The organism is Brucella pecoris (genome assembly GCF_006376675.1).
GTDB classification, from domain to species: Bacteria; Pseudomonadota; Alphaproteobacteria; order Rhizobiales; family Rhizobiaceae; genus Brucella; species Brucella pecoris.
The window spans coordinates 229,192-286,862 of sequence record NZ_VEWK01000001.1; the positions used below are offsets into that span (position 1 = coordinate 229,192).

Here is a 57,671-nt window from a genome sequence, read left to right on the forward strand (position 1 = left end):
GAAGAGGCTTTGCCACCACAAACCGATGTCTCTATCGAGTTCAAAACGCGCGGGCTTGCCATCATCAATCAATAGGCGCAGAAAAGTCGTGCCTTTATTTACCTCTCATCGGAAAATCATCATGACTTCCCATCCCCGACAGGAACTAGAAGCGCGGCTTGCGCTTGCCGAAACGATCGCGCGTGAAGCGGGCGCCAAAGCTCTCGACTATTTCAAGCGGCGTGAAACGCTGGTTATCGAAACCAAGCGTGATCCGCAGGATGTGGTTTCCATTGCCGACCGCGATGTTGAGCAACTTATTCGATCCCGTGTGTCGGAAACTTTTTCACAGGATGGCTTTCTGGGAGAGGAATATGGGCTGAATGAAGGTTCTTCCGGTTATACATGGGTTGTGGATCCCATTGATGGCACCAGTCCATTCGTGAATGGCATGCCGAACTGGTGTGTTTCCATTGCCGTTCTAAAAGACGGCGAACCGGTAATCGGGGTCATTCAAGCCCCTTGTTTTGACGAGCTTTATGCTTCGGCCAAAGGCCTTGGCGCAACACTCGATGGCAAGACGCTGGTGCTCGATTCGAGCCGCACTATCCGCAATTCGGTGACAGGTATCGGTGCCAATAACTATGTCACACCGCAAGTCGTGGCGAAAATCGTCGAAGATCTGCTTGAAGCAGGCGGCACGTTTATTCGCAATGGTTCCGGTGCGCTCATGATTGCTTATGTCGCGGCTGGCAGACTGGTCGGCTATTATGAGCCTTATATGCATGCCTGGGATTGCATGGCGGGATTCTGCCTCGTGCGTGAGGCGGGCGGCTATGTGCATCCTTTCCCGGTGGACGGAGAAAAGCTCACCAAGGGCAATAAGGTTTTCGTGGCTGCACCCGGAGCAATCGACGACCTTAAGAAAGTTGCCCGCCTCTAGAAGGGGCGGTCTTTCTGGAATTTCAGTTCCATCCATACTCTGAGTAAAGTTCACCGCGGGCAATGCCGAGGAGTGCCTGCCGGACGTAGGGAATGGTGTTCTCCGGCAGATTGTTCAAGCTTCTCCATTCCAGATCGGCATGCTTGTCCGGCTCACATATGGCAGGCGTGCCAATCCATTCATTCGTGCAAAAGAAATGGCCGAGCCATTGGTTGCCCGCAGTTAGGCTATGCAGCGTGTGGACTGGTTTCAAATCTTCCGGCGCTACAACTACGCCGATCTCTTCGAATGCTTCACGTACCGCTGCAGCACGGATCGTTTCGCCAGTATCTAGCCCTCCTGCGGGAATACTGAACGAACCGTCCATCCACCCGGTTGCTTTCCGCTGCAACATGCAGATTTCTGGTCCGCGTGCAAGAATGACAAAAACTGCAGACGAAAGCTGAAAGCGCACACGCTCGTTCAATTGGCTCTCCCCAAAAAGCAAATCGGCAAGTCTTATACAGACTTGCCGAAAGCTTACACGAGTCGGTCTGAACCCGAAGGCAGATCAGGGATTATCGCGCTTGAAAATCCAATCGTGATCGGGATGGTTCTTGAACCGCCATTTGCGCAAGGGGCCAGCCATTACATTGAGATAGTACATCTCGTACCCATAGGGTGCGCCACATGGATGATGCCCCTTTGGTACGAGCACGACATCTCCATCCGCGACAGCCATGGTTTCATCAAGGCTTCCATCTTCGGTGAAAACACGTTGGAAGCCGAAACCCTGTGCCGGGTTGAGACGGTGATAATAGGTCTCTTCCAGATAGGTCATGTCCGGAAAATTGTCTTCGTCGTGCCTATGAGGTGGATAGGACGACCAGTTTCCCTGCGGTGTGAATACTTCGGTGACAAGAAGGCTGTCAGCAACATCGCGGCCTTCCATCGCGATATTATGAATGAAGCGGGTGTTGGCACCCTTTCCGCGCTGTTCCAGCGGCAGACTTTCCGGCCCAAGCTTCTGCACCTTGCGGCCCGGCTTGCCCGGCGCGGTGCAAACGGCCAGAACACAATCCGTTGTGGCAGTCGCACGCCAATCGCTTTCAGCAGGCACATAGAGGCAGTGTGGCGGCAGTTTCTCGAACACATTCATGCGTTCGCCCATTTCGCCGAAATCCTCGCCAGAGGCAAAAATCTTTGCCTTGCCTTCCACGAGAACGAGGATCACCTCGGTCGAGTTGGTCTTTTCCGAAACGCTTTCACCAGGCTTGAGACGATAGAGCCCGAATCCGACATAACCCCATTCGGCACTCTCCGGGCTGATGTCATGGACCTTGCCATGCGTACCGTTGGGTTTGCGCAACAAATTGGCCATGTCTTAGTCTCCTTTGTCGAGTCCTGCCTCACGTGCGAATGACTTGAGCGATTTCAATCCAAGCGACTGGTACTTATAAGGATTACGAATATCGGGATCCTGCTCGGCTTCGATCACCAGCCAGCCCTGATAACCATTTTCCGCTGCAATTTTCAGCACAGGTACGAAGTCGACGCCGCCTTCCGTATCGCCAGGGACTGTGAACACACCGCGACGGACGCCCTCCAGAAACGACAGGCCCCGGTCACGCACTTCGGTCGCTATTGCCGGGCGAACGTTCTTGGCATGGATATGGCCCACGCGTGCCATATGTTTGTTCGCAACCCGCTCTGGATCGCCGCCGCCGAACAGGCAGTGGCCGGTATCGAGGAGAAGCTTGGTATGCGGCCCTGTATGCTGCATCAGAAGATCGATTTCATCCTCGCTCTGCACCACTGTGCCCATGTGATGGTGATAAACAAGAGCGATACCCTGTGCGGCAGCATATTCTGCCAGTGCTTCGACGCCCTCGCCGAATTCTTCCCAACGCACTTCTTCCAGAACCGGACGTTCGGATAGTGACTTGTCGTTGTCGCCGTGAATGGCGTTCGAGGTTTCGCAAACAATGATGACCTTCGAGCCCATTGCTTTCAGGAGGTCGAGCGCAGGCTGCATTGCCTTTTTTTCTTCTTCGACCGAATTCACCAGCAGATTGAGTGAATGCCAGCCCGATACATAGCGAAGCTTACGAGGTTCAAGAACGGCTTTAAGTGCAGCCGGTTCCTGCGGAAACTTGTGACCTTTCTCGATCCCGTCGAAGCCGATCTCAGCGGTTTCATCGAGACATTGATCCAGTGTGATATGCGCGCCGAGGCTGCGATCATCGTCGTTCGACCAGGCAATAGGATTGGTGCCATAGAGGATCATCGGTCAGTTTCTTTCTTTGAGCTTGGCTTCATAATCTTTACGCGCAGCGCGCACCTGCTCGCGCTCCGAGACTTCCGGTACGGCGACATCCCACCACCATCCACCAGTTTCAGGCGTCGGATAAGGATCGGTATCGATAATGACGACAGTTGTGCGTTCACTGTTGCGGGTTTCCGCCAGAGCTTCTTCCAACTCGCGGATAGACCCTACTTTCTTCGTATCTGCACCCATAGCTCCGGCATGAGCGGCGAAATCGATGTGCGACGGGTTCACATGGCTCGAATGGTCGAGCAGGTTGTTGAACTCGGCGCCACCAGTTGCCATTTGCAGCCGGTTTATACAGCCGAAACCGCGATTGTCGGTGATGACGACAGTAATCTTCTGCCCCATCATGACGGCAGTGGCGAGCTCGGAATTGGCCATCATGTAGGAGCCGTCGCCGACCATCACGATAACGTCTCGATCAGGTTCGGCCATTTTGATACCAAGGCCACCGGCGATTTCGTAACCCATGCAGGAAAAGCCGTATTCCATGTGGTAGGACATGGGACGATCGGCTTTCCAGAGTTGGTGCAATTCTCCGGGCATTGTGCCCGCCGCGCACATGACGACCGTGTTTTCGCGTGCCTGGCGCTGCACCGCGCCGATAACCTGCATATCGGTCGGCAAGGCATTGCCATCACTTGGGGCAGCAGTAAATCGGTCTGCCGCCGTAAACCATTTCTCTTTCAAAGCGGTATCCACGGGTTGGCGTTTATAGCTGCCAATCGCTTTTGAGAGAGCTTCAAGACCGATTTTTGCATCAGCAACCAATGGCCGCGAACCGTGTTTGGAGCTGTCATAGGGCTGGACGTTTAGCGAGAGAAGCTTGCGTCCCGGATGCTTGAACAGTGCCCAGGATCCTGTCGTGAAGTCTTGAAAGCGCGTGCCAACACCGATCACGAGATCGGCTTCCGCAGCTATCGCATTGGCGCTGTCCGCTCCGGTTACGCCTACCGGACCGAAGTTGAGCGGATGATCCCATGGGAGCGCCGATTTGCCAGCCTGCGTTTCGATGACAGGAATGCCGTGCACTTCGGCAAAATTGCGCAACGCGTCGTGGGCACCGGAGTAATGCACCCCGCCGCCTGCAACGATGACGGGCTTGAGCGCTGTTTTTATCGCCGCTGCTGCCATCGCCAGTTCATGTTCATCCGGCGGCGGACGACGCCAGTGCCAGACTTTCTCTGCAAAGAATTCCTCCGGCCAATCATAGGCCTCCGTCTGCACATCCTGACAGAAGGCAAGCGTTACTGGTCCGCAATCGGCGGGATCTGTCATGGTGCGGAAGGCACGAGGCAGGGCGGTGAGAAGTTGTTCGGGTCGAGTGATCCTGTCGAAATAGCGGCTGACCGGACGAAAACAGTCATTCACGGTCATGGTGCCGTCGTTGAAATCCTCGATCTGTTGCAGGACGGGATCAGGACCGCGATTGGCAAAGACATCGCCCGGAATAAGCAGAACCGGTAGACGGTTGACATGGGCGAGGGCAGCCGCGGTGACCATGTTCGTTGCGCCGGGGCCGATGGAGGAGGTGACGGCGCAAGCGCGCTTGCGGCCAAGCTGCTTGGCATAGGCAATGGCTGCATGCGCCATTGTCTGTTCATTGTGGCCGCGCCAAGTCGGCAGTTCTTCGCGAATGCCATGGAGCGCCTCGCCGAGTCCGGCCACATTACCGTGGCCGAAAATAGCCCAAACGCCTGCGATAAAAGTCTCACCATCCAGCGTCATCTGGTTTGCGAGGTAGCGCACCAATGCTTGCGCGGCGGTCAATCGAACGGTTTTCATAGCTCCTCCAGCTTTCTCCCGGCAGAACGAATTCAGTATGTACGCACTCTGTCCCAGACGTTGCAAAGACTGCGGTAGCGCGCGGCCATGTCGGCGATTGCTTCTTCGTCGCTTATCGAACCGTTCAACCATTTGCGCGCTGCATCGCCAAAGATCGTGCGCCCCACTGCGAAACCTTTGACGAGGTCGAATTCGGCAGCAATTGCGAGGCTGGCTTCCAGTTCTTCGGCAGGTGCGTCCAATCCCAAAACAACAATGCCGCGTGTGTGTGCATCGTTGCGTATGATCGCGTCACAGGCATTGGCCCAGGCTGCTTTGGTTTTCATGGGCTCGAGCTTCCACCAGTCGGGATAGACCCCGATCTCATAAAAGCGCTCGATCACGCGTGCTGTGGTGTCATCGTCGATGGGGCCTGCTTTGGACGGAATGATTTCCAAAAGGAATTCCAGTCGATTGCGCCGAGCGGCTGCAAAAAGACGTGAGACAGTTCCTTCCTGTTCAGCCTTGAATTCAGCGCTATCCTCGGGATGATAGAAACATAATAATTTTACGACATTCTCGACGGGCCACTCGACCAGTCCACCACAGTCCGGACCGAGTTCCGGTTCCAGTTTGAGTGGGCGAGAGCCGGGCCATTCGGTGGGCCGCCCGATCCACAAGCCCGTGCCTGCTGCCCGGTAAAGCGCATCTCGACCTAGCCGTCCGTCGCACAATATGCCGTAACCTTCAGCGCCATTTGCCACCTGCAAGGCTGCATTCAGGCAAAGCTGCTTGAATTCACCGATCTTGTCTGTCGAAACGCCCGCCTCTGCGGCCATTTCTTCAAGCTGGATGCGATGATCGAAAGCGAAGACGCGCATATGTGGCCAGTGACGGTTGCGATTGGTGGACCAATGTATCTGCTCCAGAGCGTCATCCTTGCGCAAAGCCTTGTTGCGGATACCGGTGCGGAAAAAATACTGAAGCTCTTCCCAACTCGGATAGGCTGGCGTGCATCCATGCCGCGAGACTGCGAAAGCTCCGCAGGCATTGGCGAATTTGAGACTGGTCGGCCAGTCTTCGCCCTTCAGCCAGCCTCGCAAAAGCCCGGACATGAACCCGTCGCCGGCACCGAGAACGTTGAAAACGTCAATCGGGAAACCTTCGCCGCTTTGTCCTTGGTCGAGACTATTGGGAACTGTGCCTTCGAAAACCACTGCCCCCATGGAGCCGCGTTTGCACACCAGTGCAGCATTCGTCACGTCGCGCACGGCTTTCAGCGCCTCCAGCGTATCTGTCGAACCGCCCGCAATATGAAATTCCTCTTCGGTTCCGACGATGAGATCAAACAGATGGAGCGTCGATTGCAGTTTGGCGGTAACGGCTGCGGATTCGATGAAACGGTTCTCACCGTCGCCGTGGCCGGAAAGCCCCCAGAGATTGGGGCGATAATCAATGTCGAGCGCCGTCCGGCTGCCATTTTCCCGAGCAAGTCGAAGAGCCTTCAAGACGGCGGCCTCCGTCTTCGGATGTGACAAGTGTGTGCCGGTGGCTAGCACACAGCCAGATTCGGCAATGAATGCTGGGTCGATGTCGTCCTCGCACAAGGCCATGTCGGCACAATTCTCGCGATAGAAGATCAACGGGAAATGCTGTTGGTCGCGAATGCCGAGAATAACGAGAGCGGTGAGGCGTTCCGGGTCGGTGACGATGCCGCGCGTGTCAACGCCTTCGCGTTCTAGCTCGCGTAGCAGAAAGCGCCCCATATGCTCGTCACCGACACGCGTAATCAGCGCCGATTTGAGTCCGAGCCGTGCGGTTCCAGTCGCAATATTGGTGGGAGAGCCACCGACATATTTGTTGAAGGAGGCCATGTCTTCCAGAAGGCCGCCAACCTGTGCGCCGTACAGGTCAACCGAAGATCGGCCAATTGTAATCAAGTCGAGCCGCTTCACTGCGTCCTCCCTCATTATTTTCTTATTGCTGCATGGCTGTGCATGATTCACACATAGCAGTTATTCCATTTTTGATTAAAATAGATTTATTATTCTATTTCAACTGAAAAATGGAATATGCACGGGAAGGGTTAGTCGTTCTGACGTGCTGTCCCTACGGAGACAGCGAGCGCTATGGCGAGACAAAGCGTTGCGGAGAGTGAACGGAATGCACCGAAATCCACTTCCGAAACCAGCAAAGTCTGCTTGGCGGATTTACTCATAGGGCTGACAAATGTGTCGGTAATGCCGACGACGTCGATGCCCCGCGCGGCGACAGTTTCGGCCATGGCGACCGTTTCCGGTGAATAGGGGGAGAAAGTAATCGCCAGAAGCACGTCGCCTTCGCGAATAGCATGCAGGTTCTCCAGTTTGCCGACCGCGCTGTGCAGCATGGCCGGAACCTCCATCTTTTCCAGCGCGTAAGCCAGGTAGCTTGCAACGGGAAAAGCGCGGCGGATGCCAACGATGTGGATCGTCTGCGCGCTGGCCAAAAGCTGAACGGCCTTTTCCAGTGCAACCGGATCAATGGTTTTGAGCAAACCTTCAAGAGAGGTGCGACCTGCTTCGGCAAATTCGGCGAGAAGGGCGGGAGCGCTGCCTGTTGCCGTTTCTCGCAAATGCTGCAGTCTTGTTGAATAGTCAGGCCAGCCTCCCGCATAGGATTCCCGGAACAGCTTCTGCATCTCCGAAAAACCGGAGAAGCCCATGATCTGGCAGAAGCGCATGAAGGCGGAACTCTGCACCCCAGCGCCCTCAGCCATCTCGGCGACGGTCGACACTGCGATACGATCCTGGTTGGCAGCAACGAAATCGGCGCACTGTTTCAGTCTCTTCGGCAAACGGTCGGAAACCTCTAGCAGCTTCGCCTCGAATTCCTTGATATTCGTTGGAACGCTGATTGATGACGGTGTAGGGGAATCCATCATTGGCCTCTCAATATGATCTCTTGACAATCTTTATGTCACATTCTAGCAAAATGGAATAAATATTCTATAACATATCTTCGGCTGACTGAAGATGGCCAGTTTCCTGGGAGGATGAGGCAATGGTGACACGTTTGGCACTGCTCGGCGCGGGCCGTATCGGCAAGGTTCATGCCGGCGCAATCGCGGCGGACAAGCGGGCTCAACTAATCGCCGTTGCGGACGCCAACGAGGCGGCGGCAAGGGCAATCGCCGATTCTGCCGGGGCGGATGTTCGCAGCATTGATGCTATCGAGAAATCAGATGACATCGATGCAGTGCTGATATGCACACCGACAAATACACACGCCGATCTTATTGAACGGTTTGCGCGCGCCGGCAAGGCTGTTTTCTGTGAGAAGCCGATCGATCTCGATCTTGCACGCGTTCGAGCCTGCCTGAATGTCATTCACGAAACCGGTGGAAAGGTGATGCTGGGCTTCAACCGCCGTTTCGATCCGCATTTCGCAGCAGTACGCAAAGCCATCGACGATGAACGCATCGGTAATGTTGAAATGGTGACAATCACCAGCCGCGATCCAGGTGCGCCGCCTGCTGAATATATAAAGGTATCCGGCGGCATTTTCCGTGACATGACGATCCATGATTTTGACATGGCGCGTTTCCTTCTCGGTGAGGAAATCGAGAGTGTATCGGCCTCGGCCTCAGTGCTTGTCGATCCAAAGATCGGAGAACTCGGGGATTACGATAGTGCGAGCGTCATCCTGACGACCCCTTCCGGTCGACAGTGCGTTATTTCCAATTCACGTCGCGCTTCCTATGGTTATGACCAACGGATCGAAGTCCATGGATCTCTCGGCGCCGTTTCGGCGGAGAACCAGCGTCCAGTCTCGATAGAAATAGCTTCCAGAGATGGCTATAACCGCCCGCCGCTGCACGATTTTTTCATGACGCGCTATACCGCTGCTTACGCAGCGGAAATAGCCTCGTTTATCGATGCACTTGATACAGGCAAAGCACCGCACCCTTCGGCAGAGGATGGGTTGCAAGCTTTGGCTCTGGCCGAGGCGGCTCTTCGTTCGGTCAAGGAAGATCGCACTGTCAAAGTTGCGGAAGTCCTCGGATAGGGTGGTAATTTCGTTTGCCTTTTCCCGCAATCGGCTGCGATAAGCGGGATATGGCCTACAAGATCGACGATTTGCCGTTCGAAGAGTTTTTCGTACCCGTTAGCAAGGCTACGGCGGCTCTAGTGCGGCTTGACGAACGGCTTGCGCGCTCGCCCATTCGCGAGGGTATGGTCGAGCGGATGCACATGCATGATGCTGTTGCGTCAATGTGGCTTGAAGGTGAGCTCGTGCATATGGAAGACTTGGTCTTGCACGACGCCTTGATGAACAGCCGAATGCCAAGCCATGCGCTGACCATTGCGCATGCCGTGTTACGTATGCGTCGGCAGATTGCCGGTAGGTCTGCTGACTGGGCTCTGGGGTCCACCGGTATTCAGCAATTACTTGGCCGCGCTGTTAATGCCACGCCCCTCAGCGAGATTGAACCGTCCGAAGCAATGGATGCTGTCGATCCACTGCTCAACGATATTGATAGCTTGCTTGCGCGGACCGACGCACTTTTGAAAGGTGCTGCTTCAGGCAGGCCAAAACTGGACACGGCTGCGCGCGATGCGTTGCTTTATGACGAAGACTGGGATGAGGACGCACGTTTGCAGGAATGGCGGGATTGTCTTGCGGCCACAAGATATTTGCCGCCGCTTATGCGCGCTGCATTGGTCCACGATGCCTGGTTTTCTCTGGAAGTTGTGCAGCGATCATCATGGATCGGACGGTTGCTGACTGCGGCCTTGCTCCGACAGGGCGGCCTTGCAACAGCTCATTTACCGGTAATCAGCCTCGGTCTTCGCACGAAGCGACCGGATGAACGGCGTTCACCCAACCGTCCGATCCGTCTCAAGGCGTTTTTTGAAAGCATCGAAGATGCTGCCGACACGACGATGAAGGAGCACGACCGATTGCTTCTGGCGCGTGAGCAGATGCAGCGTAAGCTCAAGGGACGCAGATCCAACTCGCGATTGCCGCAACTGATGGAAATGGTTCTACACAGACCGCTTATTTCCAGTCAGATGGTGGAGAAGGAATTGCAGGTCACGCAGCAGGGGGCTTTGAAACTGATCTCGGAGCTCAATCTGAGAGAAATCACCGGGCGCGGACGCTTTCGTGCCTGGGGAATTCTTTAGCCAGGCTTCATGCATTTGCCGCGAAGATGCTCGGCGAAGAGCTGGAATTCGTTGCGGCGGGCGGCGTTGGAACGCCAGACGAGGACCAGTGAGCGGTAATTGTTCTTGCTTTCATACGGAACGATGCTCAACTCCGTTCCGCGCGTGACCCCGGCTTTGACCGCCACTTCGGGCAGAAGTGTAACCCCCATCCCGAACTCAACGAGTTGCACCAATGTCATTATGGATGTGGCGTGAACGTCGCCATCAGCTTGTGCAGGTGTGGATCCTATAGCGGCCATAACGTGTTCACGAAGACAATGCCCGGTTTCCAGTAGGAGAAACGGCTGGTCCTGCAAGTCATCTGCCTCAACCCGATCCCGATTGGCCAATGCATGATCGCGTCGTACCGCCAGAAAGAATATGTCCTGCCCAAGCTCGGCTACTTCAAACTCCTCGAGATCATAAGGACGAGCAACGAGTGCAACATCGAGCGATCCTGAACGCAAGCTGTCGAGCAGGGAGCGGGTCAGGCCTTCACGAATAGTCAATTGCAATTCGGGAAAGGCTTTGGCGGTTGCAGGCAGGACTTTAGGTAGTAGAAACGGAGCGATCGACGGAATAACACCCATCCGCAGTCTGGTCGTGAGCGGGCGCTCGGCCTGTCGTGCATGTTCGGGTAGTTCCTCGATGAGAGCTACAATAGTGCGGGCACGCGCCAGAAAGTCTTCGCCAGCGGGCAAAAGCTGCATCCGTCGACCCGAGCGGTCGATCAGCATTACGCCAAGCTCTGTCTCGAGTGCCTGAATAGCGGCGCTCAATGTCGATTGGGTAACGCCGACAACTTCTGCTGCTCGTGAAAAAGAGCCCGCTTTGACGAGAGCCATAAAATAATGGAGTTGGCGGACGCTGATATTGAGCATTGAATCTTCGGCCTTTTCCATCGTTAAAATCGATAGATTTGATCGTTATAATCGCTTTGACCGATTTAACAAGAAGCCCTATATATGACTCGTAGACGGAAAATTCTGAAAATTCAGAAATTTCCGCATAGAAACGGAATTTACAGGCAGGTATAAGATGCTCGGTATTGGCGACAAGCTCCCCTCCTTCAAGGTCACCGGCGTAAAGCCCGGCTTCAACCATCATGAAGAAAATGGTGTTTCGGCATTTGAAGAAATCACCGAAGCAAGCTTCGCGGGCAAGTGGAAGGTCATCTTCTTCTACCCTAAGGACTTCACCTTTGTTTGCCCGACCGAAATCGCAGAATTTGCGCGTCTTGCATCGGACTTCGAAGACCGTGACGCCGTCGTTCTTGGTGGCTCGACCGACAATGAATTCGTGAAGCTCGCATGGCGTCGTGATCACAAGGATCTCGACAAGCTGCCGATCTGGTCGTTTGCCGACACGAATGGTTCGCTGGTTGATGGTCTTGGCGTTCGCTCGCCGGATGGTGTGGCATACCGCTACACCTTTGTTGTCGACCCGGACAATACGATCCAGCATGTTTACGCAACCAACCTCAACGTTGGCCGCGCTCCCAAGGACACGCTGCGCGTTCTCGATGCGTTGCAGACCGATGAGCTCTGCCCATGCAACCGCGAAGTCGGTGGCGAGACGCTCAAGGCTGCCTGATCGGTCCCAATTATTGGCAGAAAGGCGGGTCAAGGCCCGCCTTTCTTTTATCTAATATCCAAAGTGACAGATACAGAGGGTTCCATGTCCATTGATGATCTGAAGTCAAAAATCCCGGATTTCGCCAAGGACGTTCGTCTTAATCTTTCGTCGATGGCAAGCGACGAAACGCTGACACCGCAGCAAAAGTACGGCCTGTTCGTCGCCTGCGGCATTGCCTCCCGCAATGTAGACGTGCGCAAGGCGCTTGTTGCAGAAGCCACTACCAAGGTCGACACCTCCGTCATTCAGGCAGCAAAGTCGGCTGCGTCGATCATGGGCATGAACAATGTCTATTACCGCTTCGTACATCTTGCGACCAACAAGGACTATCGCACCATGCCAGCGAAGCTGCGTATGAATGTGATCGGTAATCCGGGTGTCGATAAGGTCGACTTCGAACTGTGGTCGCTGGCTGTATCTGCGATCAACGGCTGCGGCATGTGCATCGATGCGCATGAGGATGTTCTGCGCAAGGCCAATATGACGTCGGAAACGATCCAGACCGCCGTGCGTTTTGCTTCGATTATCCAGTCGGTGGCTATCGCACTGGAAGCTGCTGACGCCGAATAAGAGCTGAAAGCTCCTTAACAAGAAAAGCCCGCGTGGATCGCTCCACGCGGGCTTTTTGTTTCGTAGGGTTTATTACTCGCCCCGCTTGAATGAGATGAATGCAAAACCGATCAGCGAGATGACCGCGGCCGCAGACATGTAATAGCCGACATAGTCGAAGCTATAATGCGTTGCGAGCCAGGTCGCGATATAGGGCGCAACCGAAGCACCGAGAATACCCGCCAGATTGAAGGTCAGCGAAGCGCCTGTATAGCGGACCGAGGTTGGGAACGGCTCGGCCAGAGCTGCACCGATTGGACCATAGGTGAGGCCCATCAAACCAAAGCCGATGATAAGGAATGCGAGAACGCCAGCCGTACCAGCCATGAACAAAGGTGCCATGATGAAGCCGTAGAGGCCGATCAGGACAGTGACGATGATCATGATCGGACGCATGCCGAAGCGGTCGGAAAGCAGCGCTGCTACTGGGATCATGAGCCCGAAGAAGATTACGCCAACCATCTGAAGAATAAGAAATTCCTCACGGCTGTAACCAAGGGCGCGTGTACCCCAGCCGAGTGAGAAGACTGTCATGAGGTAGAACAGGACGAAGGTTGCAACAGCACCGATGGTGCCGAGAAACAGGCTCATCTTGTGCTTCTTGAACAGAGCCGCAACCGGAACCTCAACACGTTCAGCCTTATCGATTGCCTTCTGGAATTCTGGCGTTTCAGCGATTTTCAGACGGATGAACAGACCAACGCCAACCAGCAGGGCGCTGGCGATGAAAGGAATACGCCAGCCGAATGCAAAGAATTGTTCTTCGGTGAGCAGTTCGGCCAGAAGGAGAAAGATACCTGTCGCCAGAATGAAGCCGACTGGAGCGCCAAGCTGCGGGAACATGCCGTACCATGTGCGCTTGCCTTCCGGTGCATTCTCTGTTGCAAGCAGTACTGCACCGCCCCATTCGCCACCGAGACCGAGCCCCTGACCCAGGCGGCACAGAGCTAGCAGGAGAGCTGCCCAGACGCCTATCGAATCATAGGTTGGCAGAAAGCCGATGGCGACTGTGGAGATACCCATAGTCATGAGTGCCGCAACCAGCGTCGCTTTGCGACCGACTTTATCCCCGAAGTGACCGAACAATGCACCACCGATGGGGCGGGCAAAGAATGCAATCGCAAAGGTCGCCAGAGATTGAAGAAGCGCGGAATTGCCGTCGCTCGCAGGGAAGAAGAGATGCGGGAATACGATCACCGCAGCGGTTGCGTAAATATAGAAGTCAAAGAACTCGATCGTGGTGCCGATCATGCTCGCGGCCAGAACACGGCGCGCGGAATTTTTCTGCGGAGCAACCGCTACAGCGACAGTCATTGTTTCAGATCCAATATTTGCGGGCAGTCAAAATTGGGGGGAGGAGCCCGAGATAAGGTTCTTTAAAACCGCGGAATATAGAATCGCAAGCGGAAAACGGCTTTCAAGCAATTTTATGATTTCGAATGCGATGTTTTAGAAAGAAAACGAAAGTGGGTAAAATTCTCGTCAGCGCTCCGCTTGGTCTTTTATTTGCCGTAACGGAAGACTAGATTTCCAGTGCCGTCGGTTTGGAAGCGAAGATGTATCGAGCACAGTACGATGTCGGTCTGAGGAATACAGCACGAGATCATGCGGTCTTGTGTTTGCCCTCCCGTGTGCTCATGACATTGCTATCGCTTTTGTTTCTTTTTTCGGTACAGCTTTGTTATGCAATGGCGCATGACGCGCCGTCTGTGCCGGTGGTTTCTGATGTCAGTGCGGGTGTGCCACATCACATGGGCGTCACCGGGCCATCGGCGGACGTGGGCAAAACTGCCCCGATGGATCATGGTGTCAAAACACCAAATGCTTGCGTTATGATGACATGTGGCTGTGTGTTTCAGCTCGGTGCTGATTTGCGTTCGTTTGCTCCCGCACAGGATTTTGGCTTGCCCCCGCTCGTGGCGGCTCTAAGCGGCAAATCTCCCAGAGGTGATTTACGACCTCCCATATCGCTTCAGGCTTGATCTGGAAATCGCCGCCGGGTTTTGGCGGCTATCATGATTATTGTCTGGAGACTTACCATGTCTGGAATTACACGCCGCCGCCTGCTGATTCTTGGTGCAGGGGCTGCCTTTGTTACTGCCATTCGTCCTTTTGACAGCCCGGCCCAAGATGCACATCAGAAAATGGGCCACGGTGCATCTGCCCCATCGATCGCTCCGGCCGGTCGGCCCTTGCCTCTGCCGCCACTGATCGAACCCGATGCATCGGGTGTCGTTAAACTGAAAGTACAGACCGGACGACACAGCTTTGAAGAAGGAAGCGAAGCGGCATCGGCTGGCATCAATGGTGCCTATCTCGGCCCGCTCGTCCGCTTGACGAAGGGGGAAACGGTCACTCTTTCCGTCGAAAATAGTATGGATGAAGGGACCACGCTTCATTGGCATGGGCTTTTCGTTCCGTCCATACTCGACGGCGGACCTCACAATGTGATTGCGGCGGGCAAGGCCTGGCAGCCAAAAGTCAAAGTTGAACAGCCGGCTTCGTTCAACTGGTTCCATCCGCATTTGCATGGCAACACCGCCCGTCAGGCGCATTTGGGCATTGCCGGTCTCATGGTTGTGACTGATGGAAAGGATGCTGAGCGCGGACTGCCAGAAGATTACGGTGTGGACGATATTCCACTGGTACTTCAGGATCGCCGGGTAGTTGAGGGCAACAAGATTTACGAGCCCGACATTATGGATTTGATGCACGGTTTCCGTGGCGGCAAGCTTATTGTGAACGGTGTCGTTTCACCCGAGGCACGTGTCCCTGCATCCATCGTCCGTCTGCGCATCCTGAATGGCGCCAATGCGCGAAATTTTCATGTTCGTTTGAGCGATAATCGGCCTTTGCTCGTAGTAGCATCGGATGGTGGATTTATTGGAAAACCTGAACCAGTTGAAAGGCTGACCATCAGTCCTGGTGAACGCTATGAGGTTCTTGTTGATTTTTCCAAGGGCGAGGCGGCTGACTTGCTGACCTACGGCGACGATAGCGGCGATGACGATCTGCACTTGATGCGGTTTGTCGTAGACGCTGCATTGCAGCGGAAAATCACGACGCTTCCAGATCGTCTGGACGGTCCTGATGCACCTGATGAAAAACTCTCTGTAAAGCGCCGCTCATTTTTCTTCGACGAACGTATGGCGGAAAACATGAAGCTGATGATGGCGAAGCCGTCAGCCGATCCTCACGCCGGTCATGACATGGGCAACATGGATATGGGCTCGATGCAGTCCGATGCCACCGATCACGATATGCATGGAGCCAGGACTTCCGCCGATACAGGACCAGCGCTTGAAGCTTTGACCTCGGGTGTGGAAATGGCAATTGCGGGTAAGCCGTTTGATATGGACCGCATCGATGTCGAGGCTAAACTTGGCTCCTGGGAGATTTGGGATCTTACAACGAAAGAGATGCCGCATCCGTTCCATATCCATGGAGCATCATTTCGCATTCTTTCCCTGAACGGTAAGGCCCCTCCACCACATCAATCGGGATGGAAGGATACTGCATTGATCGACGGGAAGGCCGAAATACTCGTTCATTTCGACCGCGAAGCGGCGAAAAGCCATCCATTCATGTTTCATTGCCACGTTCTGGAACATGAAGATGTGGGTATGATGGCGCAGTTCGTAACGGTATAGCCTGTAACGGGCCGTGTGACAGGCGTTTGTCACACGGCCCTCACTTTGAAGATTTTATTTTCGAACAATTTCAGACAGTGTGCGTTGTCTCTTTATCACGAACCATTGCGATCAGGAGAAAACGATGCAGCCGTTATTGATTGCTTCAGCAATGATGCTTCTGACAGTTCCCGCTGTCGCGGCAGATATGAGTGTCAAACTCTACGAAGCTCTGCCGACTGGTCAAGGAAAAGAAATCGGCATGGTCATGATCTCGCAGACTGCGGAAGGATTACAGTTCAAACCGGATCTGCATGGCCTTCCGTCTGGTGAGCATGGCTTCCATGTGCACGAAAACGGAAGCTGTGCACCTGCTGAAAAGGACGGAAAAACCATCCCGGCAGAAGCCGCGGGTGGGCACTATGATCCCTCACATTCAAAGCATCATATGGGCCCGGAAGGCGAGGGGCATCTTGGTGACCTACCCTTGCTTAAAACTGATGCTGAGGGCAATGCAACGCAAAGTGTTACGGCCTCGCGCCTCAAGTCACTGGATGAAATCAAAGGCAAGGCTTTGATGGTTCACTTGGGTGGTGACAATTATTCCGATGAGCCCAAGCCACTTGGCGGTGGCGGAGCTCGGTTTGCCTGCGGTGTGATCGAATAGTCTGGATCGAAGACCTATCCCCAGTTCTCGATGCGGATTTTGGAGCCATCGGAAAATCGCGATATATGGAACGCCGATGGATCGACGACAGGCGTTTCACCTGTAACCATGTCTGCCACAAGCTTACCAGCGCCTGGGCCAATGCCGAAACCATGCCCTGAAAACCCCGTAGCAACGATCAGCCCTTCGATGCCCGGAATGGGAGAAATGACCGGGATGACATCCGGCATCGTGTCGATGAGCCCGGCCCATTCCTGTGCTATTGTTGCCGACGAGAAAGACGGAATTGCCTGCTTCAGCTTCGCAAGTAACTGAGCGTTGGCGGCCTTGTGTGGAGCAGGGTCGAGCGTTCGGATTTTCTCGAAGATGGAGATTTGATCGGCAGGACGAAGCTTCCATTGGAACGCTTCTTCGAAGAAGCGTTCACCAAACCTGAATCGCAACGACCGCCACTCTGTAGAAAGCGACGGTATAAAATCGCGGAAGAACCGGAAGCTGTCAGGCACGATATCGGCGATTGAGCCGCCAAGACTCGCGACCGTATAACCACCGTCCAACCTCTTGCGCAGGGCAAAATCCGAAAATGCGATTGCGGCCTCCACACCGGCATCAATAGGCGCTGTACAGAATACGGACGAGCGAACTTTCAACTGCGGCAGATGTGCATTGAAAGCAGAGACAATAAGTCTGGACCAGGCTCCACCCGCAACAACCACTGCTTCGCATGGCAGGCGACCTTTTTCGGTAAGGACGGCGGTGGCACGGCCATTGGTCGTTTCGATACCGCGTACAGCACAATTTTGTAAAATGACAGCGCCATCTTCTTGTGCCTTTGCTGCAAATGCGGGAATGGCCTTTTGCGGTTCCGCACGACCGTCGAGCGGCGTAATCATGCCGCCGGCAAGGCGACGATTGATCCCCGGTGCAAGTGCTGCAGCTTGTTTGGCGTTGAGAAGTTCCGTTTCGATATCATGCTCGCGGGCGATCTTGATCCACTCGGCATAAAGAGCCATTTGCTCTTCTTTTTCAGCCGTGTAAGCAATTCCGGTAACGTGGAAGCCGGTTTCGCGGCCTGTGCGCTCGTTCATGCTGTCCCATAGCCGCATACTCTCGACGATGAGCGGCATTTCGCGGCTGTCACGACCCGTGCGGCGGCACCAGCCCCAGTTACGGCTCGATTGTTCACCTGCTATCTCTCCCTTCTCAAGAAGGGTGACGGGAATACCGCGTTCGGCCAGGAAAAGGGCGGTAGAAACACCGATGACGCCGCCGCCAATGATGGCGATCTTGGTTTCTTGCGGCAAGCTTTCTGCTGTCGCCACCTTATCCGTGACCGGCCCCATTTCGGTATTCTCCTGCAATGCGATTGGGTGATTTGGCATGTGGAAGCATTGCGAACATGGCTCGCTTTTCATTCGCGATCAACCAGATAAGCCGTTCTAGAAATACTTAATTACGATATTCCTGAGATATTCTATCCTGTTTTGGTAGCTTTCCGGAGAATGTGTCTCTATATCCGCCTGAATAGCAATCTGGATACGCGATCTTGCTTATGGACGCACGCAACCCGCACGACGAAAGACAGGTTTCCGGTCATTCCGGTCCGGCGCTAACTTTGTCCGATATTAGCCGCCAGTTTGGTGCTGTGCGTGCTCTCAACGATGTCTCTCTCGATGTTCATGCAGGCGAAATTATCTGCCTGGTTGGTCATTCCGGCTGTGGCAAGACTTCCTTGTTGCGCATCATTGCCGGTATTGATGCCCCGGACAGCGGAACGCTCACGATGGGGGGCAAGACATTTGTCGGACCGTCGGTTTTTATTGAGCCGGAGAAGCGAAACGTTGGTGTCGTCTTCCAGGACTACGCTTTGTTTCCGCATCTGACGGTCAAGGAAAATATCGTCTTTGGCTTGCGGAGCATGTCCCGAGACGAAGCGAATGAGAGAACGCGTGAACTGCTGGAACTGGTGTCGCTCTTTCATATGGCGGATCGTTACCCGCATATGCTGTCAGGTGGCGAACAGCAGCGCGTTGCGCTCGTTCGGGCTCTTGCGCCGAAACCACATCTTCTGTTGATGGACGAGCCATTTTCAAATCTTGATAGAGGTCTGCGCGCGCGGGTTCGTCATGAGACGGTAGCCTTGTTGAGGGAGCTTGGTACAACGGCGATTATCGTAACCCATGAGGCTGAAGAAGCGCTGTCTACCGGGGATCGTGTGGTCCTGATGCGAGCTGGCGAGATAGTACAAAGCGGCACGGCGCGCGAACTGCATGACCGGCCAGCGAACCGTTATGCAGCAGATTTTTTCTGTGACTTCAATGTAATACCGGGAAGAGTCGAAGGCAATAAGTTGGTCACTCCTTTTGGAGGGCTTGCCATAGCAGAGCAACTTGAGCCGAATACCGAAGCGTTCGTTTATCTGCGTCCGCGTGATTTCACCATTCTGACCGATGGTGAGACCAGCGAAGCTTCATTCCACGGCCATATCGAATCCCGTACGTTTCTCGGTGAAATCGAGGAGCTTGTCGTACAGGTGACGAATGCGGTTCCCCGCCTGCGGGTACGTACAGAACTACGGCTTCCGGCATTGGCTAACGAGATTGTTCTATGCCCACAATGGGATAAGGCGCTTGTTTTCCCCAAGTGACAGAAAATATCTTCGCCAAGACCGTAAGGGTAATTGACCGTCAGTGAGCCTCCCCGTATAACTTGATTAGTTCGCTCATAATTCAAAATGAAACAGGTCCATTGGAGGTAAAATGTCCAAATTTGCGCGTTCCGGTCTCGCTCTCGTCGCAGTAACGCTGTTCGCAGGAGCCGCCCACGCAGATGAAGTGAACATTTACACGACACGCGAGCCGGGCCTCATTCAGCCCCTCCTCGACGCTTTCAAATCGTCCACTGGAATTACGGTCAATACGGTGTTTCTGAAGGATGGTCTGGCAGAACGTGTGGCCTCTGAAGGTACAAATTCGCCCGCCGATATCCTCATGACAGTGGATGCCGGTAATCTGGTCGATCTTGTCGACAAGGGCCTTACCCAGCCGGTCGATTCCAAGGTGTTGAAGGAGGCTGTGCCGGAGCAGCTTCGCGATGCGAAGGATAACTGGTTCGCGCTGTCCATGCGCGCTCGTGTTGTCTATGCAGCCAAGGACCTCGAGCTCGACAAGATCAATTATGAAGACCTCTCCGATCCGAAGTGGAAGGGCAAAGTCTGCATCCGTGCAGGCCAGCATCCTTACAATACGGCTCTCTTTGCGGATTACATCGCGCATTATGGTGCGGAAAAAACAGAAGAATGGCTCAAGGGCCTCAAGGATAATCTCGCGCGCAAGGCTGCAGGCGGGGATCGCGACGGCGCCAAGGATATCCTCGGCGGCATTTGCGATATCGCGGTGGCCAATTCCTATTATGTCGGCCTGATGCGTTCAGGCAAGGGTGGTGACGAACAGAAGGCCTGGGGCGAGGACATCAAAGTCCTGCTGCCAACCTTCAAGGATGGCGGCACGCAGGTCAATATCAGCGGCGCGGCTGTCGCAAAGCATGCACCTCACAAGGAAGAGGCAGTCAAGTTGCTTGAATACCTTGTCTCCGATGAGGCGCAACAGATCTATGCGAAGGCCAATTACGAATATCCGGTCAAGCCGGGTGCGCCACTTGATCCGATCGTGGAATCGTTCGGCGAGCTTAAGATTGACAACGTTCCACTGTCCGAAATTGTCAGTCACCGCAAGCAGGCGAGCGAACTGGTCGACAAAGTCGGTTTCGACAACTAAAAGCCGATTGAATTAAGCAGAATGGCGCCGGTGCAGTTCATGCGCCGGCGTTGCACTATAGAGAGACCAATGGAAGCTTTTGCAACCCTGCGGAAACGAGTTTTGCAACCGGCAAGGGCAGGGCGCAATTGGCTATGGCTCTCGGTCTTCATTGCGGTTCTGGTGCTGCTGCCGGTCCTCGCTCTGGTATTGGAAGCCATGCGTGGCTCAACCGGGCTATGGACGCATCTGTTCGCTACCAACCTTCCAACGGCCTTTCTCGAAACAATAGTTCTGCTTACCGGCGTCGGCATTATCGCTGCGGTTGTTGGAACATCGACAGCATGGCTGGTGACAGCTTATGATTTTCGTGGGCGTGGCGTGCTGGAATGGGCGCTTTTGCTGCCATTAGCCGTGCCGACTTACATTATCGCCTATGCCTATCTTGATATTCTGCACCCCGTTGGTCCGGTACAAGGCGCGGTCCGTTTCGTGCTGGGATATGATAGTCCGCGCCAGTTTCGGTTGCCCGATATCCGTTCGATGGCAGGATGCATTATTCTTCTGGGTTTCGTCCTCTACCCATATGTCTACATCCCGACGCGAGCTATGTTTCTCACCCAGTCCGCCAGCCTCATTGATGCGGCAAGAACGCTGGGTGTTAGCCGCAAGGGTATCTTCTGGCGGGTTGCCTTACCGCTTGCACGGCCTGCTGTAGCGGTCGGAGTTAGCCTGGCCTTGATGGAAACATTGAATGATGTGGGCGCTGCCGAGTTTTTGGGCATTCGCACATTGACCGTATCGATTTACACGACCTGGATAACGCGTTCTGATTTGCCGGGCGCGGCCCAATTGGCACTCGCTCTCCTGTTTCTGGTCGTTGCGCTTGTTTCAATTGAGCGCTGGGCGCGGCGAAAACAGCGCTTTGCTTCCAATATTCGCCATTCGCGCGGTTTTGAGCCATTGAAGGTTAGACGAGGGCAGGCCGCTTGGTTGTTCTGTCTCTGCTCGCTGCCAGTTATCGCTGGATTTGTTCTGCCTGCGATCTATCTGGTCGCGGAAGCCATAAAGCGTGTTCGTTTTGCTGGCGTGTCCCCGCGATTGGTCGGTGAAGCTTTCAATACAATCATCCTGGCTTCAGTAGCGACGGTTCTGGTGTTGGTTTGCGGAATGCTGATTGCCTATGCTGTCCGGCTTTTTCCGGGCGCGATTTCGCGCTGGTCTTATCGCCTGTCGACGATGGGGTATGCGGCGCCTGGAACCGTAATCGCAATCGGCATTCTGGTAGTTGCTGGCGGTTTCGATCACCTCTTCAATCAGGTTACATCACATTTCTTCGGATTTTCGTCAGGGTTGGTACTGATCGGAACTGGCGCGGCCGTCGTCTACGCCTATGTCGTCCGATTTCTTGCCATCTCTGCGGGTGGGATCGATTCCGGATTGGAACGCATACCCTTGTCGCTGGATCATGCGTCGCGCACATTGGGGCGTGGGGTGACGCAGACATTTTGTGCGGTTCACTTGCCGTTGTCCAAAACTGCTATCGTGGCGGCAGGCCTGCTTGTATTCGTCGATTGTGTAAAAGAACTGCCTGCAACGCTTTTGCTGCGCCCGCTCAACGTTGAAACCTTTGCGACACATCTTTATGGTGAGGCCGCGCGTGGGACTTACGAGGAAGCGTCTATTGCCGCACTTGCTATTGTGGTGGTCGGAATTTTGCCCGTGATATTGCTTGCTCGTGTGGGAAGGCGCTTTGGAAAGCGTCCGTGATCAGTTCTTGCAACATCAGCAAACGCAGATCGATATATTCCATAATTCAGAATTGCTTAAATAGTTATTGGTACTTTGAACAAGGGAACAAAGCACAGTCTGAGTGATGCTTCTGGTTGTATATTTATAACAGGACACTTCGGACAAAGGCGGGGTGGCATGTTTAAAGTCCTGGAATGCGTCACAGTACAACATGATCAGCCTTTTGTGGTCTTGGCAGCGTCCATTTCATTCGCGAGCATGTTCGCTTTTTTTCTGTTGCTTGTCCGCGCGCGGGAATGCACGGAAAGCCGCCGCGACAATTGGCTAGCAATCAGTGCGTTCGCGGGCGGACTGGGCGTATGGGCAACCCATTTCGTGGCCATGCTCGCTTATAGCGGTACTGTGGCAATCGAGTTCGATGTCACAAGCACCGTTCTTTCGGCCGCGATAGCTGTGCTCGGCTTTTGGATAAGCCTGCGTCTTCTCAACGGGGCAACATTCAAACACGCTCTGATCGTTGCCATTTCAGCGACGTTATCGATTGCAGCAATGCATTTCACAGGTATGAGTGCGATCAAGGCGGCGGCCGATGTCCACTATGATTTTCCACCGATTGTGGTCGGCAGTATAACATCGGTTATGCTTCTATTGGCTGCGTTCTGGCTTGTGACGAATGCTTCCGGATGGATGCGCATTTTGCTTCCGACTGTTGGAGGAATACTGGCTGTTTGCACGCTCCATTTTACAGCGGTTGCGTCAACTGAACTCGTTCCGAACCCTACCCTTCCAGCAGCCGATCCACTCGGTATCGGGCGTCTGTGGTTGATCGGAGCCATAGCAGCAGTTGTCTGCATCGTAGCGCTGACGACAACGGTTGCTGTATTCGTAGATCGTTACATGACGGACCTGAAAGGCTTTGCGAACGCCACATTAGACGGACTGGCTGTTATCCGTGATGGCGGAATAGTCGAAATGAATGCTCGGTTTTCCGATCTCCTGCGGCGCAGTGAAAAGGCGCTTGTCGGTGTTACGCCGGATACTCTTTTACTGGCGGCTGACGGGCTTCCAGTTTGCGCTCCGCGTGTTGAAGCAATTGAAGCTGCGCCCCGGTTTCCAAACGATGAGCGGATCTTTGAACTTGCGGTTCATACGATCGAGTATCAGGGGCGTCCGTGTGAGGTTTTGGCCGTCCGTGATCTTACAGAGAAGCGTGCGGCCCTGCGCCAGATCGAACATATGGCACGGCACGACGCGCTCACGGGTTTGCCCAACCGCATGTTCTTTGAGGAGCGTCTTGCGAATGCTGTAGCGCGCTGCAGTCGCGAGCCTTTCGCCGTGCTGGCGCTCGATCTGGACCGGTTCAAGGCTGTGAACGACATTTTCGGCCACGCCGAAGGCGACCGGGTGCTGAAAACCGTGTCCAGCATCCTGAAGCGAGCTATTAACGGTATAGACACGGCTGCGCGGATCGGCGGCGACGAGTTCATTATTCTGCAAGTCGGTGTGCCGCAGCCCAAAGGTGCGCGGAAACTCTCCGACAAAATTCTGGACACTTTCCGGTCGGAACTGAATACAGTGCTCGATCCGACTGCTGTCGGCGTCAGCATTGGCGTTGCGATATATCCGAACGATGGGAAGGACGCTGAAGCAATCAGACACGCGGCAGACATTGCGCTTTATCGGGCAAAGACCGAGGGACGTGGTACGGTTGCGTTCTATTCACCGGAAATGGATCGGGAGATTCGAGAGCGTCGCCAAATGGAGGCAGATTTGCGCCATGCGTTGGTCCGTGGGCAGATCGGTATTGCCTATCAACCATTGTTCGCGACTGCCGATGGAAGCTGCACGGGCTATGAAGCTCTGGTTCGCTGGAGCCATCCAGAACGCGGCCAGATACCACCTGAGGTCTTCATCCCTATCGCCGAAGAAACAGGGACAATTGTGGCGCTGGGCGAGTGGGTTCTGCGCGAAGCTTGTCGCACGGCGGCCGGATGGGAAAACCATCTGACTATTGCGGTCAATCTGTCACCTGTGCAGTTCCGTCTGGTCAATCTGCCGGATACGGTCAGTTCGGTTCTTGCAGAGACCGGTCTCGATCCAGCGAGACTGGAATTGGAAGTAACGGAATCTGCCTTGATGAAGGATCGATTGACGACACTCGAACTGTTGCGACGAATGAAGAAGCAGGGTGTTCGCATCGTTATGGACGATTTTGGCACCGGTTACTCATCGCTTAGCAATCTTCAGAGTTTTCCATTCGACAAGATCAAGATAGACCGCAGCTTCATTACCAGTATGGAAACCGATGGTAGTGCGAGAGCTATTGTGCGAGCCATTGTTGGATTGGGTCGGAGCCTCGACCTGCCCGTCGTAGCTGAGGGTATAGAAACCTTTGATCAGCATAGGATGGTGATCGAAGAGGGTTGCGAGCAGGTTCAGGGTTTCCTCTTCGGTCGTCCGGCGAACGCACCAGCTTCTGTGGATCCTTCTTCGAAGTCTCCCAGCAAAAAGGGTGGCGGGCAAGTAAAGGCGAGATAAAAAATGTTGTGCTTGTGAATAACTGCTCGACCTCGGTGTTTTCGAGGGCTCTTTGCTGTGCCAAATTGTTACAAATCTGTTATTTTATGCGACTGTAAGTGCTGTGTTGCAGGAATATGTCAACGAGCGAAAACCGAAAATTTCCTAGTCTTTGGAAGGGGTTGCGCGGTGTTCGAGGTGCCGGGACATTACGAATAGAGCAACGTTTTCAACACGATATTTCGCGTGATCGCAATAATAAGTGAATTTATTCGGAGGAGCTTTCCATGCTTGTAACACGTTGCGGCCACAAAGCGAAAGCTGAATAGGACGAACAGTAACAGTATTTCGGATCGTGAGACAAACCCAGTGATGGATTTCTTCGATCTTAAGCTTGGTTAAGTGGATGATGGAAACAATGCTTACTTCGCAACAATGGCTTCCGGTCGAGTTGCTCAATATCGGGCTGGCTGCTGCCCTTTTCTTTGCCTGCCTTGTTCACTCATTGTGGAAGGCCGTGTTTGACGAGCTCAATCCGGTTTTCTGGCGACGTACGGCCGCACTGCTCTGGGCTGGTATTTTCATTGTCGCGCTGAGCGGAGGGATTGAAAGCTTCAACTGGCCGCAGGCCATTGGCTGGCTTCTCGTTCTTGGCGGCGTGGTTGCGACGGTTACGCGTACCGGTATGAGCTACTATCGCCAGTATTGTGCCCATACATCACGCAGCGTACATTCGGGCCGCACCCGACTTTCAGGACGGTGATCGCCATGTTTGCAAAGACCATCGAAATGCCTTTGCGGCTTCACCGCCCCTATAGCCTGCGCTCGTTCTTTATGCGCGCTTTTGCTGCTGCACGATCCCGTAAATATTCGTAGATCGGGCACCTGACCGGCAGTAGCCCAGAATGGGGCCTTCAGCTTCATCGAGCGCCGCTGCCATTGCATCTACATCTTCTTGCGTCAATTGTCCGCCGACAACCGGGATGTAATAAGTTGCAAGTCCCGCTTTTTCGGCGACACGTGCAATTTCGCTAAACTCGGGTTGTTCGGCCCCGCCTTCGCCATCTGGTCGATTGCAGATAATCGTTCGAAATCCCTCCGCCGCAATATCGCGTATATCGTCGGGCTCGATCTGGCCCGAAACCGAATAATTGTCGTCTACCTGGCGAATTTCCATATTTTCCTCACTTGCCGTTCAAATTGCGACGGCTTGTCCGGTGGCAACTTACATTAAAGTTGTTTTCATGCCACATGAAACTGTTGGGAGAATGGATGCGATGACAGGCGAGCGATTAAGATGACGATCCACAAGGTTAGCCAAAGTGCTACACGTCTCGCGCATCGTGTATCGAGCTTTCACAAAGGCACGCGCATGGTGCCGGAAGAAGTGCCCGTGGCGGTAAGCTATAACGGTTCAACACAAGCTGTGATGATGGCTACCCCTGACAATCTTGAAGATTTCGCGATCGGCTTCACGCTTACCGAGAATATCGTGGACCATATTTCCGAGATAGAAGCGATAGAGGTCGTAGCCTTTGAGAAAGGTATCGACGTGCAGATCAGGCTGTCTGAGCGCCCGGAGCAGAGGCTTGCCGCGCGACGCAGATTTATGGCCGGACCTGTCGGTTGTGGACTTTGTGGGATAGATTCAATCGATCACGCCTTGCGGCCACTTGGGGTACTGGATCGAGACGGTGGAAAATTCACCTCTCATGATATTTCGATGGCCGTTAAATCTCTTGCGGAAAGGCAGGAGCTGAATGCTCAAACCCATGCAGTTCACGCCGCAGGTTTCTATGTGCCGGGCGAGGGGCTTATTGCTGTACGCGAGGATGTCGGGCGCCACAATGCACTGGATAAACTTGTCGGCGCTGTCTCGCGTATAGGCGCTTCACCACAAGACGGTATCGTTGCGATCACCAGTCGCGTCTCGGTCGAAATGGTACAGAAAGCTGTTATGTTCGGCACGTTTGTTCTGGCGGCTATTTCCGCGCCAACGGCTCTCGCCATTCGAACTGCCGAAGAAGCTAATCTGACGCTTGTTGCATTGGTACGGGGAGATGAGTTCGACATCTATGCCCACGAGGACCGCATCGCCGGAGAATGACCGGCCTTCTGCGAGGCCGGTCAGCCCATCCTTATACGAGGGTCGCAATACGGCTACGCTCGCCAACGATCTGTAATACCGCGTTCGCCGCTTCCTCACCCTTCACTTTGAAGTGCGCATGAAAGAAGTCGTGGTGTTCTTTGCTTTCGTGGAAATGATGTGGCGTCAGGACGACGCTGAGTACTGGAACTTCAGTTTCGAGACTAGCTTGCATCATGCCGTTGATAACAGCGGTTGCCACGAAATCGTGCCGATAGATACCGCCATCCACTACGAAGGCCGCGCCGACGATGGCCGCATACTGACCAGTCTTTGCGAGGGTTTTGGCATGAAGGGGGATTTCATAGGCACCCGGAACGTCGAAGATATCGACTTCAACGTTTGTACCGGCCTTCGCAGACAATTCTGCGATAAAGCTCTTGCGGGATTCGTCGACAATATCGGCGTGCCAACGAGCCTGAATGAATGCAATCTTGAATGACGTCTTGTTCGGATAGCTCTGGTTCATAGGTTCCTCACGAAACTAGAATCAGGGCGCACAAAAGAACGCAAAGACAGTACCTGAATGGCACAATCCTGACGCTCAATCGCTCTCTTCCATCCGGACTTTAACCGTCGGCTCCGGCATCTCACCGGATCTGCTGACCCTGAACTGAAGCCGAATCGGCTTCCATGCAGGCGCTCGCGGGCTCGAAGCTTACGCTTCATACCGCCGGTGGGGAGTTTCACCCCGCCCCGAGAACAAACTCGCACACTATTATGCGAGCGGCGCGAAACTATGCCCTTGTCCAAAACTTGTCCAGTGCGGAGAGGGAATTTTCTGCTTCCGATATTTCAGTTTGGCTTCAGGATCTCAGGCAATCGCTTGAGCAGGATGTGCAGCAGATCGCGTTCCTTCAAAGAGGTAATGCTTTCATTTCTAATGTCTTTTCAGGATGTTAACTCTGGCTACAGTTTTAATCGATTAAATTTCGCTCGTTTTATCCTATGAGAGATATTGACACCGTGGCGGGGTTTGAGCCTATCCTGTGTTCTACATCTTGTCTTGTGGGTGGTTCGCTTCCGTAAAAGACAACGTTGTCAATTGGGGAAAAGCGACGTAAGAGTGGAATGGAGGATTTCAGGAACAACGTCGTAAGGGATGGCCGGGGCGCAGGTGAAAGCGAAAGCTTTCGCATCGTATTGCGGCAGTGAATAGGAGGACCGGGCTGCGTGCTGCAGCCTGCAGCCGGTTCCGCATCTGTGCCGAGGAGGCGTGGATGAGAGTGACGACACGGATTACCATGCATAAGCAGAAGCTTGGCCGGGTATCCGATAGTTTTAGTTTCGTTTGTTTCTACGGGAGGTAGACATGCATAAACTTTTGAAGCTCGCTGCGATGGGTACGGCCGCCTGTGCTTTACTCGCCGGAATGGCCCCTGTTGCCAACGCGCAGGATAAGCAGAATGTTGAAGTTCTACACTGGTGGACAGCAGGTGGTGAAGCCGCCGCGCTCGACGTCCTCAAGAAGGATCTTGAAAAGAAAGGCATCACTTGGACCGATATGCCGGTTGCCGGTGGCGGCGGTACCGAAGCCATGACGGTACTGCGCGCACGCGTCACGGCTGGCAACGCGCCGACGGCGGTGCAGATGCTCGGCTTCGATATTCGTGATTGGGCGGAGCAAGGTGCTCTTGGCAATCTCGATGAGGTCGCAAGCAAAGAAGGCTGGGAAAAAGTTATTCCAGCTCCGTTGCAGGAATTTGCCAAGTATGACGGTCACTGGATCGCGGCTCCTGTCAATGTTCACTCCACCAACTGGATGTGGATCAACAAGGCAGCGCTCGACAAGGCAGGTGGTAAGGAGCCTGCCAACTGGGATGAACTGATTGCTCTGCTCGATAAGTTCAAGGAACAAGGCATCACGCCGGTCGCTCATGGAGGCCAGCCGTGGCAAGACGCAACGATTTTTGATGCTGTCGTCCTTTCTTTCGGTACGGACTTCTACAAGAAGGCTTTCATTGATCTTGACCCCGAGACCCTCGGCAGCGATACGATGAAGCAGGCTTTCGACCGGATGACGAAGCTGCGGTCTTATGTTGATGACAACTTCTCCGGTCGGGACTGGAACCTTGCTTCCGCTATGGTTATTGAAGGCAAGGCCGGTCTTCAGTTCATGGGCGATTGGGCGAAGGGCGAATTTATCAAGGCTGGCAAGAAGCCCGGTGAAGACTTCGTCTGCATGCGCTATCCAGCTACGCAGGGCGCCATCACCTTCAATTCCGACATGTTCGCCATGTTCAAGGTTTCGGAAGACAAGATTCCGGCACAGCTTGAAATGGCATCGGCGATTGAAAGCCCGACTTTCCAGTCGGCCTTTAATGTGGTGAAGGGCTCCGCGCCGGCTCGTACCGATGTGCCTGATACCGACTTCGATGCCTGCGGCAAGAAGGCAATCGCTGACGAAAAGGAAGCAAGCGAAAAGGGCACGATGCTGGGCTCCATGGCACATGGTTACGCCAACCCGGCGGCTGTCAAGAACGCCATCTATGACGTTGTAACACGCCAGTTCAACGGTCAGCTCTCTTCGGAAGATGCTGTCAAGGAACTAGTGTCGGCCGTTGAGGCTGCGAAGTAACGTTAAAAATAGCGTCCGGGTCTTTCCCGGACGCTATTTGCACTTGGCGCCCGAATGTGAGGGCGCATTTTAAAGTGCTGGCAACTGCGGCCAGAAATCAAAACACAATTGCCTCATGAGGGTCTGCATGTTTCCATCGGAAATTGCAGGGAATTAAACTTATTAAGTGCATTCTGTCGCATTTCTTGCAGATGCGCCAGAATGCCGATCAAACAGATGTCTGGAGCTTAGCCTGATAATTGGCATAAGGCCGGGCGGCGTAAACAAGGTGACGCAAATATGCAGCGTAACAGCCGAATACAGGAACTGGTGCCAAAGCTGGTTCTAGCGCCGAGCTTTTTGATAGTGCTCGTGTTTGTCTACGGTTTCATCATTTACACTGGCGTTCTCTCGCTAACCAATAGCCGAATGCTGCCGTCCTACGGCTTCGTCGGGCTCACGAATTATGCCAAACTATGGGCTTTGCCCCACTGGTGGCGGGCAATCACCAATCTGGCAATTTTTGCGTCGCTCTACATCATTATCTGTTCGGTTATCGGGCTGTTTCTTGCGATTCTTCTTGATCAGAAGATTCGCGGTGAGGGCGTTCTGCGCCCGATCTATCTCTATCCGATGGCGCTGTCTTTCATCGTGACCGGAACAGCATGGAAGTGGTTTCTCGATCCTGGTATCGGCTTGGAAAACACAATGCATCTGTGGGGTTGGGAGAGTTTCTCCTTTAACTGGATCAAGAGCAATACCATGGCGATATACTGTCTGGTGATTGCTGCCGTATGGCAATCATCCGGATTTGTGATGGCGATGTTTCTTGCGGGGCTGCGTGGTGTCGACAACGAGATTATCAAGGCGGCCCAGATCGATGGAGCTTCGACAGGAACGATCTATCGCCGCATCATCATCCCGCTAATGCGACCGGTATTCCTGTCTGCTTTCGTGGTTCTCGCTCATCTGGCAATTAAGGCATACGATCTTGTTATCGCACTGACCGGCGGGGGGCCGGGGCAGGCAACCGAACTGCCTGCAACTTTCATGTACTCCTACACGTTCACGCGGAACCAGATGGGTATTGGCGCGTCGTCGGCGATCGTCATGCTGGCGATGATCTTCTCGATCATCATTCCTTATCTTTACTCTGAAATTCGCGGAGGGTCGCGGTCATGAGCGCCCAGTCGCAAGACAATGCTATCAATAGCGGAAAACTGACACGTGTGCTGATCTACACGGCGCTGTTGCTCTTTGCTTTCTACTATTTGTTGCCGCTTTATGTGATGCTGGTTAACTCGTTCAAACCACTGGATGAAATCCGTCAGGGCGGCATGTTGAACTTGCCACAGCAATGGACAATCGAGCCGTGGCTATCCGCGTGGTCGACAGCACAGATCGGAGTGCAGCCTACCGGGCTGAAGCCGTTCTTTATCAATTCGATCCTGATGGTCGTTCCAGCCGTTGCTATCTCGACCATCGTCGGCGCATTGAACGGCTATGTATTGACCAAATGGCAATTCCGCGGATCGAATATCTTTTTCGGTTTGCTGCTGCTGTCGTGTTTTATCCCGTTCCAGATCGTACTCATTCCGATGGCGCGTGTTCTTGGTTTTTTGGGCATTGCCGGTACGATTTGGGGGCTGATCCTCGTACATGTGGTCTATGGTATCGGTTTCACGACGCTCTATTTCCGCAACTATTATGAGGCTTTTCCGACAGAACTGGTGCGGGCGGCCCAGATAGACGGGGCGAGCTTCTTCCAGATATTCTCGCGCATTTTGCTACCGTCTTCAGGGCCGATCATCGTTGTGTCCGTGATCTGGCAGTTCACCAATATCTGGAACGACTTTCTGTTCGGTGCTTCGTTCTCCGGTGCGCATTCGACGCCTATGACCGTAGCGCTCAATAACCTCGTTTCCTCTTCCACTGGCGTCAAAGAATACAATGTGCATTTCGCAGGCGCTATTTTGGCGGCTCTGCCGACGCTGATCGTCTACATCGTTTCCGGTCGCTATTTCGTACGTGGCCTAATGTCCGGTGCCGTTAAGGGATAAGTTGCAAATGTCTTTTCTGAAAATATCCGACCTCTATAAGTCCTATGGCAACGTTCCGGTTTTGAAGGATATCAATATCGAGATCGATGAGGGTGGTTTTCTCGTCCTCGTTGGCCCGTCTGGCTGCGGAAAGTCGACATTGTTGAACACTATCGCCGGGCTCGAACCAATCACGTCCGGGGATATCGCCATCAATGGAAAGTCTGTTTCCGGGTTGCATCCGTCCCAGCGCGATATTGCGATGGTTTTCCAATCCTATGCGCTTTATCCGAATATGACGGTTGCAGGAAATATCGCTTTTGGCATGGAAATTCGTAAAGTGCCCAAGGCGGAGCGTGATAAGTCTATTCAGGAAGTTGCCGATATCCTGCAGATTGGTCATCTGCTGGATCGCAAGCCGAGCCAGCTTTCCGGTGGCCAACGCCAGCGTGTGGCCATGGGGCGCGCTTTGGTGCGCAATCCGCAGGTTTTCCTGTTCGACGAACCACTTTCCAATCTCGATGCCAAATTGCGTGTCGACATGCGCACTGAAATTAAACGGCTGCACAGCCGGATGAAAACCACGATCGTCTACGTAACTCACGATCAGATCGAGGCAATGACCCTGGCAACCAAGATCGCCGTTCTGAAGGATGGAATCTTGCAACAGTTTGGTACACCCGCGGAGATTTATAACAATCCGTCCAACATGTTCGTTGCAGATTTCATGGGATCTCCGGCAATGAACCTGTTGACCGTTCGGGTTGAAAAGGACGGCTCAGGTTACGCCATCGATCTTGGACGAGGTGAGGGCGATGTGCTGAAGTTGCCGTTGAAAAACGCCCCGAAGGGTTTGGCTGCCTATGACAACAAGGATGTGGTTTTCGGTATCCGCCCCGAAGCGCTTACCGATCCCGACGGAGCTGATCGCAATGCTGAGGCGATTGTGGAGGGGGATTGCCTGATCGATGTTGTCGAACCGGCAGGATCAGATACGTTTGCGGTTACGCGTTTGGGCGGCAAGCATGTCGTGGCGCGATTGCGAGCAGATGCCCGCATCGCGGCAGGGCAACCCGCCCGGCTCGCTTTCAATTTGGACAAGTCAGTCTTTTTTGATCCGACCAGCGAAGGTCGGATTCTTTGACCATCAAGCGTATAGTGCGGTCTTCGCTAATGCGCTGGGTAATTGTACGAAACGAAAAGAGCGCTTCCAAACCAATGGAAGCGCTCTTTTTCATATATGCCTGGAGGGCAAAAAACTTTGTTTAGGGGCACGCTTTAATGCAGGAAATCCAGCCCGAGAAGGCCGACTGCAAGCGCAGTGTTGAGTGAAATGATCATCATCCCATAGATGATGGCGGTTCTTGTAATATCGTTCATTTCCTACCTCCTTGAACCGGAGCGGCCCCCCACCCGGTTCGAAGCCTCGTGAAACTGTAACGAAATGTAACAAGCTGTTACGGGAAGCGCAACCCTGTTTTACGCAAATGTGAATGAGTGAAATCTGGCGTGAGGGAATCGGTCCCTTTTTGCTGACGGAACACCTGTTGGATCAAAATCGCGATAAATTACTGATTTTATCGCACATTCACTGCAATGTGACGTCGTTATGGCTAGCAAAAATCAGTTTAGCGCTACATAGAATTGTCGGCTCTTTCATATCCGTTCTTTCGGAATATTACCGTGAATCGCATCATTCCTCTCGTATTAGCTATAGCCCTGTTCATGGAGCAGATGGATTCGAACGTCATCTCGACGTCGCTTCCCGCTATCGCTGCTGACATCGGTACCAGCCCCATTGCACTCAAGCTGGCATTGACGGCTTACCTTGTTGCGCTCGCGGTTTTCATTCCTGTCAGCGGTTGGATGGCGGATCGTTTCGGCGCCAAGAATGTCTTCCGGACGGCAATAGCTGTATTTGTGGTTGGTTCTGTTGCTTGTGCCGCCTCGAATTCGTTGGCCGCTTTCGTTGTTGCTCGCTTCTTGCAGGGAATGGGCGGCGCGATGATGACGCCAGTCGGCCGTCTTGTTCTTATCCGTTCAACCCCGCGCAGTGAACTTGTGTCGGCTATGGCATGGCTGACGATTCCAGCAATGGTTGGACCGCTTGTCGGTCCACCGGTTGGTGGCTTCATCACAACTTTCCTGACATGGCACTGGATTTTCCTGATCAATGTACCGATTGGTCTCGTTGGTATCTGGTTTGCAACCCGATTCCTGCCGGACACTGATGAACGCATTGTCAAACGTCTTGATTGGACGGGCTTTTTCCTTTCCGGGATTGCGATGTCGGGTGTTGTCTTCGGACTGTCGGTGGTCAGCCTTCCGGCCTTGCCGCCAGCAGTCGGGTTCACGACCCTTGCAATCGGCATTATCTGTACGGTTCTGTATCTTCAACATGCGAGGAGGGTCGACGATCCTCTGCTGAACCTGAAACTTTTCGATAATCAGGTATTCCGCTCCGCGGTCATTGGCGGCAGCATCTTTCGGTTCGGGATCGGTGCGATCCCATTTCTGTTGCCATTGATGTTTCAGTTGGGTTTCGGTCTCACACCGTTTCAGTCCGGAATGATGACTTTCGTTTCGGCGATTGGTGCTATCAGCATGAAATTCGGTGCAAAGCGTATCTTTGTCCGTGTGGGGTTTCGACGCGCTCTGATGGCTGGATCCCTGATCTCGGCCTGTTTCATTGCCATCAACGGCCTGTTCACGCCGACCACACCTTATTGGATTATCATTGGATTTCTGCTGGTAGGGGGCTTTGCGCGCTCTTTGTTTTTCACTGGTGTCAATGCGCTGGCTTTTGCCGAAATCCCTGATGAAAAGACCAGTCAGGCGACTCCTATTACCGCCGTTGCCCAGCAGGTTTCCATTGCTATCGGCGTGGCACTGGCAGGCGGTATTCTTGAAATCAGCACGTCGCTTCGCGGAGCCCATCTTGCGCTGGTGGACTTCCACATCGGCTTCTTTGTCGTTGCTGGTGTTTCGGCTTTGGCTTTTTTCTGGTTTGCACGCCTTGCACCGGATGCAGGCAAGGAGCTTGCTGCACCCACTGTTGTGAAACACCACAGCAAGGCGCATGCATCGGTAGAGGCCACGAACACCTCTGCCGGAAAATAAGCGTCAGCCTTTGAAATCGCGGGCAAGCAGATAAAGCTCGACGGATTCCGCACGGGATGCCGGTGGCTTTACGTGATGCACGGAGCGGAATTTCTGCTTGAGCAGTGCCAGGAGCTCATTTTCGGTGCCGCCCTGGAACGTCTTGGTGAGAAAATGTCCGCCCGGCTTCAGAACCGAGATGGCAAAATCAGCAGCGACTTCGCATAAATGCACGGTGCGCAGATGGTCAGTCCTGCGGTGACCTGTCGTGGGGGCAGCCATATCGGAAATGACAAGATCGGGCTTGTCGCCGAGAGCATCCATCAATTTCTGCGGCGCTTCATCGTCGAGAAAATCCATTTCCAACAGGATGACACCGGGCAGGGGATCCACGTGAAGATAGTCGATGCCGACGACGTGCGGCGTCTCGTCGGTTGAACCGACGATCTTGGCAGCAATCTGCGACCATCCACCAGGCGCAGCACCGAGATCAATAATCTTCTGACCCTTCTTGAGCAGGTTGTAACGGTCGTTGATTTCAATGAGCTTGTAAGCTGCGCGCGATCGATATCCGTCCTGCCTGGATTTGTGCACATAGGGATCGTTGAGATGGCGCTGCAGCCAGCGGCGCGACGATTCCTTGATCGTACCCGCCTTCTTCTTCACGCGTACCTGCAGATTGCTGGATCCCGCACCGCCGCGACCACCAGTTTTTACTCCACCTTTGTTTCCGCCAGCCTTGCTCATTATCAGTGCCTGTTTTTAGCGCCTGTCGCGCGATTGTGCCGCCATGCGCCATCGCGCGACATCAGTTCGGTCAAAATGCCCTCGCGCAGACCGCGATCGGCAACGAGTAGTTTCTCGCTGGGCCACACTTTGCGTATAGCATCAAGAATAGCACAGCCTGCCAATACCAGATCGGCGCGATCCGCGCCAATACACGGGTTCGCTACACGGGCTTCAAAATCCCACGATAGAAGACGAGTGGTCATCTGTGTCACATCGTCGGCGCCCATCCACATACCGTCGACCCGCCGCCGATCGTAACGATCGAGACCGAGATGAATTCCTGCCAGCGTCGTAACTGTTCCGGAAGTACCCAGCAGATGAAAGCGCGGACTGGCAGTCAGACTTCCGAGGCATTGACGTTCGGCAAACTGTGCAAGCAGATCGGTCACATGAGAAACCATGGAATCGTAGTTTTCCTGCGTAACATTGCGTCCGCCGAACCGCTCCGCCAGTGTCACAACGCCGACAGGGAGGGATGTCCATGCCATGATATGCTCAGCCAGACGCGGAGACCGGCGGCGGGAAACATCGATCAATGCAATTTCGGAAGAGCCGCCACCGATATCGAACAGCACGACGGCGTCCGTCTCGCGGGTAACCAGCGTACCGCAGCCAGAGACGGCCAGCCGGGCTTCGGTTTGCCGGTCCACAATCTCCAGTTCAAGCCCGGTTTCAGCATAAACACGCGCGAGAAACGCCTCGCCATTCGCTGCCGAACGGCAGGCCTCCGTCGCAATCAGCCTCGACCGTCTGATCTTTTTGCCTGCCAGCTTGTCACGACAGATCTTCAGCGCTTCGACGGCGCGGTCCATTGCATTGTCGCTGAGTTGGCCCGTCGCACTCAAGCCTTCACCCAGCCGAACGATGCGCGAAAACGCATCCACAACGCGAAATTGACCCGGTCTGGTCGGCGATGCAACTAGCAGACGGCAATTATTGGTGCCGAGATCCAAAGCTGCGTAAAGCGGAGCATCGCCCTTTTCGTGGTGCGGACCGTGGACGGCACGGGAGGTCTGCCCATTGCCACCTTTTCGCTTGTTCTGAATCGAAGTGTGCGGGTTATCCACACGGGCGGCATTATGCGGCGCCTTGACGGCTACTTCTGCTGTCAGGGATGTCTGTCCATCCTGCTGCCGCGACTGCTTCTTCTTACGAGCACGGCGGCGGCGATTCGAGATCTTACTGGATGATCGCTGTTGGTTGTTTTCTGCTTCAGTTGTGGCTGGCTTTTGCGCAGAAGCTTCCACACCGGACACAGACTTGCCACGCCGACGACGACGCGCACGCTTGCGCTGGCTCTGCGAGCCTGTGCCTTCGGTCTCGTCCTGCGGTTTTGAGCGTCCTGAATCGGATGCACTACGAGCATTGCCGATATCTGCAACGGCTTTTTTGCGCGGTCTGCGTTTGCCGTTATCGGTCGGATTCCGGGCTTGTGAATGACCCGATTGTCCACCGGACGCCCCTTGATGCACCATTTCGGCGGTGCGCTCGTCGGGGTTCTTCAAGGTTCTTGTCCTTATGGCGCCGCGCGAACCGGTGAGGACGCAAGCAAGGCGCTTCAATTTCTACGTTGTGCATAATGTAACAGTGGTTTTGTGTTTTACCAAGGGGCAGGCTGCCGGGAGCTGCGGGAAAATTTTGAAAGCACGTATGAAATTTGAGCCAACGACGCATTGGAGGGCTTTCGCTGTTGGCGAAAGCCTTCTGGTATGGATTATTTCTCCAGCCTAGATGTCGTAAGTATGCGCGGCATTGATGGTTGCCACAAACTGCCTGGTACGATCCCGTTTCGGGCGCGTAAAGACGTCATGTGCAGAGCCTGTTTCAACGATATTGCCAGACTCGAGAAACACGACGTTCTTCGCAATCTTGGAAGCGAGCCGCAGATCATGCGTTGCAATCACCATGGTGGTGCCTTCCTTGGCGAGTTTGCTCAGAACATCAACGACTTCAGAGGCGAGCTCGGGATCAAGTGCCGAGGTGGGTTCGTCGCATAATAGCACACGAGGTGAGGGGGCCAACGCTCGCGCAATGGCGATGCGCTGCTGCTGTCCGCCGGAAAGCGTTGAAGGCCAGGCATCCGCCTTGTGCGCCATACCCACTTTTGTAAGCAGTTCCATCGCACGCTCTTTTGCCTTGTCCTTATTCCATTTCAGGACCGTAACAAGACCTTCCATCACATTCTGGATAGCGGTCTGGTGCGGAAAGAGCTGGAAGTTCTGAAACACCATGCCCGTTTGGCGGCGGATAGACTGGATCGCCTGCCAGCTTGGCTTGCGACCCGGCTCGAAGCTGAGGCTCTGACCGCCTAGAACGAGAGTGCCCGACGTCGGAATCTCAAGCAGGTTTATGCAACGCAGCAAGGTACTCTTGCCGCCACCGGACGGGCCGACAAGTGCCGTTACCGTACCCTCCGCAATCGCAACGTTGATATCGTTGAGAATAACCGCATCATCAAAACGTTTTACAATGTGCTGTAGCTCGATCATGCGTTTGTCTCCAGCGTGCCGCCATAACGTCCGAAGCGCCTTTCAAGTCGCACTTGTAGCGCCGAGAGAACGGAGCTCATCACCAGATAAATCAAGGCTGCTTCGATATAGAGGATAAGAGGCTCATAAGTGGTCGCGACGATGCGCTGTGCGGATTGGAAAAGCTCCGGCACTGTGATGGCGGCGGCGAGCGAAGTGTCCTTCACCAGTGAAATGAAGGAATTGGAAAGTGGCGGCACTGCTGTACGGGCTGCTTGCGGCAGAATCGTACGGGCGAGAGCCTGACGCCAGCTCATGCCGATCGAATATGCTGCTTCCCATTGACCTTTAGGAACGGCGGAGATGACGGCACGGATTATCTCAGAACTATAAGCACCGACACTGAGTGTGAAACCAATCACCGCTGCGGGAAATGCATCGAGATAGATGCCTGCGCTTGGCAGACCGTAAAATATGACGAACAACTGCACGAGCAGTGGTGTGCCGCGGAATATCCAGACATAGAAACGTGCAATAGATGAAACCCAGAGCGGGGCAAACAATCGCACGAGTGCAGTCAGGAGTCCCAATGTGAGGCCGAAAGCAAAGGACAAAAGGGTGAGTGGAATGGTGAAGATCAATCCAGCCCACAAAAGAGTGGGTAGGGATTCCGCCATCAGTTGAAGCCAATCGGGCACTTTTTCGGCTCCTCAACAATGCATAAAGTCAGACTGAAATGAACTTGCGCTGGTGAACCTGCGCAATGTTATCTTATACGGTCTGGCACTTATGTCTTGGGAATAGTTTTTCACGATCACAATAAAACAAAGCCGGAATTAGCTTCCGGCTTTGCTGCATGAGCCTAGAAGGACGCTTACTTGGAAACGTCCTGACCGAAATATTTCTGCGCGATTTTGTCGTAGGTGCCGTCGGCCTTGATGTCGTCCAGCGCCTTGTTGATTGCGGCGACGAGATCGTCGTCGCCCTTGCGAACGATGATGCCTGAAGCGTCAGCGTTTTCCTTCTCGGCGGCGATCTTGACCGGAGCTTTCGGCTGATGCTTTTTGAAGTCGAGGAAGGACAGGCTGTCATTGAGCGTCGCATCGGCGCGCCCTGTCAGAACGAGCTGGATCGACTGGTCGAAACCGTCGGTGGCCACGAGTTCGGCACCGGCTTCCTTGGCGAGCTTGCCGTAATTGCTGGTAAGCGACTGTGCAGACTTCTTACCCTTGAGATCCGCGAAACCCTTGATCGTGTCGTTCTTGTCATTGACGATCAGAACGACCTTTGAAACGATATACGGGTTGGAGAAGTTGAATTTCTTCTTGCGCTCTTCGGTGATGCCTACCTGATTGATAACGGCATCGTAACGGTTGACATCAAGACCGGCGATCAGGCCGTCCCACTTGCCTTCGACGAATTCCGGCTTGACGCCGAGCTTGGCAGCCACGGCTTCACCGATTTCCACGTCGAAGCCGACAAGTTTGTTGTCCTTGTCGTGATAGGTGAAAGGCGCATAGGTGCCTTCGGTGCCAATCTTCAGAACGCCCGCCGACTTGATGGCGTCGAGATTTTCTCCGGCCATTGCGCCGGTGAAGAGAGCTGCCTGAATGATGCCTGCAGTAGCGATGATCTGAGCGAATTTCATTTTCCGTATCCGTGAACTGGTTGATGTTCTATTGATCGCAGAAATTTAATTCTAAAGATGCGTCCAAAACGATCATTAAGGCACAATAATTAGGATTAGCTCCTAATTATTTCACGAATTTGAGTGAATAATTCTAACACTTTTCAGTGTGGATCGGAAGGGTGGAAAAAGCATTCGCCCGTCGCTGGTCGCCATGAGCCGACTTTACTGATTTATCGGGTCGATCGCAAAGCGCCGCCGGAGCATTGGCTGGCGACGCTTCGTTTTTCGATCGGCAGGCCGATTACTCGGGCTTGCCGTACCCGCCGCCGGTCGGCGTGATAACGGTGAAGGCTTCGCCTGCTTCCAGAACGGTCTGGTCGCAATTGCCGAGCACGTCGACGGAACCATTCTTGCGCCGCACTTCGTTGCGACCTGTCTGGCCGGTTTCGCCTCCCTCCAGACCGAAAGGCGCTACGCGGCGATGACCCGAAAGAATGGCAAATTCTAGCGTTTTCAGCGCGCGGATCGTGCGCTTGGTGCCATCACCCGCATGCCATCTGCCCTTGCCACCGGAGTCCTTTCGAATGTGGAAGTCTTCCAGCAAGACGGGGAACCGGGTTTCCAGAATTTCGGGGTCGGTCAGGCGCGAATTGGTCATATGGGTGTGCACAGCATCGGCACCGTTGAAACCGGGACCGGCAGGCGCGCCGGAACAGATGGTTTCGTAATACTGATACTCGTCATTGCCGAAGGTCAGATTGTTCATGGTGCCCTGCGCCGCGGCCATCGCCTTGGTCGCACCGAACAGGCAGTTGGTGACGGCTTGACTGACCTCGACATTGCCTGCCACAACCGCCGCCGGATATTGCGGTGAGAGCATTGAGCCTTCCGGTACGATGATCCTGATCGGTCGCAAGCAGCCCGCATTCATCGGGATATCACCTTCGACCAGCACGCGGAAGACATAAAGCACAGCCGCGCGGGTGACGGGTTCCGGTGCGTTGAAATTGTCGGAACGCTGTTCCGACGTGCCAGTGAAATCGACTGTTGCTTCGCGCTTGTCCTTGTCGATGGTGACGCGAACTTCGATCTGGCAACCCTGGTCCATTTCGTAGGTGAAATGGCCGTCCGGCAGCTTGTCGAGCACTCGGCGCACGCTTTCGGCGGCATTGTCCTGAACATGACCCATATAGGCTTTCACGACATCCTCGCCAAAAAGACTGATCATCTTTTTCAGTTCCGCCACGCCCTTTTCGTTGGCGGCGATCTGTGCTTTCAGGTCATTGACGTTCTGCGTCAGGTTGCGGACGGGGTAGGTGGCTCCGGTCAGAAGAGCGGTGAGCGCCTCCTCGCGGAATGTGCCGCGATCCACCAGCTTGAAATTGTCAATATAGACGCCTTCCTGCTCGATATTGACCGCAAGCGGCGACATGGAGCCCGGCGCAATGCCGCCAATATCCGCATGGTGTCCACGGCTTGCGACCCAGAAGCGGATTTCACGATTCTCGTCATCGAAAACCGGCGTGCAGACGGTGAGGTCGGGCAGATGGGTGCCGCCATTATAAGGCGCGTTGATGAGGAATACATCGCCCGGCTTGATGTTGCTGTTTTCGCGGATGGCGGTGGCGACCGATGCATCCATGGAACCCAGATGCACCGGCATATGAGGCGCATTGGCAACGAGATTGCCGGCGGCGTCGAAAACCGCGCAGGAAAAGTCGAGACGTTCCTTGATATTCACCGAATAGGCGGTGTTCTGGAGTGTCACACCCATCTGCTCGGCAATGGACATGAAGAGATTGTTGAAAATCTCCAGCATGACCGGATCAGCTTCGGTGCCGATGGCCGTGCGCACGGGCAGCGCTTTGATGCGCGTCAGTACCACATGGTCATGGGCGGTCAGGCGCGCCTGCCAGCCATCTTCGATGACGATGGTCTGGTTTTTCTCAATGATGATCGCTGGGCCGGTAACGGTCTGGCCGCGCTGCATCTGCTCGCGCAAGACGACGCCCGCATCGTGTAGTTCGCCTTGCGAAAAGAAGCTGGTCCGCTTGGCCGTTACGGCTTCCAGATCACTGTCGAGCGATTGGGCGCTTTCAGTTTCGCCTGCGCCACCGCCAACGGCTTCAACTTCCACAGCATCGATAACGAGAGCCTTGTTTTCCGCAATGAAGCCAAAGCGACGCTTATGGGCTGCTTCGAACTCGGCACGAAGACGGTCGGCATTGTCCTCTGAGGTGAAGGTGGCTTCAATGGAGAGCACCGTGTCGGTGCCCGCATAGCGGATATGCGCGCGCAGGTGACGCTGTACGGCGGCGACCTCGATACCTTGGGTCAGAAGTTCGGCAACACATTCCTGCGCCAGTTCTTCACCCAGTTTCTTCAGGGCTGCGGGCGCTGCCGGATCGAGCGCGACGCCGAGCGCCTTTTGACGGGTGGCGCGAATATCGGCCAGACCCATGCCATAGGCGGAAAGCAGGCCGGACATTGGATGCAGGAGAATATTCTTCATGCCGAGCGCATCGGCCACGAGGCAGGCGTGCTGACCGCCCGCGCCGCCGAAACAGTTGAGCGCATAGCGCGTCACGTCATAGCCGCGCTGCACCGAGATTTTCTTGATCGCCTCGACCATATTGGCAACCGCAATGCGGATGAAGCCGTCGGCAACTGCTTCCGGCGAACGGCCATCGCCAATCTCGGCTGCGAGCGCGGTGAAGAGTTCGCGCACCCGCTCCACATCGAGCGGCTGGTTCTGGTCGGGACCGAAAATCGCCGGGAAAAATTCCGGCAAAAGCTTACCGAGCATGACATTGGCGTCGGTAACAGCAAGGGGGCCGCCATTGCGATAGCAGGCCGGGCCGGGATTTGCGCCTGCCGAATCCGGACCGACGCGGAAGCGCCCGGCATCGTAATGCAGGATGGAGCCGCCGCCTGCTGCAACCGTGTGGATCAGCATCATTGGTGCGCGTACGCGAACACCGGCCACTTCAGTTTCGAAGGCACGTTCATATTCACTATCAAAATGCGCGACGTCCGTAGAGGTGCCGCCCATGTCGAAGCCGATGACTTTCAGGAAGCCAGCCGTTTCGCCGGTACGGGCGAGGCCGACGACACCGCCTGCCGGGCCGGACAGGATCGCATCCTTGCCCTGAAACAGATCGGCTGCCGTGAGACCGCCGGATGACATCATGAACATGACGCGCGCGCCGGTACGCTCGACATCCAGCTCATTGGATACCTGCGCAACATAACGGCGAAGAACAGGCGACAGATAGGCATCAACGACGGTGGTGTCACCGCGCCCGACCAGCTTGATCAGTGGGGAAACCTCGTGGCTGACGGAGACCTGTTCAAAGTCGAGACCACGCGCAATGCGAGCAATTTCAGCCTCATGCGCGGGAAATTTATAAGCATGCATGAGGGTGATAGCGACGGACTTGTAGCCCTGCTCCTTCAATGCAACCAGTGCTGCTTCGGCCTCGGAGGGATCGAGCGCCGTTTCAACTGTGCCGTCTGCCTGAACGCGTTCGTTCAGCTCGACCACTTTTTCATAAAGCGCTTCCGGCTTGATGATCTCGGTCGCGAAGATGTTCTTGCGTTCCTGATAGCCAATGCGCAACGCGTCGCGAAAGCCCTTGGTGGTGACAAGAGCCAACCGTTCGCCCTTGCGCTCCAGAAGCGCATTTGTCGCGACCGTCGTGCCCATGCGAACTTCCCCGATGATACCGGCGGGAACCGGTTCGCCGGTCTGCAAACCGAGATGCAGGCGAATGCCGTGAACGGCGGCATCCTTATAGGCAGACGAGTTTTCGGAGAGAACCTTGCGTGCATGGAGCTGGCCCTGCGGATCCCGCCCGATGACGTCCGTAAACGTACCGCCGCGGTCGATCCAGAAGTCCCATACTCCGCGTCCCGTTCCGCTCATTGCTGGCTCCCTCACACAAAATTCCAGATGCATTGAGTTGTGTATTCTGAAATTGATAGTCACATTTTATTGACAAAATGTCGATAAGATGGTGACATAAAATTCACATAAAAACGGGAGCGTCGAAATGGGTAAAGATAAGGCTTTTGAGGAAAAGCCTGAGACCGAAGACGAAATGCAGGAGGCTGGCTTTGACGAAGTCGCGCTGCCTAAACATTTGCGCCCGGTTGCCTCTATAGGCCCCATTGTCTCGTCCGCGCACCTAGCGGAAGGCGGGTCGCCAGGCATGTCCGAGGTTGAATATGGCCTCATTCTCGCATCGCATGCGTTTTCGCGCTGGATGGTTCGCTGCATGGCGGCGGCGGGATTGCCGGGGCTTTCTCCCATTGAAGTGCTGATTCTCCATTCGATCCGTCATCGTGATCGCGAGAAGAAACTTGCCGATATCTGCCTCGTTCTTGACATTGAAGACACGCATATTGCCACCTATGCCATCCGCAAGCTTGAAAATGCCGGCTTGCTGACGACCGGCAAGGCGGCAAAGGAAAAGACGGTGAAGATCACCGGCAAGGGCGCCGATGCCTGCGCGCGCTATGCGCAGATTCGCGAGCGTCTTCTGGTGGATTCTACCGCCAATGCGCGCCCGTCGGAAGAAACGCTTTCCGAAGTGGCTGCCCTTTTGCGCTTCATGTCCGGCGCATTCAATCAGGCCACGCGGTCTGCCATCACACTTTAAGAGGGTTGAAAGTTTGAGCGGAACCGAGTTGAGCGAACCAGTTTCAAAACCTCTGCTGACCATCGATGGCCTCAGTGTCGAATTTGGCGCGAGCCGCGTCGTTGACGATCTGAGTTTCTCGGTGCGTCCCGGTCGCACGCTGGCTGTGGTGGGAGAATCTGGTTCGGGCAAGTCCATTACGTCGCTTTCCATCATGCGGCTTGCCGATATGAGCGGCGCGAAATTCCCGTCCGGCCGCATTCTGTTCGGCGACCGCGATCTGCTCAAGGCAGATCAGAAGACAATGCGGGGCATTCGCGGCAAGGAGATCGCCATGATCTTCCAGGAGCCGATGACGTCGCTCAATCCGGTCTTCACCATCGGCAACCAGCTATCCGAAGTGTTGATGCTGCATGAGGGCATGACCCAGCAGGCGGCGCTTGCCGAGGGGAAGCGACTTCTCGAAATGGTGCGGCTGCCGGATGCGGAAGGGCTGCTGAAGCGCTATCCGCATCAGCTTTCCGGCGGTATGCGCCAGCGCGTCATGATCGCCATGGCGCTTGCCTGCCGTCCGAAACTGCTGATCGCCGATGAGCCCACGACTGCGCTCGATGTGACCATTCAGGCTCAGATACTGCACATTATCAGAGATTTGCAGCAAGAGCTTGAAATGGCGGTGATTTTCATAACGCATGATATGGGCGTGGTGGCGGAAATGGCCGACGATGTGGTCGTCATGTGGAAGGGCAGGAAGGTCGAGGAAGGTCCGGTCGGGCAGATTTTCTCGAAGTCGGAACATGCCTATACCAAGACGCTGCTGTCGGCAGTGCCGAAGCTTGGCAGCATGACGGGCGAAGCCTTTCCGAAGCGAATGCCGGTCATGACCATGCGCGACGGTGTGCCTGTTCTGACGGGTGAGGAGTGCATTCAGGATACGGCACGCTATGGCGACAAGCCGTTGCTTTCCGTGGACGATCTCTATGTGCGCTTTCCGATCAAGAAGAACCTGTTCGGCAAGGTCACCCATGTCTGCAACGCTGTGTCGAAGGTCGCATTCGATATTTATCCGGGCGAGACGCTGGCGCTGGTCGGTGAATCCGGTTCCGGCAAATCGACCATTGGGCGCACCATCCAGCAATTGCAGACGCCGCTTTCCGGCGATATCCGTTTCAACGGCAAAGCCTATTCGGCCATGAGCGCTGCCGAGCGTTATGCCATGCGCCGCGAAGTGCAGTATATTTTCCAGGACCCGTTCGCATCGCTCGATCCGCGCAAGACGGTTGGCTTTTCCATTGCAGAACCCATTCGCACGCATGGCCTTCTCGATAATGACAAGGCAATCAATGCACGTGTGGCGGAGTTGCTGGAGCGGGTTGGTCTCGGCCCGGAACACGCCAAGCGTTATCCGCACGAATTTTCCGGCGGCCAGCGCCAGCGCGTCTGCATCGCGCGAGCGCTTGCCTCCAAGCCGAAGCTCATCATCGCCGATGAAGCCCTATCGGCGCTTGATGTTTCGATTCAGGCGCAGGTCATCAACCTGTTCATGGATCTGCAGAAAGAGCAGGACCTCGCTTATCTCTTCATCAGCCATGACATGGCGGTGGTAGAGAAGATGAGCCATCGCGTCGCAGTTCTTTATCTCGGCCAGATCATGGAACTCGGGTCGCGACAGCAGGTTTTCGAAACACCGTCGCATGACTACACGAAGCGACTTCTTTCGGCGGTGCCGATTGCCGATCCGTCAGCGCGCACCAACCGGCCTGCGCTGGAAGGCGAAATTCCAAGTACGACGCGCCGGATCGATGACAAGCCGCCGATCTATCGCCATCGCGAGGTCGCAGCCGGGCATTTTGTGGCCGAAACCGCCTGACACATAAAATTCAACAGAAACCCAAAGGGGAAAAACAATGATAAGGAAGACACTTAAAGCCGTTCTCATGGCTTCCGCTCTCTCAGCGGCAGTGTTTGCATCTGCTCCGGCTTTCGCTGCCGGAAAGCTGACCGTTTCGTCGCCGCAGGACCCGGGTAGCTGGGATCCGATCGACACTTTCCTCGTCAACTGGGCTTCTGTCGCCACCAATATTTTCGACGGTCTCGTCTATCGCGGACCAGATCTCAAGATCGTTCCGGCGCTCGCCACCTCATGGGAAGAGATGGATGAAGGCAAGCGTATCCGCTTCCATCTGCGTGAGAATGTGAAGTTCCAGAACGGTGAGCCGTTCAATGCGGAATCCGTCAAGTTCACCTTTGATCGCTTGCTCGGTGACGAGGGCGCGAAAGGCCCGCAGCGTTCGAATTATATCGCCATCGAAAAGGTAGAAGTCATCGACGACAAGACGGTCGATTTCCATCTGAAGGCACCGGACCCGGTCCTCATCACCAAGCTGGCCGGTTATGGCGGCATGATCGTTCCGCCGAAATATATTCAGGAAAAGGGCGACGATTACTTCAACACCCATCCGGTCGGCACCGGACCGTTCAAATTCGTGTCCTATGAGCCGAAGGTAAACATCAAGCTTGAGGCTTTTGCTGATCATTGGGGCGGCGCGCCAAAGCTCTCCGAACTCGAATATCGCTTCATCACCGAGCCTTCAACCGCTGTTGCTGAACTTCAGGCCGGTCGCGTCGATCTGGTCATTCCGCCGACCATTCCGATTGGAATGATCCCGACCATTCAGAGCGATCCGAAGCTGGAGCTCGTCACCGCCTCGGGGCCGACAGTCTATGCCCTGCGCTTCAACACGGCTGACGGCATCACCAAGGACGAGCGCGTACGCAAGGCGCTGACGATGGCGGTTGACCGCGATGCGATCATCCAATCCATTCTGGCAGGTCAGGCAGAGCCGATTGCAAGTTTCCAGGGTTCGCTTTCCTTCGGCTTCGACCCGAACATGAAGCCGCTGCCTTACGATCCAGAAGGCGCAAAGAAGCTGCTCGAAGAAGCGGGCGTTCAGCCCGGCGCAAACGTGCAGATCGACGTGCGCGGTCAGGATGCAAGCTTCAATGAAGTGGCGCAGGCTATCGCAAGCTTCCTGCAAATGGTCGGCGTCAATGCAACCATCAAGCCTTATGACACCAATGTTCTGCTGAACGATATCATCCCGCAGGGCAAGACCGGCGCGATGTTCCAGCAGGCCTGGGGCGGCTGGACTTTCGACTACGATAACACCGCCTATTCCATGTACCATTCCGGTGAGAAGTGGAACCCGTACGACAAGGACGAAAAGCTCGACAAGATGCTGGAAGCGCAGCGCTCGGTTATTGATCGCGGCGAACGTGAAAAGCTCCTGCAGGAAATCGCGCATTATGCTGCCGACCGTGCACTGGAAATGCCGCTCTACAACCTCAAGGCAATCTTCGGCGTCAACAAGCGCGTGAAGAACTTCGTGCCGGTTCCAGACAGCCGTCTGCGCCTGACAGATGTCACTGTCGAGTAAGCAAGAATGACAATACGGCAAGCCGGATATGACCGGCTTGCCGCAGCATTTCGGAGGCGCACTGGTGGCCGGATTTCTGATCAAACGAATTTTGCAGGCGTTGTTCGTGCTTGTCGCGATGACGCTGCTTGTCGCTTTCGCGGTCCGCCTGACAGGCGATCCGGCATTGATGCTGACGCAGGGTGCTGGCAGCATCACCGAAGCCGATCTCGCACGTATCCGCGAAGGTCTCGGTCTCAATCAGCCCTTCTTCGTTCAATACTGGCAGTTCCTCAAGGGACTGTTCACAATGGATCTGGGGCGCAGTTTCCTTGGTGGCACGCCGGTTTCCACGCTCGTCGCTGGCGCTCTGCCCGCCACGCTGATGCTGGCTTTCGCCTCGCTGTTCGTTTCCATCGTTATTTCCGTCCCGCTTGGCATCAAGGCCGCCGTGTCTCGCGGAAAATGGGCCGATCAGCTCATCCGCATCTGCTCGCTGGTGGGCCTGTCCTTCCCGAATTTCTGGCTGGCGACCATGCTGGTTCTGCTGTTCGGCATCTCGCTGCAATGGCTGCCGCCAAGCGGCATGAGCGGCATTGCAAGCTTCATCATGCCAGCGCTCACCATGGGCATCATCCTGACCGCAACCAATGTCCGCCTTGTGCGCACGGCCATGCTGGAGACGCTGCAATCGCAATATATCATGGTGGCGCGCGCCAAGGGTTTGAGTGAAAACAAGGTGCTCTACAAGCATGCGCTGCGCAATTGCGCCATTCCGCTGATTACCTATCTCGGCCTTCAGTTTGGCGGTCTGCTCGGCGGCATCGTCGTGGTGGAGCGTGTGTTTAACTGGCCAGGCATGGGCACGCTGGCCTTCGATGCCGTTGCCGGGCGCGATTATCCTGTTCTGCAGGCAACCATCGCGATCCTTTCCATGCTGATCATCGGCGTCAATCTTCTCGTGGACATCGCCTATGGCCTTGTCGATCCGCGTATCCGCACGGAGTAGGACCCATGGCAACCAAAACCTCATCCGTTCTGTTTTCGCGTTTTGCGAGCCTCGAATTCATTGTCGGCGTCGTGCTGACCGGCTGCATCTGTCTGGCGGTGATTTTCTCAGGCTATCTTTTTCCCGGAGGCGCCAACAAGATCGATCTTCTAGCGCGCCTGACGCCACCTTTCGTCAATCCGGCCCATGTTTTCGGCACCGACCCGCTGGGCCGCGACGTGCTGGCGCGTGTCGTTACCGGCGGCAAGATTTCGTTGTTTGTCGGTTTCGTTTCGGTGATCGGCTCCGTGGTCATCGGCACCATCATGGGTCTCGTCGCGGGCTATTATCGTGGCTTTTGGGACATGGCGCTGATGCGTTTTGTCGATGTACAGCTTGCCATGCCGTTTATCCTGCTCGCCATCACCGTCATGGCCATTCTGGGCGGCGGTCTGTTCAACACCATCATTTTGCTGATCGTCTCGCAAAGCGTCCAATATGCGCGACTGGTGCGCGGCTCGGTGCTCTCACTGCGCGAGCGCGAATTCATCCTGTCGGCCCGCGCCATCGGCGTGAAGGACTGGCGCATCGTCTTCCAGCACCTGCTGCCGAACCTGCTCGGTCCGGTGATTGTGTTGATGACGCTCAATGTGGCCAACAATATCCTGCTGGAATCGAGCCTGACATTCCTCGGCCTCGGCGTCGATCCGACTATTCCAAGCTGGGGCGGTATGCTGGCCGACGGGCGCACCTATCTCCAGACTGCATGGTGGGTGAGCATTTTCCCGGGCCTTGCCATTCTCTTCACCGTGCTTGGCCTCAATCTTCTTGGCGACTGGCTGCGTGACAGCCTCGACCCAACCGGCAGGACTTCCCGATGAGCGTGCTTTTTGAGAAAACCTATCCGCGCACCGTTCATGCGCTCGTCGAACGCTTTCTAAAACCGAAAATGCGTGGCGCGCAGGTGGAAGCATGGCTGTTTGATGATCAGCCGAGCCGCTTTGCTGCGGAAACGAAGTTGCGCGAGGCCGGCGTCGAAGCGCGGCTGCGTTCGGCTTACAAACCGCTCCTGCATTTCTTTCTGGAAGAAGTCGATGGCTCGGCGGTGAAGTCGGTTGCGATCCGTTATCCTCGTCATGATGCCTGTGTGCAGAACCGCTTCCTGCTCGAGACCTATCCTTTATCCGCGCTGCTGCCGGAGGTTGAGGTGACTTTTACAGCGTTGGGCCAAGACGATTTTCATTATGAAGTCGATCTGGTCTTTGCGGATGGCCATAGCGAGAGCCATCGGGTTTTCGCTCCCAACCGCGTGCATGTGGATTTCATCGGCGAAACGCTTGTGTCGCCAACCGGCTGGCTGACGGTCACGCAGGAGGGCAAGACTGAAAGCGCACGCTATGAGACATCTTATGAAAAGCTCTTTCATGACACGGTCTCGACCATCGCCGCCCATGACTGGAAGCGCGGTGAACCCTATTTCGATGAACTGAACATCGCGGTCAGTTTGCCGATCACCGATCGCCGCCTGCCTTACGATGAGGAGACGCTGAGCCTCACCGAAGCCATGCACGAAGATATCTATTTCTCGCTGCTCGAGGTTTTCCAGAAAAAGTCGGGTCGCCCGGTCGGCGACCGTGGCTTGCAACCGGGGCAGATCGTGCCGGAAGTCCGTTTCCGCGATGCCGAACCGTCGGTCAAAGTGGAAACGCGACCGCTTTCCACCGATGATGCATTGACGGCGGAGCAGGTTCTGGAGACGGCGCAAGCGCCGCTTTCCGCCGATCAGATCCACCGTGAAATCGCCAGACTGGGCGGCGAGCCACTTGAGGCGAAAACCCGTTCTGGCAGAACGGTGCGCGCGACGTATCGCAACGGGAGCGATGCCGCGATGATGATCAGCGCCGGCCAGCATGCAAATGAAACGACGGGTGTTGTCGGGGCGTTGCGCGCGGCCAACCGGCTTGCGACGCGCGAAGGCGCGCATTTCACGATCTCCCCGCAGGAAAACCCGGACGGATACGAAATACACAAGCGGCTTTGCGCGCTTCAGCCGCATCACATGCATCATGCTGCCCGCTATACGGCGCTGGGTGATGATCTGGAGTATCGCAGCGGCGAGGGACTTTACGAAAAGGCCATTCGCATCGAGGCGGAAGAGCGGACCGACGCGAAACTGCACGTCAACCTGCACGGTTACCCGTCGCACGAATGGACGCGTCCGCTATCCGGTTATGTGCCGCGTTCCTTTGCCATGTGGACGCTGCCGAAGGGCTTTTTCCTGATTATTCGCCACCATGCTTCCTGGGAGAAGGAAGCAGAAGAACTGATCGACCGCGTAACGAAACATCTGGCCGCCATTGATGGGCTGGTTGCCTATAACGACGCGCAGATCAGGCTTTTCGAGCAACATGCAGGCGAAACGGGCTTTCGCATCATCAACGGGTTTCCGTGCCTTGTCGGTGTCGATGATCGTCATACGGTGCCATTGACGCTCATCACCGAATATCCGGATGAGACGATCTATGGCGATGCTTTCGTCAAGGGACATACCGCACAAATGGAAACCGTTCTGGCATCTTATGATGCTTTGCAGGCACTGTTTCCCGCTAATGCTGTCGCTTAAAGGTAATAAACACCAATACGTTTGCCGCCGATGATTTCGACGGCAATCTCCATTTCGTAAATGTCACCGAGAATTTCCGGATGGATGAGCTCAGCCGGACTTCCCTGCTGGACGACCTTGCCGTGGCGCATGGCAACGATATGGTCGGAATAGCACGACGCGAAATTGATATCGTGCAGAACCAGAACGACAGTTTTTCCAAGTTCGTCTGCAGCTCGCCGCAACAGCTTCATCATTGAGGCGGAATGCTTCATGTCAAGATTGTTGAGCGGTTCGTCCAGCAGCACATAATCCGTGTCCTGGCAGAGCACCATTGCCACGAAGGCACGCTGGCGCTGTCCGCCGGAGAGCTCATCCAGAAAACGTCCACTCAGATCGCCAAGGCCAAGATAGCCGATGGCCTGTTCGACATGTTTGCGATCATCGTTGTTCGGTCGGCCTTTGGAATAGGGATAACGACCGAAGGTTACGAGATCATACACGGTCAGGCGGGAGTTAATCGCGTTTTCCTGCCGCAGTATCGAGAGCCGCTTTGCTAACACATCACCGGATGTCGTTGAAACGTCGAGCCCGTCTATGGTCACGCGCCCTTTGTCCATCGGCAGGAGACGGCTCACCATCGAGAGTAGCGTCGATTTCCCCGCTCCGTTCGGCCCGATGATCGAGGTTATGCCACAAGCAGGCAGTTTCAGGGTTACATCATCGACGACAAGTGTGCCGTTGTAGGATTTGCTGACCTGGCTGATTTCTATCAACGCGCGTGCCCCCTGACGAGAAGGATGATGAAGACAAGGCCACCCAGAAACTCAATGATGACACTCAGTGCGGTATTGAAGGAGAAGATGCGTTCAAGAATGGTTTGACCGCCGACAATGCAGAGGATCGCGAGCAACACCGCCACCGGCAGGATAAACCTGTGTTTTGCCGAACCGGCAATCATGTAGGCCAGATTGGCGACCAGAAGACCAAAAAAGGTTATAGGCCCTACCAAGGCGGTAGACACGGAAACCAGCACGGTGACGACGAACAGGATCTTGCGCACGATGGGCTGATGATCGACACCCAGATTGATTGCCGGATCTCGCCCGAGAGATAGGACATCAAAAACGTATATGAAGCGCAGACCATACAGCGAAACCGCAGCGACAATGACCGCCGATATGATCAGAATGTCGCTATTGATGGTGTTGAAACTGGCGAAGAAGCGGTCTTGAAGGACAGCGAAAAGATTTGGATCAAGCATCCGCTGCATCAGGTTGGAAATGCTGCGGAAAAAGACACCGCAGACAATACCGACGAGCATTACGAGATGCAGGCTACGCGCCGCTCCCGAGAAAAGCCAGTAATAGAGCGTACCGGCAAAAACCACAATGATGGCGGTTTCAGCTAGAAACCGAATATTTGGCCCAAGCCAGTCGATATGAACGGCACCAAAGAAGAAAACCACCAACGTCTGGATCAGGATATAGAGCGCATCGAACCCCATGATTGATGGGGTCAGGATGCGGTTGTTCGTGACCGTCTGGAACAATACTGTTGAGACAGCAACTGAATATGCAACCAATATCATGGCTGCAAGCTTGGTGCCGCGAAAGGACAGGATGAACGACCAGCTTCCCTTTGCGCCGATTGTCATTAATGCCGTCACTGCAAGCAAAGTGAGTACGCACAGCAGCGGAAGGATCAGGGTAGGACGTTTAAGCAAGGCGCGAACCTCGCCGCAACAGCAGATAGAGGAATATTGCACTTCCTACGACTCCCATCATGGTGCCGATAGGAATTTCGTACGGGAAACGAACCAACCGCCCGACGATGTCACACGCAAGAACAAGTCCGGCGCCGAGTACCGCAACCCATGGCACAGCCTGCCGCATATTGTCTCCGATGAACATGCTGACGACGTTCGGGACGATAAGACCGAGGAAAGGTATCATACCAACGGTCACAACGACCGATGCGCTGACCATCGAAACAATAACGAGGCCGAGCGTAACCACACGGCGGTAATTGAGGCCAAGATTGGTTGTAAAATCCTCACCCAGTCCCGCGACCGTGAAGCGGTCGGCTGCAATGTAGGCGATTACAGTCAGGAAGAATGCAAGCCACAAGAGTTCGTAGCGCCCGCGGAGGACGCCTGAAAAATCTCCTGTCGTCCAGGAATTGAGCGATTGCAGCAGATCGAAGCGGTAAGCAATGAAAGTGGTTATCGCACTGATGACGCCACCGAGCATGATGCCGACCAATGGCACCACAAGAACGGACCGCAATGGAATTGCGCGAAGAATGCGAAGGAACAGAGTAGTTCCGGCAAGGGCTGTAACAGAAGCAACCAGCATTTTGCCGATTACGGGCGTTTCCGGTGCAAACAATATGACCAGAAGAATGCCGAGACTGGCAGATTCAACGGTGCCAGCCGTGGACGGTTCAACGAAACGGTTGCGCGTCAGCATCTGCATAATCATGCCCGCAACAGCCATCGACGTACCAGCCAGAACAATTGCGAGAGTTCGTGGAATGCGGCTGATGAGCAGAACTTCGGTTGCACGATTGGTACTTCCGGCTCCGAAAAGTGTGCCCAGCGACACATCGCTGACGCCGATAAACAGGCTGATAACAGCCAGCACGGCAACAACGGCTATGGCTGCTGCAAGTCCCTTCACGCTCATTTCCTGTTCTGTTGCCTGATCGCGAATTCGGGCCACCGATTGTGATAGGTGACCCGACCCGATTGGGTTTGGGAAGCTGTTATTTTGCCTTGTCGAAAGCCTGGGAAAGCTGGTCGATGGTGCTGTGAAGCGCGCCGAGACCGCCGCCGATCAGGTACCAGTTCTGAGCGTTCAGATAGACAAGCTGATCCTTTTTCCAGGCATTGGTCTGGCGCACGAGTTCGTTGTCGAGAACCTGTTTGGCTGAATTGCCTTCACGACCAATGGCGGCATCGCGGTCGATGACAAACAGCCAGTCGGGATTGGTTTCGAGGATGAATTCCGAGCTGACGGGCTGGCCATGATTGCCGATTGAAAGATCGGGTGCTGCAGGCTTGACCCCGAAGCTGTCATGCAGAACGCCGAAGCGCGATCCTGGGCCGTAAGCACTAATCTTACCGCCGGAGGTGAGGATCAGAAGGCCAGTCCCTTTGCTGGCAGCCTTTTCCTTCAATGCAGCAAGTGCTGCATCAAGCGTGTCAGCTTCTTCCTTCGCTTCTACTTCCTTTTCGAAAATCTGGCCAAGCTTTTCGACATTGGCTTCCGTATCGGCGATGAAATTCTTCGCATTGGTCGTCAGATCAACGGTGGGAGCGATCTTCGATAGCTCAGCATATTTTGAGGCTGAGCGCCCTCCTACGATGATAAGATCCGGCTCCGCCGCATTAACTGCTTCATAGTCAGGTTCGAACAATGTGCCGATCTTTACATAATCGTCGCCCTGATATTTCTTCAGATACTCGGGAAACGAAATGCCACTGGGCACGCCGGTCACCTTCACGCCGAGGCGATCAAGATTATCGAGGGTGCCGAGATCGAAAACCAGAACCTTTGCCGGTGAGGCTGGAACTGCTGTCTCACCCTGAGCATGCTTGATTTTTAGATCAGCAGCATTTGCAGTGGCAGCGATGCCCAGCGCCATGATGGCGGCGCCACACAAGCGTGTAACCTGTTGAGCGATATTCAGCATGGTGTTCGATCCTTTCATCAATCCTGTGCTTTATAGTCAAGTATCTTCTCCGTCAAAGACGGAGAAACAGAATTCAGTTGTTTTTTGCCTTGGGGTTTTGTCCGAGCAGGATAAAATTGAGGCTGTCTGCTACCGTCAACGGTATCATGGAGCCATGACTCTCATCCTCGAAACGGTGAAAGACTGCGTCTATTTGCGGAAGTTTGGAAAGCTCTTTGAATATATCCGAACCGGAAGGTCCGCCGCGCAGTTTCTTCAGTCGATCGTCGTCCTGCTTCGTTTGACCGGGACGGGTGCCGCGCTTGCCGGAGGTCTCTATGAGCAAGCGGATCGGGTAAGGTGCATTCTTGAAAACCGAGATGAAATGATCTTTGTCTGTCAGAATTGAGCGATCATTCCACCAGATCGATGGGTCTGCCGCGCTGTAACTCTGGAAAGAATCTGTATGGTTGAACAGGGCATAAAGCGTGAACAGTCCACCTAGCGAGTGACCAAACAAGGCCTGTCGTTTTTTATCGATGTCGAAACGCTTTTCGATTTCATGCTTTACTTGATTGTCGATGAAATCGAAGAATGCATCCCGTCCTCCGGTCTTCGGCACATTGAAGTGAACCGGCATCAGATCATCAGGCGTGGGAGGCGTAAGATCGAAATATCTCAGGCGAACAATTTCGTCCTGATTATCGGTCGGATAGCCGATGCCGACAAAAATAGCCTTCAAGGCCGGGTTTTCAGCCATGTGTTTTGCCGCAATCGGCAACATGCGATTGCCGTCGACCATGTATATGACAGGATAACCGCTTTCAGGTGCGGCCTCTTTCGGCGCAGCAGTGAATATACGATAGGCGATGCCGTTGGCTTCCACATCAAAAAACGAGGTGACAGGCTCGGCAGCCTGCACGGTGGAAGCTGTAAGTATCCCTGCCATCATCAGGCACACCTTTTTTAGGGTATTCGTCAGTACGCTCATATGAGCATCCATTCATGGAAAAGACGCCCGCCATTGCTGGCAGGCGTCTTGTTGTTGCAATCTTAGAAGCGGGAGGTCATGCCGACCCAGAGGCGGCGCCCCTCAACGACGTTGTTGAGTTCGTCGACGGTCGTCTTTTTATCGAAGATATTATAGACGGCTGCATTGAGGGTTACGTTTTCGCTGAAATCATACGAACCGCCGATGTCGAATGTCGCATAAGCCTTGTATTTGCGCGCAATAACGTCGCCCTTGTCATTGTAGGCATAGGGTTCACCTACGGTGCCAATGCGCAGTCCTGCGTTGATTTCCTCGCCATGGTAGTTCCCTGAAGCCCAGGCCTTCAGTCCCTCTACCGGGGTCATCCAGTCGGCGCGGATGCTTGCCATATGCTTCGGTGTACGAGCCAGCGGCAACCCGGCGTATTCACCGGTCTTTTGCTCGGAATCCGTATAGGTATAGCTGGCACGAATGTTGAGGGTGGAAGTAGCTTCCCATTCACCGGTCAGTTCCACGCCCTGCAAAACAGCTTCATCAATGTTGTAGCTGTAATAGAGAATATAGTTTGGATCCTGATCCCAGCGGCGCGGCTCACCGGTTACCGGATCGTACTGAATGTTGCTGGCGATCTTGTCGGTGAACTTTGTATAGAAATAGGTCGCACCCAGGCGAAGACCTTCCTGGTTGTCCCAAAGAGCGCTGGCTTCATAGCTGGTGCTCTTTTCGGGTTGCAAATTAGGATCGCCAATAATCACACCGCAAGTGCCGTTCGGGCCATAGGTACAATTTCCGCCGCCGGTCGTGTAAGCATAGCCGGGCGCAATCGTCCGGATTTCAGGAGCACGGAAGCCTGTTGAAATACCCCCTTTAAGGGTTAGCTGTTCCGTCGCATGCCAAACGGCATATCCGCGTGGACTCCAATGTGATCCGTAAATCTCATGGTGGTCCATACGCAGACCGCCGGTCAAACCAAAATCTGGTGTTAGCCACCACTCGTCTTCGGCGAAGAGTGCCCACTGCTTGATGCCGAACTCTTCATCGAGCCCGGTGCGGCGGCCTGGATTCTGATCGGTCAGAACCGAATCCATGAATTGACCACCTGTTACGAGGGTATGATTGCCGTAGAGTTCGAAAGGCGTGGTGAATTTTCCGTCGAGTATGGAGTTGCGAATATGCGGCGAGCGCATTGCCTCAGCAAAGCTGCCGTTTTTCTTGTCCCATGAGAAACTGCTGCGTCGGGCCGTTTCCTGCATGAAGGAGAACTCTGAGGTCGTCGGCCCCCAGCGGCCAGTGTGACTGATCGACCAATGATCCCGGTCATTGTAGTTATAAGTATCGACTGGTGCAGTTCCTCGCGTGGGAACCGGATCGATATTGTTGCCGACAGTTGAATCACGGCGAAGGCGTGTCTTGCCGAGTTCGAGCATGATGTCGTGATCTTCATTCGGGGTGATCGTGACGCGCCCGGTGATGTCAATATCCTTCTGCTCTGGCGTTCCGTTGATGATTTTATCTTCCTGACGCTTCAGTCCGCGACCCCAGACCTGCACGCCGACGAGGTTCGGGACGAGTGGGCCTGTGATATAGTATGACCCTTGAAGCGAATTACCGAATTTTGAGTGTTGCTGCGCCGTACCGTCTACTGTGAACGAGCCGCTCCACGTGTCAGAGACTTTTTTGGTGATGATATTGATGACGCCGCCCATCGCGTCCGATCCGTAGAGCGAAGACATTGGGCCACGAATAACTTCAATACGTTCAATCGCGTTTGCCGGCGGCAGGAAGCTCTGTTCAAAACCCGAGTTTCCATTGGTACGTGCATCACGCGTGCTCTGGCGCTTTCCGTCGACGAGCAGAAGAGTATAAGAACCGGGGAGGCCGCGA

At 54.6% G+C, this 57,671-nt stretch carries 49 protein-coding genes and 1 riboswitch (2 of these 50 only partly in view); of the genes, 26 read left to right on the plus strand and 23 right to left on the minus strand.

Annotation, left to right across the window (positions count from 1 at the left end):
* A protein-coding gene (locus FIB18_RS01055; RefSeq protein WP_140018984.1) for an ABC transporter ATP-binding protein crosses the window boundary here: on the plus strand, positions 1-75 show its end. Its footprint begins 987 nt before the window's first position; 75 of the gene's 1,062 nt are visible here — the last part of the coding sequence; its start codon lies beyond the left edge, outside the window; its stop codon occupies positions 73-75.
* 46 nt (positions 76-121) lie between these two features.
* Positions 122-922 (plus strand): inositol monophosphatase family protein, encoded by an 801-nt coding sequence (locus FIB18_RS01060; protein ID WP_140018985.1) that lies wholly within the window; start codon positions 122-124, stop codon positions 920-922.
* 22 nt (positions 923-944) lie between these two features.
* Here the strand turns inward: FIB18_RS01060 and FIB18_RS01065 are convergent, their stop codons facing one another.
* The 6 genes from FIB18_RS01065 to FIB18_RS01090 form a co-directional block, all read right to left on the minus strand.
* The gene (locus FIB18_RS01065) at positions 945-1,388 is read right to left on the minus strand and encodes an NUDIX hydrolase (protein ID WP_140018986.1); all 444 of its coding nucleotides are present in this window, start codon (positions 1,386-1,388) and stop codon (positions 945-947) included.
* A gap of 84 nt (positions 1,389-1,472) precedes the next feature.
* Positions 1,473-2,282 carry a 5-deoxy-glucuronate isomerase gene (iolB, locus tag FIB18_RS01070; protein WP_140018987.1) on the minus strand — a complete coding sequence of 270 codons (810 nt, stop codon included), beginning with the start codon at positions 2,280-2,282 and terminating at the stop codon, positions 1,473-1,475.
* Between the two features lie 3 nt (positions 2,283-2,285).
* Positions 2,286-3,188 (minus strand): myo-inosose-2 dehydratase, encoded by a 903-nt coding sequence (gene iolE, locus FIB18_RS01075; protein WP_140018988.1) that lies wholly within the window; start codon positions 3,186-3,188, stop codon positions 2,286-2,288.
* Between the two features lie 3 nt (positions 3,189-3,191).
* Positions 3,192-5,015, minus strand: coding sequence for a 3D-(3,5/4)-trihydroxycyclohexane-1,2-dione acylhydrolase (decyclizing) (iolD, locus tag FIB18_RS01080; protein ID WP_140018989.1), 1,824 nt, complete (start codon positions 5,013-5,015; stop codon positions 3,192-3,194).
* Between the two features lie 32 nt (positions 5,016-5,047).
* Positions 5,048-6,964, minus strand: coding sequence for a bifunctional 5-dehydro-2-deoxygluconokinase/5-dehydro-2-deoxyphosphogluconate aldolase (locus FIB18_RS01085; RefSeq protein ID WP_140018990.1), 1,917 nt, complete (start codon positions 6,962-6,964; stop codon positions 5,048-5,050).
* Between the two features lie 116 nt (positions 6,965-7,080).
* A complete protein-coding gene (locus FIB18_RS01090) occupies positions 7,081-7,914 on the minus strand; it encodes a MurR/RpiR family transcriptional regulator (RefSeq protein ID WP_140019381.1) in 834 nt (277 codons plus the stop codon).
* Positions 7,915-8,036: 122 nt separating this feature from the next.
* Between FIB18_RS01090 and iolG the strand changes: the two genes are divergently transcribed.
* Positions 8,037-9,041 carry an inositol 2-dehydrogenase gene (gene iolG, locus FIB18_RS01095; protein WP_140018991.1) on the plus strand — a complete coding sequence of 335 codons (1,005 nt, stop codon included), beginning with the start codon at positions 8,037-8,039 and terminating at the stop codon, positions 9,039-9,041.
* A 50-nt stretch (positions 9,042-9,091) separates the two neighbouring features.
* A complete protein-coding gene (locus FIB18_RS01100) occupies positions 9,092-10,162 on the plus strand; it encodes an RHE_PE00001 family protein (protein WP_140018992.1) in 1,071 nt (356 codons plus the stop codon).
* Here the strand turns inward: FIB18_RS01100 and FIB18_RS01105 are convergent.
* The gene (locus FIB18_RS01105) at positions 10,159-11,064 is read right to left on the minus strand and encodes a hydrogen peroxide-inducible genes activator (RefSeq protein WP_140018993.1); all 906 of its coding nucleotides are present in this window, start codon (positions 11,062-11,064) and stop codon (positions 10,159-10,161) included. The two genes, FIB18_RS01100 and FIB18_RS01105, sit on opposite strands and share 4 nt — an antisense overlap.
* A 157-nt stretch (positions 11,065-11,221) precedes the next feature.
* On the opposite strand from FIB18_RS01105, the gene FIB18_RS01110 reads away from it, so the two are divergent.
* Positions 11,222-11,776 (plus strand): peroxiredoxin, encoded by a 555-nt coding sequence (locus FIB18_RS01110; RefSeq protein WP_006469087.1) that lies wholly within the window; start codon positions 11,222-11,224, stop codon positions 11,774-11,776.
* Positions 11,777-11,860: 84 nt separating this feature from the next.
* Entirely contained in the window at positions 11,861-12,388 is a 528-nt protein-coding gene (locus tag FIB18_RS01115) for a carboxymuconolactone decarboxylase family protein (RefSeq protein ID WP_140018994.1), read from the plus strand.
* Between the two features lie 72 nt (positions 12,389-12,460).
* Here the strand turns inward: FIB18_RS01115 and FIB18_RS01120 are convergent, their stop codons facing one another.
* Positions 12,461-13,741 carry an MFS transporter gene (locus FIB18_RS01120; protein ID WP_140018995.1) on the minus strand — a complete coding sequence of 427 codons (1,281 nt, stop codon included), beginning with the start codon at positions 13,739-13,741 and terminating at the stop codon, positions 12,461-12,463.
* A 242-nt stretch (positions 13,742-13,983) separates the two neighbouring features.
* On the opposite strand from FIB18_RS01120, the gene FIB18_RS25100 reads away from it, so the two are divergent.
* The 3 genes from FIB18_RS25100 (at position 13,984) to sodC (ending at position 16,723) form a co-directional block, all read left to right on the plus strand.
* Positions 13,984-14,409 carry a hypothetical protein gene (locus FIB18_RS25100; protein WP_140018996.1) on the plus strand — a complete coding sequence of 142 codons (426 nt, stop codon included), beginning with the start codon at positions 13,984-13,986 and terminating at the stop codon, positions 14,407-14,409.
* Between the two features lie 57 nt (positions 14,410-14,466).
* Positions 14,467-16,077 carry a multicopper oxidase CueO gene (gene cueO, locus FIB18_RS01130; protein ID WP_140018997.1) on the plus strand — a complete coding sequence of 537 codons (1,611 nt, stop codon included), beginning with the start codon at positions 14,467-14,469 and terminating at the stop codon, positions 16,075-16,077.
* 124 nt (positions 16,078-16,201) lie between these two features.
* Positions 16,202-16,723 (plus strand): superoxide dismutase family protein, encoded by a 522-nt coding sequence (gene sodC, locus FIB18_RS01135; RefSeq protein ID WP_140018998.1) that lies wholly within the window; start codon positions 16,202-16,204, stop codon positions 16,721-16,723.
* 14 nt (positions 16,724-16,737) lie between these two features.
* Here the strand turns inward: sodC and FIB18_RS01140 are convergent, their stop codons facing one another.
* Complete coding sequence (locus FIB18_RS01140) at positions 16,738-18,066, minus strand: NAD(P)/FAD-dependent oxidoreductase (protein ID WP_140018999.1); 1,329 nt, start codon at positions 18,064-18,066, stop codon at positions 16,738-16,740.
* A gap of 209 nt (positions 18,067-18,275) precedes the next feature.
* On the opposite strand from FIB18_RS01140, the gene FIB18_RS01145 reads away from it, so the two are divergent.
* The 5 genes from FIB18_RS01145 to FIB18_RS01165 all read left to right on the plus strand — a co-directional run bounded on the left by FIB18_RS01145 (position 18,276) and on the right by FIB18_RS01165 (position 25,510).
* Positions 18,276-19,370 (plus strand): ABC transporter ATP-binding protein, encoded by a 1,095-nt coding sequence (locus FIB18_RS01145; protein WP_140019382.1) that lies wholly within the window; start codon positions 18,276-18,278, stop codon positions 19,368-19,370.
* Between the two features lie 112 nt (positions 19,371-19,482).
* Positions 19,483-20,499 (plus strand): Fe(3+) ABC transporter substrate-binding protein, encoded by a 1,017-nt coding sequence (locus FIB18_RS01150; protein WP_140019000.1) that lies wholly within the window; start codon positions 19,483-19,485, stop codon positions 20,497-20,499.
* Between the two features lie 69 nt (positions 20,500-20,568).
* Complete coding sequence (locus FIB18_RS01155; RefSeq protein ID WP_140019001.1) at positions 20,569-22,248, plus strand: ABC transporter permease; 1,680 nt, start codon at positions 20,569-20,571, stop codon at positions 22,246-22,248.
* A gap of 159 nt (positions 22,249-22,407) precedes the next feature.
* Complete coding sequence (locus FIB18_RS01160; protein WP_140019002.1) at positions 22,408-24,768, plus strand: bifunctional diguanylate cyclase/phosphodiesterase; 2,361 nt, start codon at positions 22,408-22,410, stop codon at positions 24,766-24,768.
* Positions 24,769-25,165: 397 nt separating this feature from the next.
* Complete coding sequence (locus FIB18_RS01165) at positions 25,166-25,510, plus strand: hypothetical protein (RefSeq protein WP_140019003.1); 345 nt, start codon at positions 25,166-25,168, stop codon at positions 25,508-25,510.
* A 69-nt stretch (positions 25,511-25,579) separates the two neighbouring features.
* On the opposite strand, the gene FIB18_RS01170 is transcribed toward FIB18_RS01165, so the two are convergent.
* A complete protein-coding gene (locus FIB18_RS01170; protein WP_140019004.1) occupies positions 25,580-25,924 on the minus strand; it encodes a TIGR01244 family sulfur transferase in 345 nt (114 codons plus the stop codon).
* 120 nt (positions 25,925-26,044) lie between these two features.
* Here FIB18_RS01170 and fdhD point away from each other — a divergent pair, with 120 nt between their 5' ends.
* Positions 26,045-26,854, plus strand: a complete 810-nt coding sequence (gene fdhD / locus FIB18_RS01175) for a formate dehydrogenase accessory sulfurtransferase FdhD (protein ID WP_140019005.1) — start codon at positions 26,045-26,047, stop codon at positions 26,852-26,854.
* A gap of 31 nt (positions 26,855-26,885) precedes the next feature.
* Here the strand turns inward: fdhD and FIB18_RS01180 are convergent, their stop codons facing one another.
* Positions 26,886-27,362, minus strand: a complete 477-nt coding sequence (locus tag FIB18_RS01180; protein WP_140019006.1) for a 6,7-dimethyl-8-ribityllumazine synthase — start codon at positions 27,360-27,362, stop codon at positions 26,886-26,888.
* A 77-nt stretch (positions 27,363-27,439) separates the two neighbouring features.
* A riboswitch (FMN riboswitch) is annotated at positions 27,440-27,601 on the minus strand.
* Between the two features lie 604 nt (positions 27,602-28,205).
* Here FIB18_RS01180 and FIB18_RS01185 point away from each other — a divergent pair.
* The 5 genes from FIB18_RS01185 to FIB18_RS01205 all read left to right on the plus strand — a co-directional run bounded on the left by FIB18_RS01185 (position 28,206) and on the right by FIB18_RS01205 (position 34,609).
* The gene (locus FIB18_RS01185; protein WP_140019007.1) at positions 28,206-29,471 is read left to right on the plus strand and encodes an ABC transporter substrate-binding protein; all 1,266 of its coding nucleotides are present in this window, start codon (positions 28,206-28,208) and stop codon (positions 29,469-29,471) included.
* A gap of 279 nt (positions 29,472-29,750) precedes the next feature.
* Positions 29,751-30,632, plus strand: coding sequence for a carbohydrate ABC transporter permease (locus FIB18_RS01190; protein WP_140019008.1), 882 nt, complete (start codon positions 29,751-29,753; stop codon positions 30,630-30,632).
* A complete protein-coding gene (locus FIB18_RS01195) occupies positions 30,629-31,510 on the plus strand; it encodes a carbohydrate ABC transporter permease (protein ID WP_140019009.1) in 882 nt (293 codons plus the stop codon). Before FIB18_RS01190 ends, FIB18_RS01195 begins: the two co-directional genes overlap by 4 nt.
* A 7-nt stretch (positions 31,511-31,517) precedes the next feature.
* Complete coding sequence (locus FIB18_RS01200; RefSeq protein ID WP_140019010.1) at positions 31,518-32,633, plus strand: ABC transporter ATP-binding protein; 1,116 nt, start codon at positions 31,518-31,520, stop codon at positions 32,631-32,633.
* A gap of 539 nt (positions 32,634-33,172) precedes the next feature.
* Positions 33,173-34,609: a DHA2 family efflux MFS transporter permease subunit gene (locus FIB18_RS01205; protein ID WP_140019011.1), complete on the plus strand. Its 1,437-nt coding sequence runs from the start codon at positions 33,173-33,175 to the stop codon at positions 34,607-34,609.
* 3 nt (positions 34,610-34,612) lie between these two features.
* Here FIB18_RS01205 and FIB18_RS01210 read toward each other — a convergent pair whose 3' ends face one another.
* From FIB18_RS01210 to FIB18_RS01235, 6 genes are all read right to left on the minus strand, one after another.
* Positions 34,613-35,335: an RlmE family RNA methyltransferase gene (locus FIB18_RS01210; RefSeq protein WP_140019012.1), complete on the minus strand. Its 723-nt coding sequence runs from the start codon at positions 35,333-35,335 to the stop codon at positions 34,613-34,615.
* 2 nt (positions 35,336-35,337) lie between these two features.
* Positions 35,338-36,882 carry a Ppx/GppA phosphatase family protein gene (locus FIB18_RS01215; RefSeq protein WP_140019013.1) on the minus strand — a complete coding sequence of 515 codons (1,545 nt, stop codon included), beginning with the start codon at positions 36,880-36,882 and terminating at the stop codon, positions 35,338-35,340.
* Between the two features lie 222 nt (positions 36,883-37,104).
* Entirely contained in the window at positions 37,105-37,866 is a 762-nt protein-coding gene (locus FIB18_RS01220; RefSeq protein ID WP_140019014.1) for an amino acid ABC transporter ATP-binding protein, read from the minus strand.
* The gene (locus FIB18_RS01225; protein ID WP_140019015.1) at positions 37,863-38,543 is read right to left on the minus strand and encodes an ABC transporter permease subunit; all 681 of its coding nucleotides are present in this window, start codon (positions 38,541-38,543) and stop codon (positions 37,863-37,865) included. Before FIB18_RS01225 ends, FIB18_RS01220 begins: the two co-directional genes overlap by 4 nt.
* A gap of 176 nt (positions 38,544-38,719) precedes the next feature.
* A complete protein-coding gene (locus FIB18_RS01230) occupies positions 38,720-39,493 on the minus strand; it encodes an amino acid ABC transporter substrate-binding protein (protein ID WP_140019016.1) in 774 nt (257 codons plus the stop codon).
* 283 nt (positions 39,494-39,776) lie between these two features.
* Positions 39,777-43,400, minus strand: a complete 3,624-nt coding sequence (locus FIB18_RS01235; protein ID WP_140019017.1) for a hydantoinase B/oxoprolinase family protein — start codon at positions 43,398-43,400, stop codon at positions 39,777-39,779.
* A 127-nt stretch (positions 43,401-43,527) separates the two neighbouring features.
* On the opposite strand from FIB18_RS01235, the gene FIB18_RS01240 reads away from it, so the two are divergent.
* The 6 genes from FIB18_RS01240 to FIB18_RS01265 all read left to right on the plus strand — a co-directional run bounded on the left by FIB18_RS01240 (position 43,528) and on the right by FIB18_RS01265 (position 51,142).
* Complete coding sequence (locus tag FIB18_RS01240) at positions 43,528-44,136, plus strand: winged helix DNA-binding protein (protein ID WP_174977374.1); 609 nt, start codon at positions 43,528-43,530, stop codon at positions 44,134-44,136.
* Positions 44,137-44,149: 13 nt separating this feature from the next.
* Positions 44,150-45,985: an ABC transporter ATP-binding protein gene (locus tag FIB18_RS01245; protein ID WP_140019018.1), complete on the plus strand. Its 1,836-nt coding sequence runs from the start codon at positions 44,150-44,152 to the stop codon at positions 45,983-45,985.
* A 37-nt stretch (positions 45,986-46,022) separates the two neighbouring features.
* Positions 46,023-47,552: an ABC transporter substrate-binding protein gene (locus tag FIB18_RS01250; protein ID WP_140019019.1), complete on the plus strand. Its 1,530-nt coding sequence runs from the start codon at positions 46,023-46,025 to the stop codon at positions 47,550-47,552.
* A 64-nt stretch (positions 47,553-47,616) separates the two neighbouring features.
* Complete coding sequence (locus tag FIB18_RS01255; protein WP_071632246.1) at positions 47,617-48,540, plus strand: ABC transporter permease; 924 nt, start codon at positions 47,617-47,619, stop codon at positions 48,538-48,540.
* A 5-nt stretch (positions 48,541-48,545) separates the two neighbouring features.
* On the plus strand, positions 48,546-49,400 hold the full coding sequence (locus FIB18_RS01260; RefSeq protein ID WP_140019020.1) for an ABC transporter permease: 855 nt from the start codon (positions 48,546-48,548) through the stop codon (positions 49,398-49,400).
* Positions 49,397-51,142: a M14 family metallopeptidase gene (locus tag FIB18_RS01265; protein WP_140019021.1), complete on the plus strand. Its 1,746-nt coding sequence runs from the start codon at positions 49,397-49,399 to the stop codon at positions 51,140-51,142. Before FIB18_RS01260 ends, FIB18_RS01265 begins: the two co-directional genes overlap by 4 nt.
* Here FIB18_RS01265 and FIB18_RS01270 read toward each other — a convergent pair.
* From FIB18_RS01270 to FIB18_RS01295, 6 genes are all read right to left on the minus strand, one after another.
* Entirely contained in the window at positions 51,139-51,897 is a 759-nt protein-coding gene (locus FIB18_RS01270) for an iron ABC transporter ATP-binding protein (protein ID WP_140019022.1), read from the minus strand. The two genes, FIB18_RS01265 and FIB18_RS01270, sit on opposite strands and share 4 nt — an antisense overlap.
* On the minus strand, positions 51,894-52,847 hold the full coding sequence (locus tag FIB18_RS01275) for an iron chelate uptake ABC transporter family permease subunit (RefSeq protein ID WP_140019023.1): 954 nt from the start codon (positions 52,845-52,847) through the stop codon (positions 51,894-51,896). Before FIB18_RS01275 ends, FIB18_RS01270 begins: the two co-directional genes overlap by 4 nt.
* On the minus strand, positions 52,840-53,802 hold the full coding sequence (locus tag FIB18_RS01280; RefSeq protein WP_140019024.1) for an ABC transporter permease: 963 nt from the start codon (positions 53,800-53,802) through the stop codon (positions 52,840-52,842). The genes FIB18_RS01275 and FIB18_RS01280 overlap by 8 nt, the downstream gene beginning before the upstream one ends.
* 85 nt (positions 53,803-53,887) lie before the next feature.
* Positions 53,888-54,835 (minus strand): siderophore ABC transporter substrate-binding protein, encoded by a 948-nt coding sequence (locus tag FIB18_RS01285; RefSeq protein ID WP_140019025.1) that lies wholly within the window; start codon positions 54,833-54,835, stop codon positions 53,888-53,890.
* Between the two features lie 55 nt (positions 54,836-54,890).
* A complete protein-coding gene (locus tag FIB18_RS01290; protein WP_140019026.1) occupies positions 54,891-55,787 on the minus strand; it encodes an alpha/beta hydrolase in 897 nt (298 codons plus the stop codon).
* A gap of 62 nt (positions 55,788-55,849) precedes the next feature.
* Positions 55,850-57,671: the 3' portion of a TonB-dependent receptor domain-containing protein gene (locus FIB18_RS01295; RefSeq protein ID WP_140019027.1), read on the minus strand. Its footprint extends 437 nt past the window's final position; 1,822 of the gene's 2,259 nt are visible here — the last part of the coding sequence; the start codon falls outside the window, past its right edge; it ends in the stop codon at positions 55,850-55,852.

What these genes read in the sequence shown, in the direction of transcription:
- FIB18_RS01140 (WP_140018999.1), bottom strand. Translation starts at nt 18,066, where the DNA reads ATGGGGCCGGTCACGGATAAGGTGGCGACAGCAGAAAGCTTGCCGCAA.
- FIB18_RS01110 (WP_006469087.1), top strand. Translation starts at nt 11,222, where the DNA reads ATGCTCGGTATTGGCGACAAGCTCCCCTCCTTCAAGGTCACCGGCGTA.
- FIB18_RS01165 (WP_140019003.1), top strand. Translation starts at nt 25,166, where the DNA reads ATGCTTACTTCGCAACAATGGCTTCCGGTCGAGTTGCTCAATATCGGG.
- FIB18_RS01115 (WP_140018994.1), top strand. Translation starts at nt 11,861, where the DNA reads ATGTCCATTGATGATCTGAAGTCAAAAATCCCGGATTTCGCCAAGGAC.
- FIB18_RS01100 (WP_140018992.1), top strand. Translation starts at nt 9,092, where the DNA reads ATGGCCTACAAGATCGACGATTTGCCGTTCGAAGAGTTTTTCGTACCC.
- FIB18_RS01285 (WP_140019025.1), bottom strand. Translation starts at nt 54,835, where the DNA reads ATGAAAGGATCGAACACCATGCTGAATATCGCTCAACAGGTTACACGC.
- FIB18_RS01260 (WP_140019020.1), top strand. Translation starts at nt 48,546, where the DNA reads ATGGCAACCAAAACCTCATCCGTTCTGTTTTCGCGTTTTGCGAGCCTC.
- sodC (WP_140018998.1), top strand. Translation starts at nt 16,202, where the DNA reads ATGCAGCCGTTATTGATTGCTTCAGCAATGATGCTTCTGACAGTTCCC.
- FIB18_RS01085 (WP_140018990.1), bottom strand. Translation starts at nt 6,964, where the DNA reads ATGAGGGAGGACGCAGTGAAGCGGCTCGACTTGATTACAATTGGCCGA.
- FIB18_RS01090 (WP_140019381.1), bottom strand. Translation starts at nt 7,914, where the DNA reads ATGGATTCCCCTACACCGTCATCAATCAGCGTTCCAACGAATATCAAG.
- FIB18_RS01060 (WP_140018985.1), top strand. Translation starts at nt 122, where the DNA reads ATGACTTCCCATCCCCGACAGGAACTAGAAGCGCGGCTTGCGCTTGCC.
- FIB18_RS01240 (WP_174977374.1), top strand. Translation starts at nt 43,528, where the DNA reads ATGGGTAAAGATAAGGCTTTTGAGGAAAAGCCTGAGACCGAAGACGAA.
- FIB18_RS01150 (WP_140019000.1), top strand. Translation starts at nt 19,483, where the DNA reads ATGTCCAAATTTGCGCGTTCCGGTCTCGCTCTCGTCGCAGTAACGCTG.
- FIB18_RS01235 (WP_140019017.1), bottom strand. Translation starts at nt 43,400, where the DNA reads ATGAGCGGAACGGGACGCGGAGTATGGGACTTCTGGATCGACCGCGGC.
- iolG (WP_140018991.1), top strand. Translation starts at nt 8,037, where the DNA reads ATGGTGACACGTTTGGCACTGCTCGGCGCGGGCCGTATCGGCAAGGTT.
- FIB18_RS01195 (WP_140019009.1), top strand. Translation starts at nt 30,629, where the DNA reads ATGAGCGCCCAGTCGCAAGACAATGCTATCAATAGCGGAAAACTGACA.
- FIB18_RS01200 (WP_140019010.1), top strand. Translation starts at nt 31,518, where the DNA reads ATGTCTTTTCTGAAAATATCCGACCTCTATAAGTCCTATGGCAACGTT.
- FIB18_RS01145 (WP_140019382.1), top strand. Translation starts at nt 18,276, where the DNA reads ATGGACGCACGCAACCCGCACGACGAAAGACAGGTTTCCGGTCATTCC.
- iolB (WP_140018987.1), bottom strand. Translation starts at nt 2,282, where the DNA reads ATGGCCAATTTGTTGCGCAAACCCAACGGTACGCATGGCAAGGTCCAT.
- fdhD (WP_140019005.1), top strand. Translation starts at nt 26,045, where the DNA reads ATGACGATCCACAAGGTTAGCCAAAGTGCTACACGTCTCGCGCATCGT.
- FIB18_RS01105 (WP_140018993.1), bottom strand. Translation starts at nt 11,064, where the DNA reads ATGCTCAATATCAGCGTCCGCCAACTCCATTATTTTATGGCTCTCGTC.
- FIB18_RS01180 (WP_140019006.1), bottom strand. Translation starts at nt 27,362, where the DNA reads ATGAACCAGAGCTATCCGAACAAGACGTCATTCAAGATTGCATTCATT.
- cueO (WP_140018997.1), top strand. Translation starts at nt 14,467, where the DNA reads ATGTCTGGAATTACACGCCGCCGCCTGCTGATTCTTGGTGCAGGGGCT.
- FIB18_RS01210 (WP_140019012.1), bottom strand. Translation starts at nt 35,335, where the DNA reads ATGAGCAAGGCTGGCGGAAACAAAGGTGGAGTAAAAACTGGTGGTCGC.
- FIB18_RS01120 (WP_140018995.1), bottom strand. Translation starts at nt 13,741, where the DNA reads ATGACTGTCGCTGTAGCGGTTGCTCCGCAGAAAAATTCCGCGCGCCGT.
- FIB18_RS01265 (WP_140019021.1), top strand. Translation starts at nt 49,397, where the DNA reads ATGAGCGTGCTTTTTGAGAAAACCTATCCGCGCACCGTTCATGCGCTC.
- iolE (WP_140018988.1), bottom strand. Translation starts at nt 3,188, where the DNA reads ATGATCCTCTATGGCACCAATCCTATTGCCTGGTCGAACGACGATGAT.
- FIB18_RS01160 (WP_140019002.1), top strand. Translation starts at nt 22,408, where the DNA reads ATGTTTAAAGTCCTGGAATGCGTCACAGTACAACATGATCAGCCTTTT.
- FIB18_RS01155 (WP_140019001.1), top strand. Translation starts at nt 20,569, where the DNA reads ATGGAAGCTTTTGCAACCCTGCGGAAACGAGTTTTGCAACCGGCAAGG.
- FIB18_RS01185 (WP_140019007.1), top strand. Translation starts at nt 28,206, where the DNA reads ATGCATAAACTTTTGAAGCTCGCTGCGATGGGTACGGCCGCCTGTGCT.
- FIB18_RS01230 (WP_140019016.1), bottom strand. Translation starts at nt 39,493, where the DNA reads ATGAAATTCGCTCAGATCATCGCTACTGCAGGCATCATTCAGGCAGCT.
- FIB18_RS01290 (WP_140019026.1), bottom strand. Translation starts at nt 55,787, where the DNA reads ATGAGCGTACTGACGAATACCCTAAAAAAGGTGTGCCTGATGATGGCA.
- FIB18_RS01190 (WP_140019008.1), top strand. Translation starts at nt 29,751, where the DNA reads ATGCAGCGTAACAGCCGAATACAGGAACTGGTGCCAAAGCTGGTTCTA.
- iolD (WP_140018989.1), bottom strand. Translation starts at nt 5,015, where the DNA reads ATGAAAACCGTTCGATTGACCGCCGCGCAAGCATTGGTGCGCTACCTC.
- FIB18_RS01250 (WP_140019019.1), top strand. Translation starts at nt 46,023, where the DNA reads ATGATAAGGAAGACACTTAAAGCCGTTCTCATGGCTTCCGCTCTCTCA.
- FIB18_RS01220 (WP_140019014.1), bottom strand. Translation starts at nt 37,866, where the DNA reads ATGATCGAGCTACAGCACATTGTAAAACGTTTTGATGATGCGGTTATT.
- FIB18_RS01170 (WP_140019004.1), bottom strand. Translation starts at nt 25,924, where the DNA reads ATGGAAATTCGCCAGGTAGACGACAATTATTCGGTTTCGGGCCAGATC.
- FIB18_RS25100 (WP_140018996.1), top strand. Translation starts at nt 13,984, where the DNA reads ATGTATCGAGCACAGTACGATGTCGGTCTGAGGAATACAGCACGAGAT.